Raw genomic sequence first — 43,608 nt, forward strand, 5'->3', positions numbered from 1 at the left:
TTACAAAGTCTGCTGAAGAATAGGTGCTTTGCTCCTCATATCCGTATAAAAATCTTATCCTGGTATACTCATCGATCGCCGTGTATTGGTACAGCTTCATCTCAGGGTCAGCTATACACTTTCTCGGAACTACCTTTACGTCCACCTGAATACGCTCTCCGGGGTATGTCATCTGCTCGTATGGCTTTGGTTTATACGTCGCTTTCTTCGGCTTTTTCGGAAGCATTCCTAGTTTTTTCATAACCCTGTAAAGACTTTCAAGACAGCGTGTATACCCTTGTTTTCTGAGACGATGCCATAGTTCGGGAAGCTCAAGCGTTGGGTTTCGTTTGTGATACCTTTTGATAAGATCTATTTCTTCCTTGGTATGCTCGTTGGGATGATGATGCGGTCGGCGTGATTTAACTGCAAGGGACTCCACACTTCCGTCCCAGCGTTTCAGCCAGAAATATATATATGAACGTGATTTATTGTATTTTCTGCTCGCTCGGCTCACTCCATATTTCTTTGCGTAATTCATTAAGGATTGACGAAACTTCATATCTTGTGTTATACTATTCATGAGAGATAGGCTTCCTTTCTGATTTGTATTTGTGTGGTAACTTTATTTTATCAGATTTTTGCCTATCTCTCTTTTCTTTTTTCTTAATTTTGTCCAATATCTATTGTAGCACTACAAATAAAATACTTAGCGAAGAATAGCAGATAATTGACACATGATGAATAATATGGTAGAATGGAGTGTGTGCGATGTTACTCAATACATCTCAGTTAAAAGAGCTGTATAACAGATATGACAAGAAAAATAGTTCACTCATATCGATACCATTCTCAGCAATATCTGATGAGCCGTTAAAATTTTATAAATGGTATGCAGCTCTATTTCAAATCGAACTTAACGTCAAGGCGTTTGCTGACGTTGACAGCAAACAGATCATAATATATAAAGGAACGAAAATGAAATACTATGCTACCATTTTAATACCCTACGAAAATCGAGAAGCCTACATTGACGCAGTGAATGAAATAAACCAAATCGTATCTTCCAATGGCTGTATCATTTTATTTGTATGTAATATTCCATATAACCTTGTTTCTTACCTTTCAATTGAAGCGAAACAAAATGAGGGACAGCTCATTGAAAACATTATCAAGAAATATGATTTGAGAAAAGAACCTTCACTGGGGCTTCACGAACTGTTCATGGAATTTTGCAACAGAAAATTCAATATGGCGAATATTCCACCTAGTTGCAGCAAAGCAGATATAACGCAAATGTTCAGTGACGCTTATTTCTTCTGTTCAAAATCAGATCTCTCCAAGAAGGGATACAACTTTAATACTCATATTAGGAGGAAAAAAGTATTTATATCATACTGCCACGCTAACAAAGAATTGGTCTATGAAATAACAGAAGCCCTTGAATACAGCGGCATTGATCTTTGGATAGACAAAAAAGACATAAGCGTAGGTTCTCACCTGCTGGAATCAATCCTTGCAGGTATAGAAGAAAGTGATTTTGCCATTCTCTTTCTTAGTAATGCGACACTGTCATCAAATTACGGACAGTTGGAACTTAAAACAATAATGTCAGCGCTAACAAACAAGAAAAAAGGCTGGTACATAGTTAAAATAGACGATGTAGATGTAAATAACATCATGCCGTCATTAGGCGATTATAAATACTATGACCTAAGCAATGGAAATAAAACAGAGCTCATCAAGGATATCATCAATGCGATAAACGCTCAAAATTAAACAGCAATATTTGACATCACAAATCAATTGTGATATAATCTAGTTTGGAAAAGGTAAACTTAAACGGTAGGCGGTGTCCTCCCACACGGAATGATCTGAATATTGTCAGCCGAAAGGCTCAGGCAAAATAGGATATTCGGGAGGTGATAGAATGGACTTAGCTTTCTTTGTCTTGACTATCGTGCTGATTGTCGCTCTCAACGAGCTGATAAAAAGCATAAAAAAATAACCGCCCTCGACCAAAAGTTGCGGTTATTTTTTTACATAATCAAAAACTGAGGATAGCCGTCTATGCGGTTTACCTTTTCTATATATAAGTATACATCACTTTAAGATATATGTCAAGTCTAAAAAAGGAGGAAAACCATATGAAGAACACAATGAAAGCCATAGCCGCCTTGATAATCAGTGCGACAATGATAAGCATAACCGCCTGTGGCAACACAGACAACACATCATCAGCCCCTCCAAAGGCAACCACAACGGCTTCAAGCACAGAAGCTTCGGCAACCACCACAACGGAAGCCACACTGACCTCTCAGAGTGAGGAAACAACTTCCCTTTCGGCTACCACAACATCATCAACAACGTCCGCAAGCACAAGCAGTGGTAAATCTTCAACCACTACCAAGGGCGGCTCAACCACAAAATCGAACAGCCCAGCTAGTAATGGCGGTACAGTGAATAATAATCAGAACTACAGCCACAGCACTTCAAACAACGGCTCAGGCAACAACAACAGCAATAACAATAACAACAGCTATCAGCCTCAGCAGACGGAACGTCAGACAGAAAGACAGACAGAACGTCAGACAACGACTACAAGACAGACAACAACGGCAAAGAAAACGCAAGCTCCGAAGCCAAAGCCGACTACAACTACAACTGCTAAACCAAAGTTTAAGCTGACACAGAATGATATAGACAGAGTGGTTAAGGAACTTCAACAATATAGTAATGAAACTTGTGACTTTGACGCTATCTTCTATACAGAGCAGGAAATGTGGGATAACATAGCCACAAGAAATCTTGACAATTCATCGTGGGGTACTCCTTACACAGTATTGCCTGACACATATTCATCATGTGACGAACTATATGGTGTTGTAAAAGGCGGTATTAAAGATTTGTATGGGCGAATAGGTAATGACCAAGCTCACATAGTTGTGTATCAGCAATGGCACGGCGATGGCTCAGCAATAAACTCAGGTGGAAAGCCTGCATGGGAAATATACCTCCTTTACTGATATAAAATAAACTGAATAGAGTTTAAAAGCAATTCGATTTTCTTTCGGATTGCTTTTTTTATTGCGGAAATTCAAGTCCTATGGGCTTTTTAGATAGATAAAAAATTTTTAGGAGGAAAACAAATGAAAAAGAAAAGTCTTTTCAAACGTCTGAGCAGTGCTGCAATGGCTCTCCTGCTCAGCTTGTCGGCATTAACGCAGGGCATAACAGCCTCAGCGTTCTCCGATACCAACAAGGCAAGTCAGCAGTGGCTTAACGAATGGAGCTATGACTTCAGAGGTTCGGGTCTGCCTAACGGCTATGACATTGAAACAGGCAAGTCAAATGACACCCACTTCACAGGCTATTGGGCAAGCTCAGTGCCGTATTTCTCAACATCAGACGGCAGCTATGCTTATTGTATCAACTTTGACAAGCAGCATACAAGCGGAACAACATCTAAGCAGGAAAAACTTGAGGACTATGTGAAAAAAGCATATGTGCCTGACGCAATGAGAAGGCAAATAAAAGAGTTTACCATTTACAGCTACAAGGGCAAAACTCAGTACGGCTACTCAAAAGACACAGAGATATGTGCTTCAAGCATAATGGCTCAGGCTGTTTCGGCAAGATATTATGATGAGTCTACAACCGGACTTTCAAGCAACGAAACAAAGTTGCTAAACGCCTACAGCTATAACGGAAGTAATGCAAGCAGTCATCATAAGGAATTGGTTGACTGCTACAAAAAGATGAAAGCTGAAATGCTTTCGCACTATGATGTACCAAGCGGAACATCAAAGGCGTCTTACGGCAAGCCGCTCGACAAAGCTTCATATCCTGCAAAATATGATGTCAAGACAGGCAAGTGGACAGCAAAGCTCAAGCTTGACAGCCTTTCACAGTTCTCAGTTTCAAAGCCGAACTCAGTGACTGTTACACGTTCAGGCTCAGATATGACTATCACAGCAGACAATGAGAAAGATCTGAAAAACGTTGTTTTCACGCTCACAAAGACAAAGGGCAAGTATGTTGAACACATAGACGAGTGTTCACCTCTTATCCTTTCGGGCGGCTCAGACGTTCAGGAAATGGTGGTTTCCTGCTATGAGGACAAAGACCCTGTAAAGGCTTATCTGAAAATAACAACACCAATAGGTTCAGCTCACCTTGACAAGAGCTTCACAGACTATTTCGACAACAAGCAGACAGGCACAGCGGATATGTACAAAGCCGTTAAGTTCCAACTTGTCTGCAAAATCGGTGACAGCTACAAGTTTGTAAAGGCAACTGGAAAGGACGGAAGCTACAGCTTCACTGACCTCGCTTCACAGGCTACAGACCTTACGCCAAACAATAAGGGTGATATTGATGTAACAGGTCTGCCAGAGGGCGATTATGAGTGGAGAGAAATATCCACGGCAGACGGATATATGATTTCATCAAAGAAAGCTATCACTGTTACCGCTGACAAGACGGCTAAAACGGAGTTCGTCAACAAGGCTTCTGCTCCTGACAAGGGCAAGATAACAATTCACAAGCGTGACGCTGAAACAAGAGCTGACCTCGAAGGCGCAAAGTTTGAAGTGGCAGCAGCCGAGGATATCTACGTTGGCAATGGCTATTGTATCTATCCGAAAGGAACAGTTATCGACACCATAACCACAGGCACAGACGGCATAGCTGAAACAACAAAGGCTATCTACAAGGGCTACAGCTACACTGTAACTGAGATACAGCCACCAAAGGGCTATTCAATTTCTGACGAGCCTACACAGACTATCAAGCTTGTTGAACAGCAGGCGGAGTTCGTTGTAGATTTTGAAAACGAGCAAAACACTATTCCTTTTGAGATAACAAAGACTGACATTTCAACAGGTGAGCTTATCCCTGATTGCACCTTTGAAATTCTTAATGAAAATAAAGAACAGGTCATCACAGGAACAACGGACGAGAACGGCATTGCACATTTTCAACTCGCCATAGGCAAATATTTCTATCGTGAGATTTCAGCACCTGATATCTATGAAATTGACGATACTCCTTATCCGTTCGAAATAACAGAAAACGATGATATCGTCAAGGCTGAAATGACAAACAAGAAGAAAAGTGGCTCTATCAAGGTCACAAAGACAACAACAGGAAATCTCAATATCGAGGGCATTAAGTTCTTTGCAACAGGCATTTCAGACACTAACAAGGACTTGAAGTTTGAAGCGACAACAAATGAAAATGGCGTAGCAATGTTTGATAAGCTTGTTATCGGCAAGTATGTCATCACAGAGGACGGCTCTACAGTGCCTGCGGCTTACCTCACTGCTGATGAGCAGGAAGTAACAGTTGAATACAACGAAACAGCAGAAGTCGCTTTTGAGAATATCGAGAAAACAGGCTCTATCGTAGTTCATAAGACTACTGAGGGACAGAGAAACATCGAGGGTATCAGATTTATTCTTTCGGGTGTGTCTGACACAGGCAGAGAGATACGCATTGAAGCTGTTACCGATAAGGACGGCATTGCAACGTTTGAAAACGTACCTATAGGTACATACACTATCACAGAGGACGGCTCTACAGTTCCTTATGGCTATCTTGTTGCCGATGAAAAGGAAGTCAAGGTCGAGTATGCTCAGACAATAGACGCAACGATACTCAACAACGAGCAGACAGGCTCTATAAAGGTACACAAGAAAACTGCTGATATGACTAACGTTGAGGGCATCAGATTTATTCTTTCGGGAGTTTCCGATACTGGCAGAGAGATACGCATTGAAGCCGTCACCGACAAGGACGGACTTGCGAAGTTTGAGGGCGTTCCAGTTGGTACATACACTATCACAGAGGACGGCTCTACAGTGCCATACGGCTATTTGGTAGCAGACTCAAAACAGGTTACTGTTACTTACGCTCAGACAGTGGACGCAGATATGTTCAATGAAAAAGTTCCTGACACGCCAAACACTGGTTCTTCCGACAATGACATTGACGGCAGAACAGTTCTTGGCGGTGTAGTTGTCATACTCGCAGGATTTGCTATCGTGATGTTCAGCCGAAAAAGAAAAGAAAGATAATTGATACTGTCTGAAAAAAGACAGTAAAAAGGGGATCAATTTATCTATAATGAAGAAAGCGCCTGCAACGGGGCAGGCGCTGAGGAGGACGGGAATGAATAATGTGAATATCGATTTTAATTTCAAGTATCCAAGTAAAAAAGAAAGAGTAATTTATACAGTAACATCTGTTTTAAAAGATGAAATTAGATTGTTTGGTAAGAGTGTCATTTCAGCTATTCTAGTATGTGTTTGTTTTGAAAACGGCTGGATCTTACCGCAAGAACACTGTGATAACAATGATTTTATGATAGTTCTGTTTGCAATTTTCTGCTTTATGCAGTGTGCTATATTGATAAATGTATTCTCAAAAAAATACACATATGAGGGAAACATTATAGCCAAATTAAATGACGAGAAAATTATTTGTAGAGGATATTCTAAGAGAGGTGATAATGGTGAATAATGACAATGAACTCCATGATGTAACTTTTAAAATCAGGTATCCTAGCAAAAAGGAAAGATTTTTATATGCGGTAAAGTCCATTTTAATAGATGAGTTGACTATTCTTGCTGAAAGTATTGCTATAGCTGCAATACTTTGCTCTTTCTTTTCAAACGAATGGTCTATACCTCAAAAATACAATGTATTTATAGTACTATTGTACGTTGTATTTTTTGTTTCACAAATATTGATACTTTTAAGGGCTGCATTAACAGGGAGATACACCTTAAAAGAAATAATCATTCGGAGAGTTGAGAAATGAGCATATTTAAAAGATTGGAAAATCACTATAAAAGTAAGAGCTACTTGACATATCATGCGGCTAATGAGCATGAACAACTGCTGTTATTTTATCCAAATTATAAAAGCACAAAGATATACGTCATACATAAAAGTGATGACTCTAAGTGGTTTGACCTTGGTTGCCTTGAAAGAGGCGATGATGAAAAGCTCGGTGTTTCATTTTATGACGGCTGCGATAACAATTTTGATAAAATGATAGCGAAAATGAAAGGCGTAGATAAGGCAGCTGAGGACTACAGGTTTACAATCTTTTATGACCCCGACACGGATACTTATTGGGTAGACAATTCATTAGAGCTGTTTTTTGAAAATCAAGAAGATGTTATCGCCAGATATTTAAAAGAAAATGGATATCAGTTAATAAGCATGACAGGAGAAAAATAATACATGGAACTTGGGCAAAAAGGAAAAGGACGAACATTTAAACTGTATCATGATGTTCCTAAACGCTACAAAGCCACAGCCGCAGATACGGCACGTTTTGAGAAGTTTTTAAAAATCATGATGAAGAAAAGACCTACAAAGGTTATTAGCCAAAAATACAACTCACTATAAATTCTTGGATTATTATATCATGTTATGTGAAATAAGACAACAATATATTTTACAGAAAAAACACAATCAAATTTTATTCTTTATGAATTTCTTAAACACAAACAAATAGATCACTAAAACAGATGGAAATATTAAAAATAATAGCTGATATTTCCAAAAATGCGAAAGCAGGTAATGAACTATATATTGGTAATGGTTGTGAAATGACACAATCATCACGAGAAAACATAACATTTTAACTGCATTAACTAGACGGAATCTAGTAACCTTTTTGTACGGGTTTAAATCAAAGTTCACAATGGATTTGTCATATATAGTCATATCAACATTATGTTTACGTGATATTGAAATAATTATATCACTAACGTGCAAGAAAAACCACCAGCAGAATAATAGCCATGTAATCAAGTATACAAGAACTGTCAAACCCATAAGAATTGGATATACCCTTACATCCTTAAAAATTACCGGATCAAGCATTGATTTTAAATCATTGTCAAATGAACACATTAATAATGCTAACAATACAAAAATCGATAATTTATAGTCGTTGTAAATATTATTTATGATAACTTTTATAACGTCCATTATAAATACGCCTCCTTTCATCTATAAAGTATAAATATTATAAATTGAAAGGTCAATACAATATTTTTTACAAAGTTATAAACTTACACATACATAAGTGTGTCACAGTGACACACAACTTAAAATCGTAAACCTGAGCGTGTGAAGAATTTCATACGCTCTTTTTATATAACCGAGAGGAGTAACCACAATGATTACTGAAACGCCAAAGAAATCTAAGTTTGATATCTTGGAAGAAATCATGATAGGATTTCAAGATGATTACGAAACAGACAATGCTCAGACCCATTGGGTGAAAACCTACAAAGGGCGGCGAGAGCGATTAATTCAGCTGCAAGAGGAAGAATGTGAACTACAAGCGAATGTAATTGATGACGCTCACGATCTAGGATTTGTTGAGGGCGTAAGATATGCGCTCAACATCATGAATATGACAGATACAGGCAAGAATAAAGCGCTTTTGGAGCGGCTCTTAAATATTCTTGAAAAATAAAAGAGGGGAAACTTAAATGGATAAGCACGATAAGTATGAAGCTGTAAAACAAGCATGGTTTGAAATCAATGAGCAGCTGAGGAACAATAAGCAGGAATACATTGATTATCTCAAATTTTCTGCAAAGATGTATAAGCAGCCGTATTCAGACGCTGTGCTAGTATATCAGCAGAATAGAAACGCAACAAAGATCGCTGAGTATAAGAAATGGGGACGTCTAGGGCGATATGTAAGACGTGGCTCTCACGGCGTTGCTGTTTTTGGCAAAAATCACACTTGCAGATATTTATATGACGTCACTCAGACAGGCGGCAAAGAGTTGCCTGAGATGTGGACACTTACTGACCGCAACACACCTGAGCTGCTCAATACGCTTAATAACCGATACAATATAAGCGCAGGATCGATCAAAGAATGTATCGAAGCAATGACAGCAAACAGTCTTAATTCTGCGCCTATAGCTGAGTCAGTACAAAATGCAATATCTCAAATGGGACTTGACACAAAACAGGCTGAGATATACCGCCATTCACTGGATTCTGTGGTGCAGTTCGTTGTTTCTCAAAGATGTAATCTTTCAGGTAAAATAGATCTGCACGCCGATGTTGATGTAAGCGCTCTTGACCTTATCAAAAATGCAAGAGATATGATTCTTTTCAGCAGAGCTGTTCAGCACGCTGCCAAAGACACTCTGTTTGAAATTGAAAAAGAAGTTATCGCCATTGACCGCAAAAACGAAGCTCTTGACAATGCCAAAACCGCAAAGCAAGAAAGCACGTCTGATAGGGTTGACGATATACTCCAAGACCTTATAAAGCTTAAGTTTTCGCAAGAACAGATACTTGCATTAAAACAGGCTGTGGTGGCAGCTGCACAAAATGGTGAACATAACATACGGCATTGGGTAAGCGTCCGATATTCGCCCGACGAACTGCGGCATATATCATCTTTATTATCTGATTACTATGCTCAGAGTGTCATTGAGCAAACACTCGATCCAAAGGGCATACTCAATGATTACTATACATATGTAAATGAGCTCAATGGTCGGCTGAAGCTGTCAGATATGTTCTCTCACCATGATTATAGTGATGAACAAAAAGCCATGCTGCAGCAGGGTTTTTCTGAGGGAATTTCTATTACTGTTCTTAACGAGGTCGATGAACGGCTAACTGTAGACGAGATAAAAACATTCTTTGAGATGTTTCATCAGGCAGTTGACGGACAGATAGATCCACATGATGTTCAGATATATCTTGATAAGGCTGTAATAGAGCATTCAAAGAAGAACGTTCAAGCGGTTGAAGTCCATGACAACTCTGCCGACACAATCTCAGCAGATGTTACTCAACAGGACAAAAAAATAGAACCATCAAGAATTATAGGTTTGGCTGAAAACCAGCTACGCCCTGCTGTTCCTAATAGCTCTACAAGCAGTATAACAGACTCCTCTGGAGTTGTCAAGAGTGAAAAAACATTTGCCGAGCAGGTTGATGAAGCTTTAAGCGGAAAATTACCATTCTACACAAGTCTAAAAGTTTGTGACACACCGCAGATCTTAATTGATGTCGGTTGTGAACAGCTGCCTATGCTGTATACACAAAAGCATTTGAAAAATGCAATTTTACCGCCTGATGAAAGAAATCATCGGCATGGTCTTGAAATTGAGCAGATTAAAAGATTGCCAGAGCTTCTCTCTTATCCTGTAATGATTATTGATTCGCCAAATCGTAAAGACAGTATCATTGTTGTAACATCAGAAGTTGACAAGAGTGATAATCCGATAATTGCGAGCATAAAGCCAAACGGCAAGGGAAGATATGAAGTTGAAAATGTCAGCTCTAATTTCATTACAAGTGTGTATGGGAGGAACAATTTCCCTGAGTTTTTCAGAAGAATAGTTCAATCAGACAATCTCCTTTTTTGTGATAAACAAAAAAGCCAAGCAATGTTTGAGAGATGGGGAGAACAATACTCCGAATTAACAAACAATCTTGACTCTAATATTATTATACACCAAAGTCGCAATATTGTCAAGAGTAAAAAGCAAGAAAATAGTGCAGATATAAGTTCAAATGATGTCAAGACCTCTGCTGCATTATCCGAGCCTACGATAACCTGTGAATGGAGCGAAAGTAATTACTTTGAGGACGGCAAGACCTACAGTGTTGCAGAATTTGACACGCTCATGGAACAGGCTGACAGTGAAATGGTGGCAGGAGCAAAGGCTGCAATAGAGAAATACGGCTCAGCAAAAGCATGGTATGAAGCAGACGCTGATGACGAATTCTCACAGTTTATGGGCTATGATAAGGTCAAGTTTACTATCAATATGCCTGACGGACAAACGATCACTGAACGCCAAGACGCAGGTGACGGATACGGCGGCGTTATTGATTTTCTGAAAAGATACTCAATTTACAGCTCGATCATACCTGAGCTTGAAGCTGCAAAAGCCGCACATATGGCAGAACTGGTCGATGAAGTGCCTACACCTACAAATGAAACACAGCCTGAAATAGACAAGCTTTTGGGCAGGCTTAAGCTTGATTGTGATTACTATCTGAAAACAGGTGCAGAAAAGCATTTGTGGGCGGAAACAGTTGAAAAACAGATAGCTAAGATCAATGAGCTGTATGAGAAAATGCCTGAAAACGCCTACTTCACAAGAGAACAGATAGACGATTATGAAAAGAAAATGCTTGCGATAAAAAATGGTGAGGTCGAAAAACCTATACCATATGAAACGCCTACAATCGCTGATAATGTTCTGTCTGAAGAAAAAAAGACAACACCGCCTGTTTCTGAAAGCGTTCCTATATCTTCTACATCTGATGAACAGATATCACTCTTTGAAACGCCGCAAGAAGATATCAAAACTGAAAAGGTAGAAAAGCCAAAGAAGAATGTCAAAGCAAGCACATACCACTTTGACCCTGATAATGTTGTTGTGGGCGGAGCTGCTGCTCGTTGTGACGCAAATATAGCTGCTATTGAAACATTGCTGAAAATAGAGAGTGAAAAGCGGCTTGCGACACCTGAAGAACAGAAGATAATGGCTAGATACTCAGGTTGGGGCGGAACTGCTCAGGCTTTTGTTGCAGATAATGAGAATGTTTCTGCTGACAGTTGGGGAGCAAGGCAGACTCGTTTAAGAGAACTTCTGACCGCAGATGAATATACCGCAGCACGGTCATCTACACTTACAAGCTTCTATACACCGCCAGAAGTCATAGACAGCGTATATCTTGCTTTGGAAAGATTTCAATTTGAGGGTGGAAACATCCTAGAGCCTAGCATGGGCGTTGGAAACTTTTTTGCAAAAATGCCTGATGAAATGAGGGCAGATTCAAAACTTTACGGAGTTGAGCTTGACAGCATTTCAGGACGAATAGCCAAGCAGCTCTATCCAGAGGATAATATCCAGATAAAAGGGTTTGAAAAAACAACATTCAAGAATAACAGCTTTGACGTGGTCATAGGTAATATACCTTTTGGAGATTATGGCATTGCAGACAAAGCCTATGATAAATACCACTTCAAAATTCATGACTATTTCGCCGCAAAAGCAGTAGATAAGGTAAAGCCTGGAGGAATTGTTGCCATTGTGACTTCAAAATTCACAATGGACAAGAAAAATGATAAAGCAAGAAAGTATCTTGCCGAACGCTGTGACCTTTTAGGCGCAGTAAGACTTCCCTCTGGAACGTTTAAAGACGCAGACAGTGTTACAACAGATATTATCTTTCTGAAAAAAAGAACAACAATGACATCTGTTATACCAGACTGGGTACACGTTTCAGAAACACACAACGGCATTCCTTGCAATCAATATTTTGTGGATAACCCTGATATGGTACTTGGTACTATGGCATGGGACGAGCGTATGCGAGGAAAATATGGTGCAGACAGCAAGGTAACGACCTGCTATGCAAACAGTGACACTCCCCTTGCACAGCAGCTCATAAATGCCATTTCAAAAATAGACGGCGTTATTGATACTGTGGAAACTGAGCTTGACAATGGGACAGCTGAGATACTCCCTGCTGATCCAACTGTCAGGAACTTCACTCATACCATTGTTGACGGAGATCTTTATTTCCGTGAAAATGAAGTAATGGTCAAGGTCACAGAAACAGGCAAATCGCTTGAACGCATGAAAGGGCTTCATACTCTAAGGCAAGCAACTATGGAGCTTATCAATGCCCAGGCTGACGGCTGCACTGATGAACAGCTTGCAGAGCTTCAGAAGAAGCTCAACAGCACATATGACAATTTCAGAACAAAGTTCGGAAACATTACGGACAGCGCCAATTCACGCTGCTTTTCTAATGATGATGACTACAATACTTTAGCAGCACTTGAAGTTGTCAACGTGGAAAATAAGACAGTTGAAAAGGCTGCAATATTCACAAAGAGAACGATACTTCCAGATATTCCAGTTTCAAAAGTTGATACAGCACTAGAAGCACTTCAAGTGTCAATGGACAGATTGGGCAAGGTCGATATTATCTATATGTCACAGCTCACAGACACTACGCCTGAAAAGGTTATTGCTGACCTTGGTGATGAAATATTCAGAGATCCTGCCAAAGTTAAAGACAATGACCCATATTCAGGCTATACGGAGTCATCTGAATATCTGTCAGGCAATATTCGTGATAAGCTGAGAATAGCCAGAGAACATGCGGAACATATCGACAGCAGCTACAACAAAAACGTAGAAGCACTGATGAAAGTTGTGCCAAAAGACCTTGAAGCCAGCGAGATATCCGTAAGGATCGGCGCTAACTGGATCGATGTTGCAGATTATAATAAGTTTCTAAATGAGTATGCACACGCAAACACCTATTACTACCCTGTCACAAGAACAAAGCTTGGAGAATACAAAATAGAGGGTAAAACATCTGACCGCTCAGTTGCTGCCACTGAAACATTCGGAACATCAAGAATGAACAGCTATCAGATATTTGAAAATCTTCTTAATCAGCGTGATATTTTAGTTCGTGACAGACGAGAGGAGGACAGTAAAGTATGGTATGAGATAAACACTAAGGAAACACAGCTTGCAAAAGAAAAAGCTCGTCTAATGAAGGAGGCTTTTAAAAACTGGCTATGGAATGATATGGGTAGACGTGAAAAATACGTTGCAAAGTATAACTATCTGTTCAACTCCATACGGGGCAGAGAGTATGACGGCTCACATCAAACCTTTCCAGGCATGAACACATCAATAACGCTGCGGAAACATCAATCAAATGCTATAATGCGTGCTAAGCTTGGTGGAAACACGCTGCTTGCTCAAGATGTCGGAGCAGGAAAAAGTTTTGAAATGGTTGCAGCTGTAATGGAGAAAAAGCGGCTTGGTCTAATAAATAAAGCCTGCGTAGTTGTTCCAAAGCACCTCACGTTGCAAATGGCGAGTGAGTGGCTGCGGCTTTACCCAAACGCAAAACTACTTGTAGCAAAACCAGAAGACTTTACAAAAGCGAACAGAAAACGTTTTATTGCAAGGTGCGTCACAGGTGACTATGACGCTGTAATAATGTCATTTACTCAATTCGAGCGCATACCTATGTCAGACGAGTATAAAGAGCAATTTATGCAAAAGGAACTTCACGATATCATTAGTGCAATATCTCAAGCAGGGCGAAAGGATCAAATCTCTGTAAAAGCCCTTGAACGGCAAAAGAAAAATATAGAAGAAAGGCTTGAAAAGCTCCTTTCTTCCCCTAAAGACTCATCGTTGTGTTTTGAAAAGCTGGGCTTTGACTATCTTGTATGCGATGAAGCACATAACTATAAGAACTGCTTTGTTTCTACCAAAATGTCAAATGTGGCAGGCGTACAGACAACAGCAGCACAAAAGTCAGAGGATATGCTGATGAAAACTCAGTATCTCAACAGTAGATATGGCTGTAACAATATTCTTTTTGCCACAGGAACGCCGATAAGCAACTCTATGGTCGAATTTTACGTTATGCAGCGTTATCTCAGACCAGATCTTCTTGAGAAAGCAGGATTGCAGAACTTTGACGATTGGGCAAGCACTTTTGGTGAAGTTGTATCACAATTAGAGATAAAGCCTGCAGGAAACGGCTTTCAAATGAAAAATCGCTTCAGCAAATTCGTAAACATACCTGAGCTTATGCAAATGTATAAGGAATTCGCTGATATTCAAACAGCGGATATGCTGAAACTTCCCATACCAAAGCTTGAAACAGGAAAGCCGATAGTGGTGACATCAAAGCCTGACGAACGCCAAAAAGCATATATGAAAGAGCTTGCTGTACGTTCTGAGACAATACATAGTGGCACAGTTGACCCACGACAGGACAATATGCTGAAGATAACCCACGAAGCACGGTTACTTGGACTTGACAGCAGATGTATTTTCAAAAACGCTCAGCCTGCACCTGACAGCAAAGTGATGAAACTTATTGACAATCTCGAAAAGAACTACAGAAAAACTATGACAGAAAAAGGCGTGCAGATAGTATTCTGTGATATAGCGATCAACGAGGACGAAACACACTTCTCTGTGTACAAAGCTATAAAACAAGCGCTTATCGAGCGTGGAATACCAGAAAAAGAGATTTGCTTTGCAGGCGACGCAAAGACAGATAGGGCAAGAGATGAGATGTTCAAAAGCCTTCGCAAAGGAGAAAAACGTTTTATCATCGCAAGTACTTCAAAGCTTGGAACGGGCGCTAACATTCAAGATAGGATCTGTGCAATCCATCACCTTGACATACCGTGGAAACCATCTGACCTCACTCAGCAGGATGGACGTGGCATAAGGCAAGGTAATAGATTTTCACACGTCGGAATCTACCACTATCTTACCGAAGAGACGTTTGACGCATATATGATGGGTATTATAACCAATAAAGCAAAATTCATAAATCAGATATTGACCTCCAAAAGTCCTGTGAGAGTTTCAGAAGATGTTGACGAAATGGTACTTACATACTCTGAAATGCAAGCTATTGCTTCGGGCAATCCTATGATTAAGGAGAAAATACAGCTTGATAATGATGTTGCAATGCTGAAAACTCTTGAAGCGGAACACAAGAAGTCAATTTTCAAAATGCAGGAGTTGGCAGAAAAAACGCTGCCAAAGCAGATATCGCAATACTCTGAACTTCTCGCTAGAGCAAAGAGTGATATGTCTAAATATCAGGAACATCAGGCATTGAACAAAGATTTTGAAATGACAATAGGCGGTATCAGATATGATAAACGTGAAAATGCAGGAGAACAAATTGCCGTGTCAATGGCAATTTGTTCTGCCACAGGTGAGACTATCGAACTTGGAACGTATCGTGATTTTAAAGTCACAATAGAAAAGAATCCATCTGCAAACACATTTTTTGAACTTGATACACCTTGTATTGCTGTTCTTCACGGAGAACTTACTTATTCGTGCGATATTGCTACAGATAATGCCGTAGGAAATGTCCGAAGAATCGAAAATCTTGCAGGCATTCAGATAAACCAGAAATTATGCTCCCTTGAGGAACAGCTTGAAAAAGCAAACAAAGATCTTTCAGAGGCTCAACAAAATATGCTTAAGCCATTTGAGCACGAACAGGAATTAGCTGACAAGACAAAACGACTTGAATACGTCAACGCCCAGCTCAGCGGAAATTCTCAAAACCAATCTGAAGCTTCTGGAAGTGCTATGGAATTCAGATTTCATAACAACAAGTACCAAGCCTTGATAGGCACTAAAGATAAATCAGAATGGTGTGATGTTGTATCAAAGGGAGGAAAACTCATAGCTGCAGCTGATAATAAAATCTATAATCTGTCTGAAAAAGAAAGCGACCAATTTCGCAACTTTGTTTTCAACGGTGGCAAAACCGACACAGACAAAAGTCATTCTCTACTAGAAAAGCTCAAGCCAAAGGCGCTTAAATTATAAAACATTGAGAGGAGGTGAGGATATATGATAGACAGAAGATACGAATCAGGCAAAAGCTTTGTCATGTACTCTAAAGAGGAGTTTGAAGCCGCACGGCGAACAGATATGGTCACATTTCTCGAAAGCCACGAGGGTTTCAGCTTTAAATCGTCAGGCGGTTGGTATATAGGGATAGAGCATGACAGTCTTAAGATCAATCCAGACCGCTATACCTGGCACTGGTATTCAAGAGATCTTTACGGAAAAGGTGCTATCGACTGGCTCTGCAAGGTTGACGGATACGATTTTAAAGAAGCTGTTTCTCGTCTAAGAGGAGGTGAGGGTATATGATAGACAGAAGATACGAATCAGGCAAAAGCTTTGTCATGTACTCTAAAGAGGAGCTTGAAGCCGCACGGCGAACAGATATGGTCACATTTCTCGAAAGCCACGAGGGTTTCAGCTTTAAATCGTCAGGCGGTTGGTATATAGGGATAGAGCATGACAGTCTTAAGATCAATCCAGACCGCTATACCTGGCACTGGTATTCAAGAGATCTTTACGGAAAAGGTGCTATTGATTGGCTTTGCAAGGTCGATGGATACGATTTTAAAGAAGCTGTTTCTCGTCTAATAGGCAACACCAGTATACGAGCTTCTCCTGAAATGAGAAAAGCAGTAATCAGCGAACAGCACTATCAGAAAAAAACTAAAAAGGCAGAATTTAAAGCTCCGCCGCCCATGCAGGGCAAATGGCGAGAGCTTTTCGCTTATCTTAACATAACGAGAAAGCTGCCTGCTGACATAATAAATTATTGTGTCAGCAATAAGCTCATATACCTCGATGTTAAAAAGCGAGCTATTTTCTGCGGCTACGATAAGTTTGGCTCAATGAAGTTTGCAGAAGCAAAGATCACAAACACATACAACAAATACTATCCGCAGAACATTGAAGGCAGCATGAAAGAATACAGCTTTTATATCCCTGCTAAACCAAATGCGTATGGTTATGACCCTACAAAGCTTTATGTGTTTGAAGCACCCATAGACCTTTTATCTCACGGAGCTTTAATGCAGCTTTCAATGAAAAAACAGTGTGCAGCAGTCGGAATGTCTGAAATGTATCGTTCTGATTGTTGGCTTGGAATAAACAGGGTATCACTATCAGGCTGCTCTGATATAGCACTTAAGCAAAGACTATCTGATGATCCTCGGATCACACAGATAGTCTTTTGTCTTGATAATGATGAAAGAGGACGTCAAGCAACAGAAAAGCTAATGTCTGACTATTCTGCAAATTACACTGTAAAAGTGAGCATACCGCCTTACGGCAAGGATTGGAACGATACGCTGAAATTTATTGTAACGTCAAAAAACAAAAAAACAAATACGGAGGAATAATTATGAGAAAAATAATTGAAAAGATCAAAGAAAAAGGTGTAAAGCTTAGCGCACGAATTTTCGGTGCAATGACGGCTTGTTTTTCAACGATCGTGGCAGCTTATGCCGACGCTGAAGACACAGAAGCAGGTGGCGTATGGTCAGACATAGCTGCATGGATAACCAAAAACAAAAATGGTTTGTCCATAGTCGCAAAAGCTCTCATTGGATTGTGTGTTGTATGTATAGTTATATGCCTCAGCACAAGTGGTAAACAAGGTGTAGCTTCTGTAAAAGGTTGGCTTATCGCTTTGGTAATTGCCATTATCTTGCTCGTATTTGCAGACAGATTTTTACAGAGCATGGGAGTGGGTTAAATCACAAGGACACACGTTTGTGTGTGTCCGTAAAAACGCTTATCTATGGTGTTTCTACGAGCATACACAAACAAAAAGCACACGAAAGGAGCATAATTTTGAAGTACATGAAAACAAAAAAGGTATGGTATCAACTCATATTTATAGCTGCCATAGTAACAAGTGGCTTTGGAAGCTTGGAGGTATGGGCTGCAGGACAATCAGGATATACTGGCTGTTCTTCAAGTATTCTAAAAATGGTAACTGTCCGAAATCAGTTTCGTGATCTGTTACGGAATATCGAATTTAACATTCTGAGTTTTCTCGCAGATGTAATAGACTTTTTCGATAATGCCGTCAGTGCCCTGCTCAAGCTCAATTTCTTTGATTACTTATCAGATGAATTCAGTTTTGGTAAAATGGGAACTGTCATAATAGCAGTAATGAGCCTTGCGCTCGTTTTAGGAGCTTGTGCATTAGTAGTTTACCACAATAAGATCCGTGTGTCTGACTTTCTTATGAGCATACTCGTTTCATCTATACTTCTTGTTGCATTTCCTACCTTTATATCTTCCTGCAACTCTCTCCGCAGCAAAGGTGTTGATGCAGCTCAAAACATTAAAATAAACGATCAATCTGAGCAAGCAAGTGTAAACAGTGACGGAACAGTTGTCATAGGTACACTTGGCAAAGATCTTTTGGCTTCAGGAATATATGACGTTGAAAACAGCGTTGATCTAAAGAAAAAAATGAATTACCTTGACACTGTAGGAAGTTCAGGAAATATAAAAGATATCGAGATAACTGGTGGTATTGCGCCTGATGATGATAAACCATGGACTACCTATTATATCACTGATGTAAATGATGTATACCCTGCCCAGAAAAAATTTAATGACCTGACAACAGAAAACATGATGTCACTTCTTGGTTTTGAAGATGAATATAATATTCTAAAAAATGCAAATGGCGAGCTTATACTAAGCGCTGATTATGGCGCAAATATGCAGGTTTACTGTTCTGTATACAGCACATCAGGCTCAATATACGGAAGCGTTCTGTCTGAAAAAGATTATGAAACATTTTTATCAGCTTCTATTGGTGACGCTTGTCCTTATGGTGCTACACTTGGAGATCTGCATTATCCAGACGGCAGCAGAATAACAAATGTCATTAACTATAATACATATCTTCGTGACCTTATAGCAAACCACCCTGCTGTAGCTGCCGCAGGCAAAACGCAGGAAGTTGGAGCAAACGCACACACTGTTGAAGAAGCGCTTGATATCATAAAAAATGATGTCATAAGAAATCTTAACATAGCTGCAAACACAAGGACTGCTAAAGAAGCAGAGCCTGTTAATGCAACATATCAAGCTTTTCCGCTCTTTGATGAAGAAGAATATGACAATCTTAATTCTTTAGAACAAGTTATAAGAAGAAATATTACTAGCGGATACACATATGACAGCTTGTACTATTATCACATAGACTTCTGGTCAACATTCGTACTTATGATAGCAGTAGCTATTTGTCTTATCTTCAGCGGAATAAAAATAGCAACTACCCTTTTTGAGATAATGTTCTCACAGCTCATAACACCTTTTATAATAGCAACTGATCTTAATGGCTCAGGACGTGCAAAAAAAGCTATACAAAATATGCTTCTCTCAAATATTGTTCTTATGATAGTTGTCATTCTCATAAGGATATATATTTCCGTTATATGGGGCGTAAAATCTTCTGATTATGGAGATAATTTTGCCGTAATGCTTATAGTCATAATCGCAGGAGCAAAATTTGTTATAGACGGACCTGAGATACTGACTAAGCTGTTCGGCATTGATGCAGGCGTTAAGTCAGGTGCAGCCACAATGATGGCTATCAACCAATCAATGCAAACGGGCAGTTATGCCGCAATGGGACTTGCTCGTGCAGGAAGCAGCGTTGTACATGGGGCAGGAAGTGTTGCAAAGCATACCGCAAGCAGCGCAGCAGGAGCAGTAAAAGGCTTTGCAGGCGGCGTATATGGTGGTATACACGGCGGTGATACTACCCCTGGCAAGATAGGAAAAGCTATAGGCGGCGCAGCAGCAGGAACTGTAACAGGCGCTGTCGGTGGAGCTTTCGGTCATACTAATGCAGGCGCAAAGGCAGCTTATGCAGCAACAAATCCAGGCTCAATAAAAGATACATTCTCAAATGCAAAAGACAACATTGCCAATAACGTAAAAGAGTCTGTAGGAGAGGGCTTTTCATCAGGCGGCGCAGGCAGCGCTTCAAAGGGTGCTGACGGAAAGGACGGCTTAAATGGCACTAACGGCATGAATGGAGCTAAAGGCGACAGAGGTGCGCAAGGCGCAGCAGGCAAAGACGGCACAAATGGAACTGACGCAAGAGCCGATAACAACAGTGGAAACAGCAGCAATAACAGCAATAATAACGGCACATCTCAGCCTGCCCGTGGCAGTGGCTTTGACGCTCCAAAGGCTGCAGCAAGCAATAATAACAATAAGCCTGACACATCAAAAGGAAATGGATTTAAGGACAAGGGAGGCAAGTAACATATGGGAGTAGTACCTAAAAAGACAAAAGCGGAACAGCGTATCTTCCGCCATATCAACCTTACAAAAATAGTCGGATTGATAGTAACACTAATGGTGTCATCACAGTTAGCCAATATCATGGTAAGTCCCAAACTAGGCATTCCATTTATCATATTCTGTAGTGTGATATTTCTCATAATGAGCGGAAAAAGCCCCTCTGATCCATGCAAAAGCTTTGCTGAAGCATGGCTTGAGTGGCTCAGTTTCCTAATGACAAATAAAACTCTGCATAAGCACCAAGGAGGAGAGATCAATGATGAGGAGATCATCGACGCCGAAAAGCACGAATAACAAGGTCAATGGTAAAGGTTTTTCGAAAAGAAAAGCACATAAGAAAGCTGCCGAAGACCAATCGAGTATAATATCACGTCTTTCATTTGAAAGCATTGAAAACGGCATTGTGACGCTTAAGGTCAAAGGAAAATCACTTAAAATGGGTGTTCTTGCCGTATCAGGCATGGATATATTCGATCTTAACGATTATGACCGCAATACAGTTTTCAATAATTTTGCCAAGGCAACTTTATCTATAGGCACTGATCACAAATACGTTTTTACTTCAAAAACTCCGTATCTTGCTAATCAGAAAGCCTATATAAAGTATAAAATGCAAAAAAGCATCAATAGGTATTCAGAATATCTGCTCAACGAACAGCATGATATATTTGAAGATTTTGAGGTAAGCCATTATGATCGAATGGCTTACCTTTTTATTTACTCTGATGACGAGAAGAAAATATATACTGGCGCTCAGAGGTTTATAAACCACATGAGAGATGTTGATGTATCATGGTGTTCAACCGAAGAAATAATCGTTACGCTCAATAAGCTTATCTGTCTGAATACAGAAAATCAGCAGTTGTCCGAAAATGGAGATCTTAATGAAACTATCCTGCCTGAAACAATAATATTTAAGCCAAATTATTACAAGATAAATGATGTGTTTGCTCAGACAGTGGTAGTGTACGATTATGCAGCTGAGATAGATGACCTTAGACTTGCTCAGATAGTTACACAATCGAATGATACGATAGTATGGGACGTTAATGTGGCTGATAAAGAAACTGTATTAGATGAACTTAGTTCTTCCCTGCGAGAGTTAGAGTCACGAGGAGGTATAATTCAGGACGCCACAGAAAAGCTCGATACAAGCACTGAATATCAGAAGCTAGAAATGATATACCAGAACATAAAAAACGGCAATGAGCAGATATACTATGTAACACTCAGATTTATTGTAAGTGATACCGATCTAAGCTCACTGAATAAACGGACACAGGAACTGATCCACGAGCTTGAACTCAGCGGTTTGGCGGCGTATGTTCCAACAAATATAATGCAGCATGAGTTTTTAACCACTATTGATAAAAGCAACACGATAAAAACACCTTTCCCAGTGTTTGATACCTTGTCACGTCAGTTTCCGTTTTACTATCAATCACATATAGACGATACAGGGCTTTTCTTTGGCTTCACGGAAACAGGCGGTCTTAATATTCTCAATACCTTTAAACGGACTAAAAGTCGTAATTCCTTTGACCTTTTGGCAATAGGACTTAAAGGCGGCGGTAAATCAGTAACGCTGAAATCAATGCTTGAAGACCAGCTGCTTATAGGCAATAAAGTAATGGTACTTGATATCGAAAGCGAGTATCAACCTATGGCAAAGGTCTATGATGGTCAAACCATAAAGATAAACAGCAATTCAAGGATAAATCCTCTGCAAATATGTAAAGTTGTAGACTCACGAGTTGATGATGAGATATCACCAGAGGACGAAGCAAGAGAAAATTTTGCTTCTGAAATGTCAAGAATACGCACATTTATGTCAATGTATATGCCAGAAATAGATATGTACACTATGGAAATCTTTATGGATCTTGTAACTGAATGTCTGTCGGACAAGGGTATTTTCCCTGAAACAGATGTTACATATCTTGATCCGAAACAGTTTCCGTCTTTTACAGATGTAAACAACAAGCTTCACGAAAAGCTTTGCAACATAACAGGTATGCCAGAAAGAAAATATGAAGCGTACAGCAACATTCAGGTGTATATAAAACAGCTTTGCGGCAAAGGTGCATATGCAGGAATGTTTGACGGAGCGACTAATGTTGATGTAAAAAACAATGACCTGATAATCTTTGATGTTAAGAGCATAAGTGAAATGGCTGAGAATGTATACAACGCTCAGCTTTTTAATATTCTCACTATTATGTGGTCAACGATATGCAAAAACATAGGCTACAATCAAAACCTTATCAATCCATGGGATAAAAGAAATGTTGTGTGTCTTATTGACGAAGCTCACAGATTTATCTCAGTGAAATATCCACAGGTAACAGAGTTTATTGAAAAACTTGTTCGCCGCACAAGAAAATATTTTGCAGGATTATGGTTTGCAACTCAATCAATATTAGACTTTATTCCTGACGGAAACATCACAGCAGCAGGCTCTATAAAAGTCATTTTCTCCCTAGTTCAATACCGATTGGTGCTTAAACAATCGCCTGAAAGCATTGAGATATTGCACCAAGCCTTTCCGCAATTCTCATATACCGAGCTTAAAGAAAGCACAGCATTTGAGCCTGGTCAAATGCTGTTGTCATTAGGAGCAGGCAGGGACAAGCTGCATTGCAGAAGAATTGTTGGCGCAAGACAGCTCCTCTATATGGGCAATGCAGAGGACAGAATAGAGATAATCCACAACTGCTTTTCTCACTATTACAACGAATATTCTAAGCAGGAATATGGACTTATGTTGAGAAAAATGGACGCTGATTATTTCAGGAAATGCTTCCTTGCAGAAACATATTCCTACCTTAGAATGGAGCAAAACATAAGTCATTATATTGACGCAGTTATAGTTCAAATGGTGGATAATCTTATCAAAGAACTTCTTCAAGCTGCAGGAACGGAGGCGGCACGATGAAAGTAGTAAGTCCTAAAAGCAGCAGTAAAATATATATAATATTTACTGTTGTGACAGTGTTGTTAGCAGCATTTTTTCTCACGTCGAACAGATGGATGCAATCAATTACATACAAAAGCAAAAGCGATAATTATAATCAGACGCTAACTCTTAATTGCTACAATATAAAGATAACAGACGCTTCTTACCACGATAATATTTGCGAATTCGTTTTAAAATGCCGCCTTTCTAGCAGTGATACTAGGGCAACATATCCCGAAATTAAGACGATAAGATTTGATGATGATCTAACAGAGTATAAGTTCACAGTCAGCGAAAAATATGATGATTATTCAAGAAAAGTAACAGTGAAAGACCCTCCGTCCGACTTCAAGATAATGCGTGTTGTTGTCAGATCTGCTCTGCCAGATACAAAATATGCAGACGCATATGATGAATTTGGAGAGAAGATACCTGCACACACTGAGAAAGGAAAAGGGTACATTAGAACGATAACTATTGACCGAAAAGATATGCAGAAAAGTGCAATAAAAATCGTCCCAGGCAATACTGAAAGCCGTACACAAACGAGTACAGCAAGCAGTATTTCAAGCACAACAAAGCCAAAAACCACAACAGCACAAGCTGTCGCTGTGACTACAAAGGCTACATCACAAACAACACATAACGTCAGCGAAAAGGCGGCAGAAGAGTCACAAACAAGCACAACTACTTCAACCAAACATCAAGTTGCAACAGCAGAAAACAACACAAGACCGCAGGAGACAAGACGATATGACGAGCCTGCATATGCCCCAGAACAGACTACTGGCGCAACACATAATGAGCCTGCTCAAACACTTGCTCCATCTGCAAAGCTGACAGAGCAAGTAACAACTACAACAACGCAGCCTAGAGTCTATTCTATAAAGCTTGCTACAGATTTTGAGTATAATGACGTTCAGCTTAAAGTGGGAGGACGCACTCAGCTTCGTGCAGAGATCGAGCCTGACAATGCCATTAATAAGAACGTAAAATGGGAGAGTAACCGTCCTGATATTGCAACAGTTGACAGTAACGGCAATGTAACAGCCGTATCAAAAGGCAAAGCTATCATAACCGCAACAACAGAAGAGAAGGGCTTAAAGGCAAGCTGTATGATAACAGTTAGCCAATAATGAAAAGAGGTAATCAGAATGACTTTTAATAATTCTTCAAACAAAGTAAGAGTAATAGGTTTTATCGTTTCTGATATAAAAAACCTAAGTGCCTATGCTATCGAATTTCTTATCGCAGTGCCTAGAAAGGCTAAAAAAGGCGAGCAGAGCTTTAACGATGTTTTCACTGTATACGTTAATGAGGAAAGCACAATTTCCTTTGCAAGAAATCATTTGCGCAAAGGCAGCGTGATAGTAGTTAAGGGAGAACTGAGGACTTTTAAAGATAATAACGTGAAAATATGCAGCAGTGATATAACCATCTCGTCACAGAACAAGTGAGGTAAAGTGCTATGGAAAATATACTTTTTGAGTACCCTGTCAATAACGAAAACAGTTCTTTTGATGATGAATTTCAAGTTCAAAAAGCGAGAACTATCAAGATAAAATACACTGTTATAATCGCAGTTTTTTGTGCATTGGTAATGTATTTTTTATCTGCACTTTTTGCAAAAGCAGCACTGCTTTTTTATTTACTTACAGCGTTTTTTACTATACTTGCAATGGTAACAGGAAAGATGTTTGTGAAATATCCAAGGCATTTTCTTTATATAAAGGCAACAGAAAATGAACTGCAGCTTGCTTACTATAAAGATAAAAAAGAGGATTACCACTTCCAATATAAAAGCATTGAAGAGATAAGGTTTGCAGACAAAAATTTCACTGCTGTATATATAAAAGAAGAAGGACGTAAACCATATTACTTTGAATTAAATAAGTGGACACCTGAGCAAGGCTTTTTCCTTTACACCATACCGCAAATTCTCCCTAACGTGTTCAAGGGCAACAGCAAAGAGATAGCAAAAAAATATGGTGATGAAGCTGATTTCTACAATGAAGTATATAAGGAGAGTAATTGAAAATGGATATAATCATACGCAATATTCCTGAGAATATGATAGATAAACTAGACAGTATAGCAAAAGCTGAGGACTTATCACGGAACGCATTACTTACAAAACTAATATCAGATTTTGTGAAAAGCAATGACGATTTTGTTGTAAATATTCTTCCGCCTATCGTTCGTGCGTTAGTAAATCAGGAGCTTGACCGCCTTTCAGAGGGTGCAAATTCCACTATAAATAATGTGCATATTGCAGCGCAAAAAATGATAAATACAACAGAAAAAATCGAAAATCTTCTTACAGAAACGATAACAAATTCTGAAGAAAACTCAATTACAAATGAAGAAATTCTCAGGATGCTTGAAATTTCGGACAAAGAAAGTTCATAAATAAGCCTGTTTTGTTTACACAGCAGAAATATATACAGATTATTACAGCATGAAAATTATATAATTCGTATATAAAGAGGTAAATAGAGGAAGTTTTCGTATATAAATCATATATAAATTTTGATTTGCAATATATATAAAATATATAAATTACAATTATATACAAAAAATCGTATATAAATCGTATATAGAAAAAGTCCCGATGATATCACAGTATCCCACCTGAAACCTCGGTTCTACCGAGGTTTCCAGCAGGCACGATATCGTGCCTTTATGCTCTTGACCCACACCTCTAACTTAGATATCACAAAATAAAATCAAACTACACGGAAAGGTTGGATGAAAAAATGAAAAGCAAACCTATCAATAAGCTGCTGTCTTTTTCAGAACTACATTATCAAAGGTTTTTAAAGATAATGGAGCTGAACGGAATTAAAACATACAGCAATTGTCTTGCGTTTCTTATAGACAGTGCCTACAATAACATCAAACAAACACCAAACGATGAATGTTTGAAAAACATTCAAGATAACATTGAGAAGCTGCTGACGATTGCAAAAGAAAATAACAGCATGATATATCAGGAACGTGACGGAATTAATACGCTTCTGCACTTCTACGAAGTGCAGGAATTCCACTCAGCTGACAAGCGTCTGAGTGACAGCGAACCGCATGACGTCATGTCACGATCAAATGACAACTACAAGAGCATCGTACATCAGCGCTCAGTTGATAAGGGTGCAGACTCCCTGCAAGACGAACAGAGTGACTAATAATGACACCAGGAATATTTCACAAATGCAAATTCGTATACAAGTGGCGAATAAGCGGTGACGGTGGCAACAAGATATTCGATTTTCTGGACTATATGCTCCGCCCTGAAGCTTTTGAGCCGAACAAACACGCCAACGAAATGGAGTATGTATATTCAGAATTTGTGCCAAACGAGAAAAGTCAGGCTCAAAACATAAAAGCTGAACGCTCATTAGGTGCTTTCACAAGCACACAAGATAGTCTGACTCCTGCCGATATAGACAAGATACGTCAGCTTGAAGCTGTCAGCCGCTCTGAGGGCTGTCCGAAATATGCAGGAGTTATCTCATTTGATAACGCATATCTGCGGCAGAATAATTTCATAGTCGGCAATCAGCTCAACCGCCAGGCACTTATTGAAGCCGCACGAAAAGGCATTAACAAAATGATAGACAAATCAGAAAAGCTGGATGCAAGTAACTGCTACTGGGTCGGCAGCATTCACGTCAATACAGGTAATGTACATATCCATTATCAGCTTCTTGAATATCACCGACTTGAAGATAGGCGCATTACATACAAAAACAAAGGTCAAGACGATATCGAGCAGAAAGCTTTCAACGCTTTGAAAACTGAAATGACGCACTTCATTGACAAAAGTGCCGCCGCTGCTAACCTTACTGAATTTCAAAGAAACGTGCTTGCACCTCATATCAAGTCCGAGTTTGCAGGCAGTATTCAAAAAATAAACGCACTTATCGACAAGCTTCCTGATGACCTAAAAAACAGCGGCAAGCAGTGGTGGTATGCAAAACAAAATGATGTGACAAAAAACGAGATAGACAGTTGTATCAGATCTGTCATATCAGAAAATCAAACTTTGCAAATAATGTTTGACACATATCTTCATAAGCTCGACAGCACACAAGCAATGTTCCGAAACAGATACGGACAAAATTCAAGGTGGGCTGAGTATAAAGAACATCAGCTTCACGATCCGTCAGGTTTTTACTCCAGAGTAGGAAACTCATTTCTTTCTATCTGCCGTGAATACTACAACACAAAGAATGTCAATTTTGAACCACCTGAGGATCTGCATTCCCATATAGATCTTGATAATACTTCTTACTTTCCAAAAACGAAAACGTATCTGTCTGAAAAAGAAAGCGAAGGCTTTTCTGAGAAAAATGAGCCTGACTACAACAACGGTATTTCCTCGCAGAAATCAAAAGTGTATCTGTCTGAAAATAAAAAAGATGATTTAGAGGATGCTATGCCTTATGACTCTTTAGAAAACTCTGATATCCCTGATGATTTGGAAATGTACCTATCTTCAAGAAATTATGATGAGTTGTATGAACCAAATGCTCCTGACTACAGCACGGATATTTTTCCGCAAGAGCCTGAAGCGTATCTGTCTGAAAATGATAAAAGCGATCAGGCAGTGGAACGTCTACGCATAGATTGGAGCAAGAACTATAAGCTTGCCCTCGACTATATGTACGGAAATGAACAGAACAAATCAGCAGTCATAAAGAAAGACCCCGAAAAAGCTTTTGAAATACTCTCAATAGAAAGCAAAAGCGGAAATATTATCGCAACATATGACATAGGCAAGCTTTATGACAGCCAAATGCTAAAATCCAATGACGGCGATACACTAAGTCAGCAATATTACAGCAAAGCCTTTGAAGATTTTCACAAGCTGCTGTCCATAGTAAGCATGAGTGATGACAAACGTGATAATTGGACAAAGTCCTATCTCAACTATCGCATAGGTAAAATGTATGAATATGGTCTTGGAGTTACTCAAGACTATAACTCAGCCATAGAGCATTATAAGCTGTCTGAAAACAAATATGCTTTTTTTGCTCTCGGTAACATATACAAATACGGCTCTGGTGTTGAAACAGACTATGCCAAAGCATTTGACTATTATATGCGCTCACTAAGCAGCAAAGGCGGAATGCCGTTCGCAAGTTATGCCGTAGGACAAGCTTATGAACTGGGTCAAGGAGTAGAAAAAGACCTATCAAGTGCGCATAATTTTTACGCTGAAGCTTTAAATGGTTTAGAGAAAGTATTCACGAAAAACCATGACGATAATATCAGCTACAAGATAGGTATGATGTATCTGAATAGCAAAGGAACGGATATAGACCTTGAATGTGCTGAAAAATATCTGCTGCTCTCGGCGGACTCCAATAACTATAAAGCACAATATATGCTCGGTAAGCTCTATCAGAGCGACAACAAAAAAGATCTTCAAAAGGCTGAAAAAGTCCTGATAAAGGGTGCTGAAAACGCACAGGATAAAACAGGATTGTGTGAATATAGTCTTGGCAAGCTGTATCTTTCACAAGAGAGATATGACAAGGCGGCATCATACTTGGAACGTTCAGCAGCAAAAGATAATTACTATGCAGCATACACTCTCGGAAAACTCTATCAGGAGCAATTCAATGACAATGCTCTTGCAGAAAAGCACCTCATGCACGCTGCTGAGCATAAGGATGATGTTATGGGAATAGCAGCGTACCGCCTTGGTAAATTGTATCTTTCATTTCAGGAAAAAAGAAAAGCATTGCAGTATTTCATCAAAGCCGCAGACAAGGATAACACATACGGAATGTATGCTGCAGGGAAAATTCTTCTTGATAGCAGAAAATCAACAGAAGTTTCAAAAGGAATACGCTACCTTTCATCAGCCGCCGATAAGGACTTTGAGCCTGCGATATACACTATGGGCAAATACTATAGCTCATTCAATAATACAAAAGCTAAAGAATACCTTAAGCGTTCTGCGTTTGAATACAACGATCCAAATGCACAGTATATTCTTGGAAAAGTGTATCTGTCTGAAAATAAAAACGAAATGGCTGAAAAGTGCTTCCGTCAGTGCGCTTTAAACGGCAACAACAGTGGACAGCTCGCTTATGGTTTAATGCTGCTTCGTGACGGTCAAAAGAAAGCAGCATATCAATGGCTGAGAAAGTCAGCACGCTCAGGCAATGACATTGCTAAAAAGATAATAAGCGGTAAAAAAGCGGATATACCATTTGAGTTCAGACTTGCAGGCTGTATGCAGGCGCAGAGGACACTTCTTCATAAATCATCAAGTATGCTGCGCAACGCCCTTAAATCTGAAGAAGCAAAAACCGCACGTCTTATGAGAGAATTTGAGATCGAGCAGGAAATGGCGAAAGCAAAAGAACAATATCATAGCATATAAAGGGGAACTAATATGGATCTTGAAAAACTTAAGCGCATAAAAAATCTTATCATCGCAAAAATTCTTTTTGTATTTGGCTGGATCTATGATCTTGCTATGCGTATTTTAAATGCGGTGAATAAAACACCTATTGAAAAAGACAAAGACCGCCGAAATATCAGAATAAAACAATTTGCAATAGCTACATCGATACTGTATGTGATCTTTAACAGCATTTTTATTTACATCTTTAAAAGTATGCGCAGGGTAAGCCTTAACGGACGCTCTGGTGAATACACAAGCACTCACTTTATGCCGTGGAACATCATTGTTCCGTCAGGATTTATGATGTTCATTTTTGAAATTATCCTGGCAATGGTAGTAGGCTTGTGTATAACAGTAAAGCTCCATACTCTGTGGCGTATGAAGAATGACAGCAAGGACATCAAGGGTGATAATAAATTCATGGAAGATAATGAGCTTCTTGAACACTTTCAGGCAGTCCCTATGGATAATATAAAGTCAGCAGAACAAGCTGGTATGCTCATTGGTGAAAGCAATGGTATGTACTATGTTGAAACTGGCACATACAACACTATGATAGTAGGCGCTCCTCGTTCTGGTAAAGGCGAATGCTATGTGCTGCCAAGTATGCGGCTTATGGCTAACTCAAAAAATAAGCCCTCGCTTATCATAAACGATATGAAAGGCGAGTTGCTTGAACTGACATATGAAGATTTTGCAAATAACGGATATAAGATAGTCACTCTTAATCTTATCGATACGGACCGATCTGATTGTTGGAATCCTCTACAACTTATCATTGACGAATATCTCGCTGCAAAACGGAGCGGAAGCAACGATCTTTCACAAACCTCTAAGCTTGTCAGCTCGTTTGCCCACTGTCTTACAGACGATGTACAAAGTGAAGCAATATGGACAGACTCTGCAAGGTCACTTTTAAGCGCCCTGATATACTATTTTCTTGATAAAGGCTATGAAAAAGGTGATATGTCAAACGTTAATATGTACAGCATAACAACATTCTTTACTGAATTTGGCGTATACAATACTGTGATCGAGGACGAAAGCGGCAATAAGAAAATGGTCAATGCTCTCGATGAGCTGTTCAATGCGCTGCCTGTGGGCTGTCTTGCAAGAACATCCTATTCAACGTCAAAGTTCTCCCAGGGCGACACACGTTCATCAATATACACTGTCCTCTCTGCAGACCTTGAGATATTCATGACGGATATGGGTGTTCAAAAGCTGACATCTAAAAATGAAATAAACTTTGCTGACCTTATCAATGAAGATCAGCCTTGCATAATATATATGCTTGTGCCGTATGAAGAAAAATCACGTTATGTAATAGCTTCAATGTTTGCAGACCAATCCTTTATGTACCTTGCAAAGCAGGCAAGAAAATACCAGGGCGGAAAATTGCCACGAAAAATAGAGTATATCTACGATGAGTTTGGTCAAATGACAAAGCTTCCTGACCTCAGCAGCAAAATGAACGCTTCTCCAGGAGCTAATATTCTGTTCAATCTTTTTCTGCAGGACTATGGTCAGCTCAAAAAGTATGATAAAGAAGAGGACGGCATAAAGGGTGCTTGCAATATTCAGATATACATACTCTCTCTTAACGGAAACACAAACAAAGCGTTTTCCGAAATGATAGGAAACGAGACCGTAAACTATCTTACATTCAGCGGCAGCCTATACGGCTTTATTGATCACCAAGGTGAACACGTTGACCGCAAGGCTCTGCTCGATACAACACAGCTCTCAAAGTTGCCGTTCGGCACTGCCATAGTGAAGAAAATGCGCTGTGAGCCAATACGAACTAATATCACGCCTTATCACCTTATCGAGAATAAGCCGCCAAGAATACCTGTAGAAAATCTGCCTATAAGAAACCATAACATAGACCTCTCTGCTGTGCTTTACCCATATGATGAGCTTTGGGACAGTTTGGGCGTTATAGGCAATCAGTATAGACTTGATAAGCTGAAAAATAATGCAGAAAGTGCTATGAACAAATACTATATGCAGCTTAATGATATTGAGAAAATAAAAGCTGCAGGCGGAGCAGTTTCTGAGCTTGTGTATAAGACTGCATTGGATCTTGAAAAACAGGCAAGTCAGGCGCAGCGTCAGGTCATAGAGTATCAGCAGCATATCCAACAGCTAAAAGAATTTCGTGATAATGAAGCACGAAAAATATTTGCCCAGGCTTATTCTGACAATGGCTTTCAGGATGACGAGGACGGCTTTGATGAAAGCACAGACGAGCTTTATCTCCCCGATGACTTCCCTGCTTCTCAAAGCGAACTCCCATATGTAGATATATCTGCACTGCTCTATAAGGTCAATGGACTTGCAGGAGATGAGCTTAGTAGCCTTATTGAAAAGAAAAACTATGCCGCTGCAAGGGGCTACATAAAGAAAATACAGAAACGTCCTGATATACGCAGCAATTTTGTTGCCGATGAATGGGCGGCACTGGAACAATACATTAATAATGAGGAATTGAAAAATGCGAATACCTAACAGCTTTGTTACACGTTTTACACAGGCAGCAGACTTGAAGCTTGCCTGTGTATTCTATAGTCTTATCCACAAGAATACAAAAAGAAATCTGCTTGGCTATGAGATCACAGTCAAGCAGTCAACCCTTATGTCACTATGCGGTTGTTCGTTGTCAACGGTAAAGCGTACAGTCCGTTCTCTCAGCAAATGCGGTTTCATAAAATCACAGAAACGTCAAATGACTACACCCGGCAAGCTCGGAACATATACATACACTATTGATGCCGTATCTACAGCTTCTAAATATTTCACCATGGATAAAAAGCTTATGAGCAGATTGAATGGAAATGAATTCAGAGTTTATGCAGTGTGCTGTAAGCTGGCTGACAGCTCGCACAAGAGTTTTTTCCAAAGCTATAATGATCTATCTAAGCTTCTTGGCATGAGCCGTCAGGACGTTCTCAGGACGATAGAAAAGCTTGTAAAAGGCAAATTCATTCGTAAGAAGAAAATCAGAACTCGTGCAGGTGATTTTACAGACAACACATATACTGTCTGCATATATGTTCCTCACAGCAGAATAAAAAAAGCCCCCCGCCGCTCAAGCAGGAGGCAGAGCATTCATTGCTTTACAATGAACACACCCATTAAAAACACAAGTTCATTGTATAACAAAAGTTCGGCTTTGTCAATAGGTTTTAAGAAAAAAATGCGGCTTTTAGAGATTTTTTTCTTAAAAAGGGGTAGTGGGTAAAATGAACTGTCTATAACTGACCCATTCTTGATTATCTGTCTGAAATCAAATAATTGATTTTGGTTTATATACTTAGTTATTATCAAAGTTATTGATGAGTATTTGTTTTTTATGTGAAATTCGCTTTTTTCTTTCAGACAGATATCAATTCAAGCTGTCAAAATGCCTGTTTTTGTAATATAATTAATTTATTATATCAAAAAAGGGGATCATTATGACTATCGAAGAACTAATTGACGAAAAAACAAAACTTGAAAAACTTGTGATACAGCTTGCAGGAGAAAACCAACAGCTTAAAGACAAGTTGTCGGCTAAAAAAGCTAGTGACACTCCGTTCGCCGATCTGCTTGAAACGTGGCTGCACAACAAAAAAATGTCTGTAAAAGCCAACACATATGAAGCTTACTGCACCCAGGTCAATCACCACCTTGTGCCGTATTTTCGCGGCAAGGGTACAATGCTTTCTCAGCTCACGCCAGCAGTGCTTGAAGAATATTATTTCACAAAGCTTCAATCAGGCTTATCAGGCTCAACCATCAGGAAACATCATTCAAACATCAAGATGGCGCTGAAATTTGCCGTAAAGAACGGATTGACAGACCAAAATGCCGCACTTCTTGCAGAACTTCCCTCCTGCGACAAGTTCTGTGGTAACTTTCTCAACACAGAGCAATTTGATCTTGTTCTCAGCAAAATAAAACACACTGCAATTTACACACCTGTGTTTATAGCAGGAACAATGGGGCTTAGGCGCAGTGAAGTTTTGGGGCTGCGTTGGTCGGATATCAATTTTGAGCAGCGCACTATGTGCATTCAACATACTGTGGTCAAATGCGTCAAAAACCATAAAACTACGCTTATATTTTCAGACGTGCCTAAAACAAGGTCAAGCCGCCGCACACTTCCGCTGCCTGACAGTGTATACAGCTACTTGAAATGGCTCAAACACAAGCAGTGCTTGTCTTATGCAGCTAACAGGAGCAGCTATTCACGGCAATATTTACAATACATATGCGTTGATAGCAAGGGCATTCTTATACAGCCTGATGAGCTTTCTGTCCGTTACATCAGACTAATGAACGAAATGCACCTCAGATGCCGCTTTCACGATCTTCGCCACACTTGCGCTTCCCTGCTCGTTCAACATGGCGTTCCCATGAAAGCCGTATCTGCATGGCTTGGACACAGCAGTTTGGCAGTGACGAGCGATATCTACACTCACTTAACATTTCAGGAGAAGCTTAACGTTGCTAACACTATTGAAGATTACATGAAAGATGTGAATGTGTCACCGTGACACATTCATAATTTTTCACATTGTACATAACATAAATAAAAAGACCTCTCAGAGCATAAACGCCCTGAGAAGTCTTAACAATGTTGACAATCAACTCAAATTGTGCTATATTAAAAATAGATGAGGCAACACAACTTACTAAGTTGGTTGTCTGTGATTATTTAAAATAACCGTTTAGTTTGACAGGCTAGCACGGTTATTTTTTTTGCTCTTTTATAATGTTGCCCAAAACCCAAACAAGCAAAATGGTCAGTGCTAAAATTGGTACATCCACTTGGCAATTACCTCCTTTCCTTTAGTATCTGAAAGCAGGTCTGCTTTTTATTTCCTCATCCAAGTAATATTATACTACAAAATTTTCTTGCCGTCAAACTTTGAAACGAACAAAAACCGATTTTTTTATTATTTTTTGAAAAGATGCGATAAATCGACCTTTTTTCACTAATTTTCCACTTTAGGCTAAAATTTTAGTATATCACACAAAAAAATAAAAGTCAAATTTTTCACTAACAATTTTAAAAAAGTTTTTTTCACTATTAAAAAGACAAAAAACATGTTATCTTTTATCTTTATTTCTATAAATATAAAATAAAAAATATGAGTTTAACACATAAATACTCAAAACTTAACTATTTTAGTAAAGAACGTCCTGGTGTGTCATCGTGACACATAGGGAGTTTTTATTTGCAATCAAACACTTGCACAGTATATCAACATACGAAATCGCTATATGAATTAAAATGTAAATCTTATCACTTCTGCATTTTTTAATTTTTGTTTCCATTTAGCAAAAAACTCCGTTTTGTAAAAACCTTCATTTTCCCACGTTTTATAAGCCTCAGTACAAAACGGAGAATTACTATGAAGGGGGTCTGTTGAATTCTTATATTCATCGGGAATCTCATAATAATATTCTTTTAAATCTATAATTGCAGGAGTTGCGTAATACGAATAAATCAAATCATACTTTAATTCAATTTTTAAAACATCAAAGGAAAAATCAAATAAGACATCACTAAACCATAAAGACAGCTTTTCATCTTCAATATTTAAGCGGCGGTGGCAGTTACGACAAGTGTTGTAGCACAAATAATCCTTGTCATTATACGTTAAATTGCCTTTATCATCATAGGACTCAGTTATAAATACGGGCATATCATACCCGAATTTGTCATGAAGATATTCATACAGATATGAAATCACCGGATTTGATTTATTCATAACCATTATGTCTTTTAAGGGCAGGATAGAAAAGTTTCTAAAAGGAAAAAAATCATTAGAACCATCGTCTATATAATATTCATAACAAGATATTTTAAACACAACAGGCGTTTCTTCCCAGCAATGAGGACACTTGATGTTCGCAATACATAGATACAAATATTGATTAATAATATCTATATTATTATCAAAGAACTTATCAAACTCTTGTAATTCAATAGTATTTATACCCTGAACTTCTTTTCCATAGTAGTAAGATTCCTTATAGTACGGTATCCATTCGCATAATGCATTTAAATGTTTTCGATCAGCACACCACTTTTTGATTTTATCGTCCCAGACAGCACCTCTGGATTTGACAATATCATATTGATATTCAGGAACCTCAAGGATAACCACAAGAAACAACTCCATTTTTGAAAAATATTTTTTCGAAAAAAGTTTCTAAAATGTCAAGACCAAGAAAGTGTGTCACGGTGACACACTAGGGGTCATTTTGCATTTATATATAAAAGATATATTCCCCACCATTAATTTCCGCAAAAGTATTGACAAATTGACAAAATGGTGGTATAATTAATATACAGAGGAAATTTAGAGGGCATAAAAAATTGCACCCTCTAAGGCTTATAAACTCCGCCAAGAATTTATAAGCCCAGCAGCACAGATGTTACAGCAACTGTGGAGCTTTCAGAGAATGCTATCCTCGTGCTCTATTATAGCACGTTGGAAATAGATTGTCAAGGGCTTTTCACGATGTCAAACATCTGGAAAGCTCTTTTTGCTTTTAGCTGCTGATTCAACTCGTCAAAAATGCAGCTTGAAAATCGAATATCGTAAGTCCTCAAATAAGATTGAGATGAGGTCAACTGATGTGAAACACAAGCACAACAAGACATTGAGTTGTCTTTAAGTCGCTTAGAGCCATGACGTTCGTTACTGTTCAATCACGCCGATCAGGCATTCTTGACATTACAGAACATGAACACGAGCCAGCCAGTAACAGTTAAGCTAACTGCAAGCCTATGTGCCGACGCCACTATGAATTAACATCAGATGATTCGCTTAAGCTCCACAATGTGCAGCTGCCTTGACAAGGTCTAAGAGCGAAACGAAACAAATGTCACAAAACATATCCTAGCTTGTTACTACAAGCTTTCATATATGCTCAGCAAGGATACTTAAAGATACTTGCTGAGGAAAGTCCACATTTTTATATCCTGTGGATTTTCCTTTGTGAGTATCAAAAATGATTGGTGCGCCAGAAGGGACTCGAACCCCCGACCTACTGGTTCGTAGCCAGTCACTCTATCCAGCTGAGCTACTGGCGCATTCAACTCTAATATTATATCATATGCAAGCACCCTTGTCAACAAGTTAATTGAATTTCTTCACTTATTTTACATAATGTTCACATCTTTTCTTGTAGCTTCACACCTTTATCCTCCCTTTAAATGCCATTGTTTTTCACACTTTTTGTCAATCAAGTGTTTGTAATCATTTGTAATACTTTTTCGGCAAACTGCTCTGTTTTTAACCGGAATTTTTGTAGATTATTTATCATTCTATGCCCTTGACTTATATTCTGATTGTGGTATAATAGTAAATGTTCAATATTATGTTATGATAAAAGCAGTCAACCACAATATATAGTGGTTGAACAGGATAGAATGAAAGGAAGAGTATAGGTGAAGATAATAAAAAGAAGCGGCGCTGAGAATACGTTCGATAAGGAAAAGATAGAAAATGCCGTTGCGAAAGCTAATATCACTGTGGAGGAAAAGGATAGGCTCTCTGAGGGAGAAATAGGAGAGATAGCACAGAATATAGAGGACAAATGCTCTGAAATGAATAGGGCTATGGACGTTGAAACTATTCAGGACTGGGTGGAAGCCGATATCATGCGCCACGGCAAGTATACAGTGGCAAAGCATTATATCACCTACCGCTATGAGCGTTCTATCGTCAGACAGGCTAATACTACTGACAAGCAGATACTTTCTCTTCTTAACTTCGAGAACGAGGAAGTCAAGCAGGAAAATTCCAATAAGAACCCTACTGTCAATTCAGTTCAGAGGGATTATATGGCAGGTGAAGTGAGCAAGGATATCACAAGAAGATTTTTGCTTCCTGACGATATAGTTGAAGCTCACGAAAAAGGTCTGATACATTTCCACGACGCCGATTATTTCGCTCAGCATATGCACAACTGCTGTCTTGTAAATCTTGAGGATATGCTCCAGAACGGCACCGTCATAAGCGAGGTCATGATAGAAAAGCCACACAGCTTCTCTACAGCCTGCAATATCGCTACACAATCTATCGCTCAGATAGCTTCTTCACAGTATGGCGGACAGAGTATCACACTTTCCCACCTTGCTCCGTTCGTTCAGATATCCCGTGATAAATACCGCCGTGAGGTAAAAAAGGAGTTCGCAGAGCTTAATATCCCTGCCGACGAGGATACTATAAATAAGGTAGCCGAAATGAGAGTAAAGGCTGAGATAGTTCAGGGCGTTCAGATGATACAGTATCAGGTCATCACTCTTATGACAACAAATGGTCAAGCACCTTTCGTTACTGTTTTCATGTACCTTGACGAGGTGCCTGAGGGTCAGACAAGAGATGACCTTGCGGCTATCATAGAGGAAATGCTCAGACAGCGTATCCAAGGCGTAAAGAACGAAAAGGGCGTCTATATAACACCTGCGTTTCCTAAGCTAATATATGTCCTTGAAGAGGACAACATAAGAGAAGGCTCAAAATATTGGGAGCTTACAAAGCTTGCTGCAAAGTGTACCGCAAAGAGAATGGTGCCTGACTATATAAGCGAAAAGAAAATGAAGGAGCTTAAGGTAGACAAGAACGGAAATGGTCAGTGCTACCCTTGCATGGGCTGCAGAAGCTTCCTTACAACATATCTTGACGAAAACGGCAAGCCTAAATATTACGGCAGATTCAATCAGGGCGTTGTTACAATAAACCTTGTGGACGTTGCCTGCTCGTCATATAAGGATATGGATAAGTTCTGGAAGATATTTGATGAAAGACTTGAACTTTGCAGACGTGCGCTTATGCTCCGTCACGAAAGACTTAAAGGCACTCCGTCAGACGTTGCGCCTATCCTTTGGCAGAACGGTGCATTGGCAAGGCTTAAAAAGGGCGAAACAATCGACAAGCTCCTGTTCGGCGGATATTCCACCATATCACTTGGCTATGCAGGTCTTTGCGAATGCGTAAGATACATGACAGGCAAGTCACACACAGACCCTTCAGCAACGCCTTTTGCACTTGAAGTTATGCAGCACCTTAATGACGCCTGCGCAAAGTGGAGAGCAGAAACAAACATAGATTTCAGCCTTTACGGCACGCCATTGGAGTCCACAACATACAAATTTGCAAGATGTTTGCAGAAGCGTTTCGGTGTTATCGAGGGTGTAACAGACAGAAACTACATCACAAACAGCTATCATATCCATGTTACCGAGAACATCGACGCATTTGACAAGCTCACATTCGAGTCACAGTTCCAGGCTCTCTCACCAGGAGGAGCTATCAGCTATGTGGAAGTGCCGAATATGCAGAACAACATAGAGGCTGTTCTTGCAGTTATGCAGCATATTTACGACAACATCATGTATGCAGAGCTTAACACAAAGAGCGACTACTGTCAGAAGTGCGGTTTTGACGGTGAGATAAAGATAGTAGAAGATGACGGCAAGCTTGTATGGGAGTGTCCGAACTGCGGCAACAGAGATCAGAACACTCTGAACGTTGCAAGGCGCACCTGCGGCTACATCGGCACGCAGTTCTGGAATCAGGGCAGGACTCAAGAGATAAAGGAGAGAGTTTTGCATTTGTGATTTTTTAGAAAACCCAAAAATTTTTTCTAGCAAAAACGAAAATATGACAAAACCCAAAAATTTTTTCTAGCAAAATCGAAAATTTTTGAACATTATAGCCGTTAAAACTCAAAAGTTCAAAAATCAAAACTCGTCAGAAAAATGAACATTATAGCAAGGAAAACTCAAAAACTCAAAACTGCAAAATCCGAAAATAATGAACATTATTCCTGACATAAAACAGCAAACAGCATATAACTATCGGGGCAATACAAAATCGTATTGCCCTGCGTTGTATATACGAAAGGAGCGGAAAATGAATTATTGTGAGATAAAGAAAACCGATATCGCCAATGGCTCAGGTGTGAGGGTCACGCTGTTCGTATCAGGCTGCAGACACCACTGCAAGGGCTGTTTTCAACCTGACACTTGGAACTTTGACTACGGCAAACCTTTCACCGATACCACCGCAGACGAGATACTTAACGCCCTCTCAAAGGGCTATATAAAAGGACTTACTCTCTTAGGCGGCGAGCCTATGGAGCCGGAGAACCAGCCTGAGCTTACAAAGCTCCTCCGCCGTGTGAAAACCGAACTTCCTGACAAGGACGTGTGGTGCTACACAGGCTGTACCCTTGAAACAGACCTGCTTGCAGGCTCAAAGTCACCATACAGAACACAGTACACAGACGAAATGCTGAGCCTTATCGACTACCTCGTTGACGGCGAATTTGTTCTCGAAAAGAAAAACATCTCATTGAAATTCAGAGGATCTGAAAATCAGAGGATACTTCATAAAAAAGACGGCATTTGGCTGCCTTGCGAAGATATGTAAAACAAAACCGCTCCCCGTGACATCACGAAGAGCGGTTATTTTTATTGCGTAGTTGCGACCTAAGGTCGCACCCCTTGAAACTTTTATAAGATAACTCTACAGCCTTACTTTTCAGACTTTGTAAAGAATATCGCCTTTATAAGCTGGATAACGAGCATAGAGCCAAAGCTCAGAATGTATATCCATGCAAACTGCATACCTGTCATGTCTGCTATCTTGAAAAGTCCCTTGAGTTGTGGAACGAGCAGAACGGAGTTTAAAAATACCATTCCAAGGCCGAACGCCATAAGACCGAACTTGTTGTTGAAAAAGTCCTTTGAGAAGATAACAGGACCTTTTTTCTTGCACGAGAATCCGTGGAACAATCTTGCAGAGCAAAGCACTGCGAATGCCATCGTCATACCAAGAGCTGCGCTTGTCTTGTTTCCCATAAGGAAAGCCGAAGCTACTGCTATCGCTATAACTACGCCATACAATGCTATCTCGCCCAGGAAAGGACGTGTGAGTATAGATTCGTTTGCGTTTCTTGGCTTGCGTTTCATGACCTCTTCGGAGTGAGGTTCAAGACCCAAACCGATAGCAGGAAGCGAGTCTGTAAGCAGATTAATAAACAGCAAATGTATTGCCGCAAACGGAACAGGAAGTCCAAGCAGTGAGTTGAAAAGCACCACAAGAATTGCCGCAAAGTTGCCCGAAAGCAGGAAGAGTATAGCCTTTTTAATGTTCTCGTAAATGTTTCTTCCGTTTCTTATGGCCTTGACTATAGTTGCAAAGTTATCGTCTGCAAGCACCATTGAGGCAGCGTCCTTTGAAACCTCAGTTCCTGTGATGCCCATTGCAACGCCCACATCAGCCTGCTTTAACGCAGGTGCGTCGTTCACTCCGTCGCCTGTCATGGAAACTATACAGCCGTTTGCCTGCCAAGCCTTTACGATCCTTATTTTATGCTCAGGTGTAACACGAGCGTAAACAGCCTTGTCCTTTACAAAGTCAACAAGCTCTTCGTCTGAATAAGCGTCAAGCTCGTGACCCTCAACAGCCTTTGAGTTGTCGTCAAGAATACCTATCTCACGGGCAATAGCCGAAGCCGTAACGATATGGTCGCCTGTTATCATGACTGGCTTTATGCCTGCCTTGCGGCATTCCGCAACAGCCGCCTTTGATTCCTCTCTCGGAGGATCCATCATAGCAATAAGACCGACAAACTCCAATCCGTCCTCGTCCTCTGGACATACGGTATCCTTGTCGAATTTTTTCTCTGCAAATGCAAGTATACGCAGACCTTTTTCCGAAAGCTCTGCCACACGCTGGGTTATAACAGCCTTTTCCTCGTCGCTTGAAGTTATCCTGTTTATAAGAACGTCAGCCGCACCCTTTACATATAGCACCTTCTCGCCGTCGATAACGTGCAGAGTTGACATAAGCTTTCTGTCTGAATCAAATGGTATCTCAGAAATTCTAGGGAGATCTTCCCTCACCTTGTCAGTGTCGATACCAAGCTTTGTGCCGAAGTTGATAAGCGCCGTTTCAGTCGGGTCGCCTATCTCAACGCCGTCCTTACAGCTTGAATCGTTGCAAAGGATCATGGCTCTTGTCATAGTCTTGACCTTTTCATCATCAAGATCAACAGCGTCAGTGTCGATTATCCTGCCATCTACCATTATTTTTCTGACCGTCATCTTGTTCTGTGTCAGTGTACCGGTCTTGTCAGAGCATATTACAGAAACACTGCCCAAGCCCTCAACAGCCTGAAGCTTTCTTATGATAGCATTTTCCTTTGACATTTTCTGTGTGCCGAAAGAAAGCACAATAGTAACGATAGAGCTGAGAGCCTCAGGAATAGCCGCAACAGCAAGTGCGATAGCGAACATGAACGAATCCATAAGCTTGCCGCCACGAAGCACACTAAGTCCGAACACTACTGCACAGACAATAAGTATAGCAATGGAAAGTTTCTTGCCGAACTCGTCAAGCGTGTTTTGGAGAGGCGTTTTTCTCTCTGATGCGTTCTGAATAAGCGAGGCTATCTTGCCCACCTCAGTGTCCATACCAACCTCAGTGACAAGCATTTTTCCTCTGCCGTATGTGACAAAAGAGCCTGAATAAACCATGTTAGCACGCTCAGCAAGAGGCTTTTCGCCCTCTATATCGCTCATATCCTTGTCGATATTAACGCTCTCGCCTGTGAGCGCAGACTCGTTCACCTGAACAGACGCGCATTCTATCAGCCTGCCGTCTGCACATATCTGGTCGCCTGCTTCGATAAGAAGAATGTCGCCCACTGCGATCTCCTCAGAGGGGATAATTACCTTTTCGCCGTTACGAAGCGCCTTAGCCGTCGGTGCAGAAAGCTTTTTAAGGTTCGTCAGTGACTTTTCAGCCTTGACGGTCTGAACTGTACCCAAAATAGCGTTCATTGTGATAACAACGAGAATTACCGCACAGCTCTCAACGTCTTTCATGAAAGCTGAAACTATCGCAGCAATAATGAGTATAAGCACAAGGAAGTCCTTATACTGCTCTAAAAAAATCACGGGAATGGACTTTTTCTTGCCCTCCGTGATAACATTTCGCCCGAACTTTTCGCAGTTTTTCACTGCCTGCTCGGTTGAAAGACCATTTTCACCTGATGAAAACTCAGTGTAAAGCTGGTCAAGTTTTTTCTGATACTGCTTCATAAAATACCACCTTTTTTATTTTTTCCTGTAAACATTGCCGATATACCCTTCAAAGCCTCCTTTTCTCATAGGCTCAGTAAAATAAACGCATAAAAAATCGGCAAGACGTTTATTGGGTAAACTGCGCCTGTGGCAATTTAATCAATAAAAGTCTCGCCGTTTAGATATGCAGCGGTCCCTCATCGGAACGTACTGACGCAAACATAAACGGATCTCTCCGCCAGCTACTCTCTTTTACTATGAGGTTATTATAACCTATATTTTTGATTTTGTCAATAGTTTTTTATATATTTTATTGTAAATTCGTGTAGTGCTACAATAGATATTGGACAAAATTAAGAAAAAAGAAAAGAGAGATAGACAAAAATCTGATAATATAAAGTTACCACACAAA

The 43,608-nt window shown here is 39.8% G+C and carries 28 protein-coding genes, 1 tRNA gene and 1 pseudogene; 26 read left to right on the forward strand and 4 right to left on the reverse strand.

Annotated features, from left to right (window positions below; genetic code table 11):
• Positions 1 to 562, reverse strand: a pseudogene (locus OCV57_RS12945) (IS481 family transposase); the annotation flags it as partial.
• 188 nt (positions 563 to 750) lie between these two features.
• Here OCV57_RS12945 and OCV57_RS12950 point away from each other — a divergent pair.
• The 24 genes from OCV57_RS12950 to OCV57_RS13065 all read left to right on the forward strand — a co-directional run bounded on the left by OCV57_RS12950 (position 751) and on the right by OCV57_RS13065 (position 34,638).
• Positions 751 to 1,758: a toll/interleukin-1 receptor domain-containing protein gene (locus OCV57_RS12950; RefSeq protein WP_117924625.1), complete on the forward strand. Its 1,008-nt coding sequence runs from the start codon at positions 751 to 753 to the stop codon at positions 1,756 to 1,758.
• A 368-nt stretch (positions 1,759 to 2,126) separates the two neighbouring features.
• Complete coding sequence (locus tag OCV57_RS12955; RefSeq protein ID WP_117924623.1) at positions 2,127 to 3,005, forward strand: hypothetical protein; 879 nt, start codon at positions 2,127 to 2,129, stop codon at positions 3,003 to 3,005.
• Between the two features lie 123 nt (positions 3,006 to 3,128).
• Positions 3,129 to 6,056: a SpaA isopeptide-forming pilin-related protein gene (locus tag OCV57_RS14490; protein ID WP_267301898.1), complete on the forward strand. Its 2,928-nt coding sequence runs from the start codon at positions 3,129 to 3,131 to the stop codon at positions 6,054 to 6,056.
• Positions 6,057 to 6,150: 94 nt separating this feature from the next.
• The gene (locus tag OCV57_RS12965) at positions 6,151 to 6,501 is read left to right on the forward strand and encodes a hypothetical protein (RefSeq protein WP_022288339.1); all 351 of its coding nucleotides are present in this window, start codon (positions 6,151 to 6,153) and stop codon (positions 6,499 to 6,501) included.
• A complete protein-coding gene (locus OCV57_RS12970) occupies positions 6,491 to 6,802 on the forward strand; it encodes a hypothetical protein (protein ID WP_117891360.1) in 312 nt (103 codons plus the stop codon). Before OCV57_RS12965 ends, OCV57_RS12970 begins: the two co-directional genes overlap by 11 nt.
• On the forward strand, positions 6,799 to 7,227 hold the full coding sequence (locus OCV57_RS12975; protein WP_117891361.1) for a hypothetical protein: 429 nt from the start codon (positions 6,799 to 6,801) through the stop codon (positions 7,225 to 7,227). Before OCV57_RS12970 ends, OCV57_RS12975 begins: the two co-directional genes overlap by 4 nt.
• A gap of 3 nt (positions 7,228 to 7,230) precedes the next feature.
• Entirely contained in the window at positions 7,231 to 7,398 is a 168-nt protein-coding gene (locus OCV57_RS12980; RefSeq protein WP_267301899.1) for a hypothetical protein, read from the forward strand.
• 778 nt (positions 7,399 to 8,176) lie between these two features.
• Positions 8,177 to 8,479 carry a hypothetical protein gene (locus OCV57_RS12985; RefSeq protein WP_267301900.1) on the forward strand — a complete coding sequence of 101 codons (303 nt, stop codon included), beginning with the start codon at positions 8,177 to 8,179 and terminating at the stop codon, positions 8,477 to 8,479.
• A 16-nt stretch (positions 8,480 to 8,495) separates the two neighbouring features.
• Complete coding sequence (locus OCV57_RS12990) at positions 8,496 to 16,406, forward strand: MuF-C-terminal domain-containing protein (RefSeq protein ID WP_267301902.1); 7,911 nt, start codon at positions 8,496 to 8,498, stop codon at positions 16,404 to 16,406.
• A 24-nt stretch (positions 16,407 to 16,430) separates the two neighbouring features.
• Complete coding sequence (locus OCV57_RS12995; RefSeq protein ID WP_118159781.1) at positions 16,431 to 16,736, forward strand: hypothetical protein; 306 nt, start codon at positions 16,431 to 16,433, stop codon at positions 16,734 to 16,736.
• Positions 16,733 to 17,785: a DUF3991 and toprim domain-containing protein gene (locus tag OCV57_RS13000; protein ID WP_267301904.1), complete on the forward strand. Its 1,053-nt coding sequence runs from the start codon at positions 16,733 to 16,735 to the stop codon at positions 17,783 to 17,785. The genes OCV57_RS12995 and OCV57_RS13000 overlap by 4 nt, the downstream gene beginning before the upstream one ends.
• A gap of 2 nt (positions 17,786 to 17,787) precedes the next feature.
• Entirely contained in the window at positions 17,788 to 18,141 is a 354-nt protein-coding gene (locus OCV57_RS13005; protein WP_117863296.1) for a hypothetical protein, read from the forward strand.
• 98 nt (positions 18,142 to 18,239) lie between these two features.
• Positions 18,240 to 20,684, forward strand: a complete 2,445-nt coding sequence (locus OCV57_RS13010) for a DUF8208 domain-containing protein (RefSeq protein WP_267301905.1) — start codon at positions 18,240 to 18,242, stop codon at positions 20,682 to 20,684.
• A 3-nt stretch (positions 20,685 to 20,687) separates the two neighbouring features.
• Positions 20,688 to 21,017, forward strand: coding sequence for a hypothetical protein (locus OCV57_RS13015; protein WP_117903360.1), 330 nt, complete (start codon positions 20,688 to 20,690; stop codon positions 21,015 to 21,017).
• Positions 20,980 to 23,658, forward strand: coding sequence for a VirB4 family type IV secretion system protein (locus tag OCV57_RS13020; protein WP_267301907.1), 2,679 nt, complete (start codon positions 20,980 to 20,982; stop codon positions 23,656 to 23,658). Before OCV57_RS13015 ends, OCV57_RS13020 begins: the two co-directional genes overlap by 38 nt.
• Positions 23,655 to 24,815: an Ig-like domain-containing protein gene (locus OCV57_RS13025; protein ID WP_267301908.1), complete on the forward strand. Its 1,161-nt coding sequence runs from the start codon at positions 23,655 to 23,657 to the stop codon at positions 24,813 to 24,815. The genes OCV57_RS13020 and OCV57_RS13025 overlap by 4 nt, the downstream gene beginning before the upstream one ends.
• Positions 24,816 to 24,833: 18 nt before the next feature.
• Positions 24,834 to 25,136: a DUF3217 domain-containing protein gene (locus OCV57_RS13030; protein WP_117903355.1), complete on the forward strand. Its 303-nt coding sequence runs from the start codon at positions 24,834 to 24,836 to the stop codon at positions 25,134 to 25,136.
• An 11-nt stretch (positions 25,137 to 25,147) separates the two neighbouring features.
• Positions 25,148 to 25,714, forward strand: coding sequence for a hypothetical protein (locus tag OCV57_RS13035; protein WP_267301910.1), 567 nt, complete (start codon positions 25,148 to 25,150; stop codon positions 25,712 to 25,714).
• A 2-nt stretch (positions 25,715 to 25,716) separates the two neighbouring features.
• Positions 25,717 to 26,088, forward strand: coding sequence for a ribbon-helix-helix domain-containing protein (locus OCV57_RS13040; RefSeq protein ID WP_267301911.1), 372 nt, complete (start codon positions 25,717 to 25,719; stop codon positions 26,086 to 26,088).
• Between the two features lie 347 nt (positions 26,089 to 26,435).
• The gene (locus tag OCV57_RS13045) at positions 26,436 to 26,861 is read left to right on the forward strand and encodes a hypothetical protein (protein ID WP_117924598.1); all 426 of its coding nucleotides are present in this window, start codon (positions 26,436 to 26,438) and stop codon (positions 26,859 to 26,861) included.
• Positions 26,862 to 26,863: 2 nt separating this feature from the next.
• On the forward strand, positions 26,864 to 30,073 hold the full coding sequence (mobL, locus tag OCV57_RS13050) for a relaxase MobL (protein WP_267301912.1): 3,210 nt from the start codon (positions 26,864 to 26,866) through the stop codon (positions 30,071 to 30,073).
• 12 nt (positions 30,074 to 30,085) lie between these two features.
• Positions 30,086 to 32,608, forward strand: coding sequence for a VirD4-like conjugal transfer protein, CD1115 family (locus tag OCV57_RS13055; protein ID WP_267301914.1), 2,523 nt, complete (start codon positions 30,086 to 30,088; stop codon positions 32,606 to 32,608).
• A complete protein-coding gene (locus OCV57_RS13060; protein WP_267301916.1) occupies positions 32,595 to 33,341 on the forward strand; it encodes a helix-turn-helix domain-containing protein in 747 nt (248 codons plus the stop codon). The genes OCV57_RS13055 and OCV57_RS13060 overlap by 14 nt, the downstream gene beginning before the upstream one ends.
• Before the next feature lie 214 nt (positions 33,342 to 33,555).
• Positions 33,556 to 34,638, forward strand: coding sequence for a tyrosine-type recombinase/integrase (locus OCV57_RS13065; RefSeq protein ID WP_267301917.1), 1,083 nt, complete (start codon positions 33,556 to 33,558; stop codon positions 34,636 to 34,638).
• Positions 34,639 to 35,373: 735 nt separating this feature from the next.
• On the opposite strand, the gene OCV57_RS13070 is transcribed toward OCV57_RS13065, so the two are convergent.
• Together OCV57_RS13070 and OCV57_RS13075 are read right to left on the reverse strand one after the other, a co-directional pair.
• Positions 35,374 to 36,258 (reverse strand): hypothetical protein, encoded by an 885-nt coding sequence (locus OCV57_RS13070; RefSeq protein WP_267301918.1) that lies wholly within the window; start codon positions 36,256 to 36,258, stop codon positions 35,374 to 35,376.
• Between the two features lie 855 nt (positions 36,259 to 37,113).
• Positions 37,114 to 37,190: transfer RNA gene (locus OCV57_RS13075), tRNA-Arg, on the reverse strand.
• 357 nt (positions 37,191 to 37,547) lie between these two features.
• Between OCV57_RS13075 and nrdD the strand changes: the two genes are divergently transcribed.
• The gene (nrdD, locus tag OCV57_RS13080; RefSeq protein WP_022287606.1) at positions 37,548 to 39,722 is read left to right on the forward strand and encodes an anaerobic ribonucleoside-triphosphate reductase; all 2,175 of its coding nucleotides are present in this window, start codon (positions 37,548 to 37,550) and stop codon (positions 39,720 to 39,722) included.
• Between the two features lie 295 nt (positions 39,723 to 40,017).
• Positions 40,018 to 40,536, forward strand: a complete 519-nt coding sequence (gene nrdG / locus OCV57_RS13085; RefSeq protein WP_117863310.1) for an anaerobic ribonucleoside-triphosphate reductase activating protein — start codon at positions 40,018 to 40,020, stop codon at positions 40,534 to 40,536.
• 104 nt (positions 40,537 to 40,640) lie between these two features.
• On the opposite strand, the gene OCV57_RS13090 is transcribed toward nrdG, so the two are convergent.
• Positions 40,641 to 43,214, reverse strand: coding sequence for a cation-translocating P-type ATPase (locus OCV57_RS13090; protein ID WP_118054056.1), 2,574 nt, complete (start codon positions 43,212 to 43,214; stop codon positions 40,641 to 40,643).
• Positions 43,215 to 43,608 lie beyond the last annotated feature (394 nt).

It is taken from the genome of Hominimerdicola aceti (assembly GCF_025567495.1).
In the GTDB taxonomy this organism is placed as follows: domain Bacteria; phylum Bacillota; class Clostridia; order Oscillospirales; family Ruminococcaceae; genus Hominimerdicola; species Hominimerdicola aceti.

What these genes read in the sequence shown, in the direction of transcription:
- OCV57_RS13030 (WP_117903355.1), top strand. Translation starts at nt 24,834, where the DNA reads ATGACTTTTAATAATTCTTCAAACAAAGTAAGAGTAATAGGTTTTATC.
- OCV57_RS12995 (WP_118159781.1), top strand. Translation starts at nt 16,431, where the DNA reads ATGATAGACAGAAGATACGAATCAGGCAAAAGCTTTGTCATGTACTCT.
- OCV57_RS12950 (WP_117924625.1), top strand. Translation starts at nt 751, where the DNA reads ATGTTACTCAATACATCTCAGTTAAAAGAGCTGTATAACAGATATGAC.
- OCV57_RS13055 (WP_267301914.1), top strand. Translation starts at nt 30,086, where the DNA reads ATGGATCTTGAAAAACTTAAGCGCATAAAAAATCTTATCATCGCAAAA.
- OCV57_RS13025 (WP_267301908.1), top strand. Translation starts at nt 23,655, where the DNA reads ATGAAAGTAGTAAGTCCTAAAAGCAGCAGTAAAATATATATAATATTT.
- OCV57_RS13005 (WP_117863296.1), top strand. Translation starts at nt 17,788, where the DNA reads ATGAGAAAAATAATTGAAAAGATCAAAGAAAAAGGTGTAAAGCTTAGC.
- OCV57_RS12965 (WP_022288339.1), top strand. Translation starts at nt 6,151, where the DNA reads ATGAATAATGTGAATATCGATTTTAATTTCAAGTATCCAAGTAAAAAA.
- OCV57_RS13045 (WP_117924598.1), top strand. Translation starts at nt 26,436, where the DNA reads ATGAAAAGCAAACCTATCAATAAGCTGCTGTCTTTTTCAGAACTACAT.
- OCV57_RS13015 (WP_117903360.1), top strand. Translation starts at nt 20,688, where the DNA reads ATGGGAGTAGTACCTAAAAAGACAAAAGCGGAACAGCGTATCTTCCGC.
- OCV57_RS13000 (WP_267301904.1), top strand. Translation starts at nt 16,733, where the DNA reads ATGATAGACAGAAGATACGAATCAGGCAAAAGCTTTGTCATGTACTCT.
- OCV57_RS12985 (WP_267301900.1), top strand. Translation starts at nt 8,177, where the DNA reads ATGATTACTGAAACGCCAAAGAAATCTAAGTTTGATATCTTGGAAGAA.
- OCV57_RS13020 (WP_267301907.1), top strand. Translation starts at nt 20,980, where the DNA reads ATGATGAGGAGATCATCGACGCCGAAAAGCACGAATAACAAGGTCAAT.
- OCV57_RS12990 (WP_267301902.1), top strand. Translation starts at nt 8,496, where the DNA reads ATGGATAAGCACGATAAGTATGAAGCTGTAAAACAAGCATGGTTTGAA.
- OCV57_RS14490 (WP_267301898.1), top strand. Translation starts at nt 3,129, where the DNA reads ATGAAAAAGAAAAGTCTTTTCAAACGTCTGAGCAGTGCTGCAATGGCT.
- nrdG (WP_117863310.1), top strand. Translation starts at nt 40,018, where the DNA reads ATGAATTATTGTGAGATAAAGAAAACCGATATCGCCAATGGCTCAGGT.
- OCV57_RS12970 (WP_117891360.1), top strand. Translation starts at nt 6,491, where the DNA reads ATGGTGAATAATGACAATGAACTCCATGATGTAACTTTTAAAATCAGG.
- OCV57_RS12980 (WP_267301899.1), top strand. Translation starts at nt 7,231, where the DNA reads ATGGAACTTGGGCAAAAAGGAAAAGGACGAACATTTAAACTGTATCAT.
- mobL (WP_267301912.1), top strand. Translation starts at nt 26,864, where the DNA reads ATGACACCAGGAATATTTCACAAATGCAAATTCGTATACAAGTGGCGA.
- OCV57_RS12955 (WP_117924623.1), top strand. Translation starts at nt 2,127, where the DNA reads ATGAAGAACACAATGAAAGCCATAGCCGCCTTGATAATCAGTGCGACA.
- OCV57_RS13060 (WP_267301916.1), top strand. Translation starts at nt 32,595, where the DNA reads ATGCGAATACCTAACAGCTTTGTTACACGTTTTACACAGGCAGCAGAC.
- OCV57_RS13040 (WP_267301911.1), top strand. Translation starts at nt 25,717, where the DNA reads ATGGATATAATCATACGCAATATTCCTGAGAATATGATAGATAAACTA.
- OCV57_RS13090 (WP_118054056.1), bottom strand. Translation starts at nt 43,214, where the DNA reads ATGAAGCAGTATCAGAAAAAACTTGACCAGCTTTACACTGAGTTTTCA.
- OCV57_RS13035 (WP_267301910.1), top strand. Translation starts at nt 25,148, where the DNA reads ATGGAAAATATACTTTTTGAGTACCCTGTCAATAACGAAAACAGTTCT.
- OCV57_RS12975 (WP_117891361.1), top strand. Translation starts at nt 6,799, where the DNA reads ATGAGCATATTTAAAAGATTGGAAAATCACTATAAAAGTAAGAGCTAC.
- OCV57_RS13065 (WP_267301917.1), top strand. Translation starts at nt 33,556, where the DNA reads ATGACTATCGAAGAACTAATTGACGAAAAAACAAAACTTGAAAAACTT.